Origin of the sequence: Erysipelatoclostridium sp. An173 (assembly GCF_002160495.1) — a bacterium.
In the GTDB taxonomy this organism is placed as follows: domain Bacteria; phylum Bacillota_I; class Bacilli_A; order Erysipelotrichales; family Coprobacillaceae; genus Thomasclavelia; species Thomasclavelia merdavium.
Genome location: NZ_NFKR01000002.1, coordinates 115,344 through 157,942 on the forward strand (window position 1 = coordinate 115,344; position 42,599 = coordinate 157,942).

Here is a 42,599-nt window from a genome sequence, read left to right on the forward strand (position 1 = left end):
GTGGAAACTGGTACCGATGGATTAGGAACTCTAGATTGTACTATTTATACTGATTATGATTGGTATACAGGAAGATTTACTGGACAAACTTCTGCTTCACAAGTAGAGGTTGGGGATTTGATTTATTGGACTACAAGTTCTGGTAATCGTACTTGGCATCATAGAGGGACTGTAACAGCTACTGCAGAAGGTCACCCAAATCGTTCTTAATATTAATAAGCTAAAAACCGAGCAATCGGTTTTTATTTGTATAGGAGAAAAATATGGATTTTTTAGATGGGGAAAATACAGTCGAAAAGATGTTGATAAAACATGGGGTTAAAGATAAAAGGCCGGTTAGTGGTACTTTGGAGTTAACACCGTTGTGTAATATGAACTGTGATATGTGTTATGTTCATTTAAGCAATGAAGAGATGAATAAACAGGGGGAGATATTAGACATTGATAAGTGGCTTGATTTGGTGGAACAGTTGGAAAAAGCTGGGGTTTTATTTATTATGTTAACTGGTGGTGAACCGTTATTGTTTCCAGGTTTTAAAGAATTATATTTAAAACTTAAAAGAATGGGAATGGTAATAACAGTTAATACTAATGGAACGTTGATTGATGAAAAGTGGGCAGCTTTTTTTGGTGAAAATAAACCACGGCGTATTAATATTACTTTATATGGTAATGATGAAAAAATTTATCGTGATTTGTGTCATTATCCAGGTGGTTTTGAAAAGACAGTTCGAGCAATTAAATTATTAAAAGATCATGGTGTAAAGGTAAAGATGAATGGTAGTGTTACTAAAGCTAATTTTGATCAGATCGATGATATGTATCGGATTGCTCAGGAACTAGATGTTCCTTTACATATGGATACTTATATGTTACCAGGATTAAAGGATCGTTTTAAAGCGTTTGAAGAACAATCTCGTTTAAGTCCTGAAAATGTAGCTCAAGCAAGAATTAAAGTGTTAAAAAATGAACTAGGTGATGAGGTGTTTTTAAATTACGTTGATTCAATGTTGATGAAGGTCAAGCAGCAATATAATTATGGTTGTGGTATTGAGTGTCAAGCTGGTAATTCTTCATTTATGGTTAACTGGCAGGGATTAATGAAACCTTGTGTTAGTTTGTTTACACCAGCAGTAGACGTTTTTAAAACTGGTTTTGAAAATGCCTGGAAACAGATCGTAACTGAAAGTAAAGAATTAAAAATAAATGAAAAATGTGCTCAATGTAAATTAAGACCACTTTGTAATACGTGTGTAGCGACAGCTAATTGGGAAACGGGTAGTTTTACAGAAATTCCTGAATATTGCTGCAAAGAGGCTAAGGAAATGTTACGGCTGTTGTTATTGGAAAAGAATAATAATCAATAAAAACGAAATCATTAGGTTCCATTTTTGTTTCATTAGCGAGTGTTTTTAGATATAATGGAACCGAAAGGGTGAGATGATGGAATCGATGATTGAGTTTGTTCATCGTAGAATTGAAAAAAATAATTACAACATCGCTGTTGATTTTACGATGGGTAATGGTTATGATACGCTATTTTTAAGTGGTTTAGCTAATAAAGTATATAGTTTTGATATTCAAAAGCAGGCTTTAGTTAATACTAAAGAAAGATTAAAGGATGTTAATAATGTTGAACTTATCTTAGATAGTCATGAACATGTAGATAAATATGTTGATAGTATTGATGTTGGTATTTTTAATTTTGGTTATTTACCTAATGGTGATCATAGTATTACTACTAAAGCTGATAGTAGTTTACAAGCAATAAAAAAAGGAATTGAGTTATTAAATCCAGGGTGTATATTGTATTTGGTTGTTTATGTTGGTCATGATGAGGGGAAAAGGGAAAGTGTGATTATTGATGAATATGTTTCGAAACTGGATTTTAAGTTGTTTAATGTTGGAATGTTTAAAATGATTAATAAGGGGCTAGCTCCTTATGTAATAATGATTGAAAAAAGAAAATAGATTCTAGTTTAAGAATCTATTTCTTGAGTAGATGGTGTTTCATCTACTTTTTTATTTGTTTTGATGTTATTGATGATATAACCTAAACAAAAGATAATTACAGCTGTTGCTAGATAGTCAAGAGTATTATTAACATAATACATAATACAATCATACCATTGTGTAGTAAAAGAAATTGACCCAGCAGCATGTAATGATAATTAATAAGTAGTTATATCATAGAAATTTAATACAAAAGCAATTAGCATAATTGCAGCTATAATATAGATAAATATAACTAATTTGCTAAGTGGCTGTTTATTTTTTGATGTCATTTAGGCCTCTCCTTTCATAGCTCTTAACTATAATTCATCATTGTGGGATAATTGTGGGATAAATGTTGTTTTATGAATTAAAGTTCATTTTTTTGTGCAAATATAGTGGAATATTTATGTAATAATTAGAAAATAATTGGCAATCGATTAAGTGGAATATATTTGTTTTTTTTAACATATTGATTAGATGTAGCGTTGTTTTGAAAGAGTCATTATTTGATGTTATTTTAGTAAAAAAGGATGTCATTATTAATGAAATTACTTAGTAACAATGTTATAATATAAGTAACAAAGGAGGAATGCAACATGGTAAAAAGAATTAATGTTACCGTAACTGATCCAGTTGGTCTTTATGCTACTCCAGCAACAGAATTAGTTGATAATATGAAGGTGTTTAAAAGTGATATTAAACTAGTCTACGCTTCAAAAACAGTCAACATGAAATCATTGATGGGAGTTTTATCATTAGGAATACCAACCATGGCTAAAATTGAAATAATTGCTGATGGTGAAGATGCCGAAGCAGCAATTGATCAAGCAATGAAAAAGATGAAAGAGTTAGGTATTTGCGATTAACAGTGATTGAATAAAAGGGACTTTTGTCCCTTTTATTTTGCCTATTTATCGATAATATGATATAGTAAAGACGAATTTGAAAAAAAGGGGTCAGATACATGGAAAATTTTCTTAAGTTAGTATTTGCTTTTGTGATTGGGTTTATTTTAGTAGTAATAGCCATGCCAAAAGTAATACCATTTTTACATAAGATGAAATTTGGACAGGTAGAACGTGAAGAAGGTTTAGAATCTCATAAAGTAAAAAACGGGACACCAACAATGGGTGGTATTGTTTTTGTCTTAGCAGCAATAATCGCAGCTGTAATCGTTAATATTGGTGATTTATTTAATCCAGAAATTATTTTAGCGACAATTGTTTTAGTTGGTTATAGTTTAATTGGCTTTGTAGATGATGCTTTAATTATCATTAAACATAGTAATAAAGGATTACCACCATTAGCTAAATTATTAGCACAGATTGCTCTTGCAATTATTTGTTATTTCTTTGCAATGAATTTTATCCCTGGATTTACTTCAGTAGTAACAATACCAATTGTTAAAGTGGATATTGATTTTGGTATTTTATATCCAGCATTAATTCTATTAATGTTTGCTGGTACTAGTAACGGTGTTAATTTATCAGATGGACTTGATGGTCTAGCAACAGGGCTTTCAATGGTTGCGATTGCACCATTTATCATTTTTGCAACAATGACTAAAGATTATGCTCTTGCAAGTTATGCAACAGCAATGGTTGGGGCTTTACTTGGATTTATGATGTTTAATTATCATCCAGCTAAAATCTTTATGGGCGATGTTGGTTCACTTGGTTTAGGTGGTTTTCTTGCTATTCTAGCAATTTTAACTAAACAAGAATTATTGCTTATTTTAGTTGGTGGTGTATTTATAATGGAAACTGTTTCAGTTATCATTCAAGTTGTTTCTTTTAAAACAAGAGGAAAACGAGTTTTCAAAATGGCACCAATTCATCATCATTTTGAAATGTTAGGATGGTCTGAACAACAGGTAACAATTTCATTTTGGTTTATTGGTTTTATTTGCGGAATTTTATCAATTGTAATCGGGGTGTTATAAAATGTTAACTGGTAAAAAAGTATTAGTAATTGGTTTAGCTCGTAGTGGTAAAGCGGCAATTAGATTATTACATCATTTAAATGCAACTATTACTGTAAATGAAGCTAAGGAGGCTAATGATATTCCTGAATATCAACAATATGTAGATATGGGAATTGAAATGGTTACTGGTAGTCATCCAGATGAATTGTTTGAACGTGATTTTGATTTTGTAATTAAAAATCCCGGTATCAATTACCATAAGCCTTTTATCTTACGTTTAAAACAACGTCAGATTCCAGTTTATACAGAAATTGAATTAGCTTTTCAGGTAGCTAAAAAACAACATTATATTGGAGTAACTGGTACTAATGGTAAAACAACAACAGTTACACTAATTGATAAAATATTAAAAGGTAAATATCCAAATGTTCATTTGGCTGGCAATGTTGGTTATCCTTTATGTGATATTGTTATGGATAATAATTTGCTGGAAGAAGAAAATCACTATGTGGTTATTGAAATGAGTAATTTCCAATTATTGGACATTGATACTTTTAAACCACATCTTTCAACGATCATTAATCTAACACCTGATCACTTAGATTATATGGCATCACTTGATGAATACTATGCTTCAAAAACAAATATTTATAAAAATACTGATCAAGATGATTATTTTATTGTTAATAAAGATGATAAGACAGTATTAGAATATTTAGATCGTTATCAAGTACCTTGTCAAAAAATAACTATTTCATTGATTGATGAAGCTGATTGTATGATTAAAGATAACGCTATTTATTATCAAAATGAATTTATTATTGATATTGCTGATATTAAAGTAGTTGGTAAACATAATTTACAAAATATTATGGTTGCCATTTGTATGGCTAAATTATCAAATGTAGATACTAAAATTATTAATCAGGAAATTGCGTCATTCATTGGTGTTGAACATCGAATTGAATTTGTTCGAGAAATTAATGGTGTTAAAGTCTACAATGATTCTAAGGCAACTAATACTGATGCTAGTATTATTGCATTAAAAGCTTTTGATAAACCAGTTATTTTACTAATGGGTGGTTTTGAAAAAGGACTAGATTTACAAGAAATGGCTAGCTATGGTAATAAAATTAAACGTTTAGTTACTTTTGGAGCAGCTGGAAAACGATTTAAAGAAGAAATGCATATTGAAAATAGTATTTATGTTGAAAATCTTGAGGCAGCAACACTTGAAGCATTAAATCATGCTGAAAATGGCGATATTATCCTATTGTCACCATCAACAAGCAGTTTTGATGAGTTTTCAGGTTATGAACAGCGAGGAAAAGTGTTTAAAGAAATTGTAAACAATTATAAATAATAAAGTCATCAATTGATATATACTTTGTCAAGTAGACACGGTAAAATTATATGTTAGTCATCGCGTTATCATAACGTTGATGACTTTTTTAGTTATATAATGGCTAATAATTTAATTAAAAAATCATTCGAAAATTAAAAGAAAAAACCTCTTTTGTAAATGTATATAAATAACAAAGGAGGTTTTTTATGAAAAAGATTATCAAAAAAGTTTATGATTTTAAAAGTGATGTTCTTTTTAAATATTCTTTAGCTGATGATAAAGATTATGATTGTCGTTATTTGTTAAAACTGTTTATTGAAGGTATTTTAAATATTCAATGTCAGGATATCAAAGTTTTGAATCCGGATTTAAGTAGTGATCATGTTGAAGATAAAGATATGATCTTAGATATTAGAGTAACGGTTGCATCGGGTAAGCAGATTGATATTGAAATGCAGAACTCATCTTTTTCTGTTAGTCAACGTCATCGTTTTCAACTCTACGGGGCTAAAATGCTTACATATCAAGAAAAAAAGGGTAATAAATATCAATTTATTAATCCAGTCTATCAAATTATTTTTATCAACGATATAGATAGTGATAATCTACAGCTTTATGATACATATCAAAGTAGAAATAAAGAAGGTAAATTAGAAAAGAATAATCTGATGAATCGAGTATATGTTCAAGTACCATATATCAATGTCATAAAGCAGTATAAAAAACTAGATGAATTCAGTGAATTAGAGCTGGCGATCTATATATTTGCAAACGGGATAACAGATGATATAATGAAACTGAAAGAAGCAAAGGTGATTGAGATAATGAAAGACAAGATGGAAAGATTTAATCAGGACGATGAACTAAGATTAGCAGCATATAATCGGGAGTTAAATATTTATGCTCATGAGATGGAACTTGAAGAAAGCTATCAAAAAGGGGTGGAAAAAGGCGAAAAGGATGGAATGAAAAAAGGAATCAAAGAGGGAATCGAAAAAGGTAAAAAAGAAGAAAAGGAACAATTAACTTTGCAATTATTTAAATCTAGATACCCAGATGAAGATAGTAGTTTTCTAAATAACTTAGAAAGTGAAAACTATGATATGGTCTTTAAAATGTTATTGGAAAATCAATCACTTGAAACAATCAAGAAAGCAATTAAAAAATAATAGATAGAAGCTGCTGATTTAGCAGCTTTTCATTTTTTCAAGTTATTTACTGTTGAAAATAAAGGACAGATACTTGAAAATAATAATATACAAAAGGAGGAAGCCTATGAAAGTCACGATGAAAGATATCGCTAAAAAATTAAATGTTTCAATTAATGCTGTATCAATTGCATTAAACGATAAACCAGGCGTAAGTGATGAAATGAGACTATTGATTTTAAAGACGGCTGATGAAATGGGTTATATTAATGAAAAAAGAAAATATCTATCAGTGTTTTCTAAATCAAATATTGCGATTATGATGCAAAGCTATTATGCCGATACCGGTCATTTTTATTCAATTGTTTTACGTTCGATCGTTGAAGAGGCTAAGAGTTTAGGTTATTTTTCAATTATGAATTATTTTGATGATTCTAATATGGAATTGCCTGAATGTATCGTTGATCGAAAAGTAGCCGGTATTGTCATTGTTGGTAAAATATCGGATATGAATTTAAATCAATTAAAACAAACTGGAATTCCGATTGTTTTAGTCGATTTTACGTCATTATATGATAGTTGTGATTGTGTTTTGACTCATAATAAACAAGGTGGCTATATGATTAGTGATTATGTAATTCAAAAAGGTTATCGAAAGATTGGTTTTTTTGGTGATTTGAATTATTCATTAAGTTTTCAAGATCGTTTCATTGGTTATAAAGAAGCATTGATTAATCATCAAATTATTAATGATTATTTTGATGATGAATATATTAAAAAATATTCTTTTTTAGAAAATATTGAAAAATATATTATCAATAATCAAATTGATGAGGTAGTAAAAATATTAAAATCTAAGGAATTGCCCGATGTTTTAATATGTGCTAATGATTCTAATGCCTTTGCGGTTATTAAGGCTTTGGTTCAAATGGGGTTGCGTGTTCCTATCGATATTGGAGTTACTGGTTTTGATGATACCCCGCTTTGTGAAAAGTTTATTCCCCCGCTTACAACGGTTCAGGTCCAAAAAGAAGCTATGGGTAAAGAAGCGGTCGCTAGATTAGTAGATCGAATTCAAAGAAAGGATTATCCTAAAAAAACAGAGTTATTAAGTGTTAAGATCATTGAACGAGCTTCTGTAAAATAGAAGCAGTTTTCAAGTAATTGAGCGTTGAAATTCAAGCTATATGAATAAATAATAATAATTGTAGTAAGCGTTTTCAATGTAAGGAGGGTAGAAAAATGATAAAAAAGGCATTGAAAATAACATTGTCATTGATCATGTCTTTAGGGTTAGCGTTAAGTTCTTTGCATGTAACTTATGCAAGTGAAAATGATTTTGCAGTCATTAAAACAAGACTAAAAGATTACTTTTTAACCCAAGATACGATTGATGATGGTGCTAAAGTAGAAACATGTTATGTTTCGAAAGCTGAAGATTATCTTAAATTGATCCAGGAAGATGGATCGTTTGATGATGTTGATTATGATGCAACGACAAGCGCTGCTAATGGAGTTGCCTGGTCACCATATTTAGCGTTAGATCGTCTTCAGGCTATTGCAATAGCTTACCATCAAGAAGGAAATTCTCTTTATCACGATGAAGAAGTTATTGATAAGTTGAATCAAGCGATTATATATTGGGGCCAAGAAGATCCCTCATCAACAAACTGGTGGGAAAATCAGATTGGGGTTCAATTAAGATTTTCTAGAATTGCTTTATTCATGGAAGATATCATCAGTGATGATGCTTTTGATATTTTACTGGAAAAACTTTTAGAAAAAACACCAGAAAAATATGGAACCGGTCAAAATAACTTATGGTTTGATCAAAATTACGTTTATTATGCAATTATCACTGAAAATGGAACTAAACATACTGATTCTAGCGGTTTTAAAAAGCTGGATTTAAAAGAATTGGTAGATGATTATTTAAGTTATTGTTTAGTTGTCCAGAGGGATGATAATACTGCTGAAGCTGTACAGGTTGACAATAGTTTCTATATGCATGGAAGACAGTTTTACTCTAATGGCTATGGAATGTCAATGTTTAGAGATATGAGTTTCTGGATTTATATGCTAAGAGAAACAGAATATGCTTTTAGTCAGGATGTTATTGATTTAATGGCTGATTATATGATTGATGGTACTAGCTGGACCATTAGAGGCGATATCATGGAACTTTATCTTGGTTATCGTCCATATGATTATGATGTTGGTTATGAAAATTATGCATCCGAATATATTGAACCATTAAAAAGAATGATTGCATCAGATCCTGAACATAGTAATGAATATCAAAATATTCTTGATAATATCCAAGGAAAAGATACATCAAATGGTAAAAATGGTAACTATTATATGTGGCGTTCTGGTTATGCTTCACATATGAGAGATGATTATGGTGTCAATATCAAAATGGACTCTGATCAAATTATTGGTGGTGAATGGCGTGGCAGCTGGAGTGGTTATGAAGAAGATGGCGGACAATTAATATACTGGACATCTTCGGCAGCATCTACTATTAGTGTTGATGGTGATGAATATACTAATGTTTATCCAACATATGACTGGTCACACTGCCCGGGAACAACAACTGCTGCAAGAATAGTTCAAGATTATTCTAATTCAGGACGTTTTACTAATGGAACAGAACATACTATTGGAGTTTCTAATGGTAATTATGGAGCTACTGCTTATGATATGGATAAAAAAGGAACTCAAGTGAAGAAGGGGTATTTCTTCTTTGATGATGAGTTTGTTGCTTTAGGATCTGGTATTAGTTCTACTGAAAATGTAAATATCCATACAACTTTAAACCAATGTGAAGCAAATGATGTTAATGTTGGTGGCCAAACTGTAAGTGAAGGAACTAAGGAACAAGTCTACAATACTAATTGGTTATATAATGATAAAGTTGGTTATGTATTTTTAGATAATACTGATGTAGTTGTAAGTAACAGTACCCAAATGGATAATCCATCATTATGGGATGAAGAGAAAAAAGCTGAAACACCAGCTACATTTACAGCTTATTTAGATCATGGTTTAAAACCAAATGATGAAAGCTATGCTTATATTGTTTTACCAAATACTGATGCAAGCAGTGTAAGTGATTATGCTACAGATATTCCAATTACAGTTGTTGCCAACAATGAAGATGTTCAAGCAGTTAGACATGGTGGTTTAAAACAAACTCAAATTAATTTCTATAAAGCTGGTATATTAGAATATAAACCAGGTTATACAATTTCTGTTGATTATCCTTGCAGTGTTATTATTGATGAAAGTGATGATACAAGAAAAATTTCATTAGCAGTTAATGATACTAGTGATAATCAAGTTGTACAAGTAACTTTAAATTATGATGGTCAAGAAACAAAAACAACTTTTGTTTCAGGGGCTCTACCATATGCTGGTCAAACAATCACTTTAAATGAAACAGCTGATAATCGTTATCAAGCTTCATCTAGTGAAGAAAATCATGACATCACAATGGCTTTCGACGGTGATGAAAGTACATATTTTAAAACTGAAGATTTAGAAGATGAATGGATTAGCATGTTTACTAGCAGTAATCAGCATCTAGCTTCAATGGAAATTATTTGGGGTGAAAATTATGCTAGTGCATATGATGTTTTAGTTTCTAAAGATGGTAAAGAATATGAATTGTTGACATCGATAAGTAACGGTGATGGTGGCAGTGACATCGTTGAATTAGGCGGTGTTTATCCATACGTTAAAATCGTAATGAAAGAAGGCGTTGGTGATTGTTTTGAAATTAAAGAAATAACTTTCAAAACTAGTGATTCACTTGCCCTTAATAAAGAAGTAGAAGTAAGCGGTACTTCTACAAATGATCCGGGTAATGTTAAAGAAAATGCTGTGGATGGCAATACTGCTACAAGATGGAGTTCTTTAAGAAATGAAGATGATAACTGGATCATTGTTGATTTAGGTCAATATGCAAAAATTAATGCTTTAACTATCCAATGGGAAGCAGCATGTTCTGATGATTATGAAATCCAGGTTTCTAACGATAAAAATAATTGGGTTTCTGTCGAAGAAGGTTTAGCTACAGAAGATGATTTATTAGATGAGTATAATTTTGATGAACCAGTTTATGGTCGTTATGTTAAAATCCATTCTCATAAATCAACGCAATTGAAGTATGGTATTAGTATTTATGAAATTTCTGTTTATGGAAGTTATGAAGAAGAAGATATAGCAGCCAATAAAAATGTTTTCTCTAGTACTATCAAAGATTTAAATTTACCAACAAATGCTGTTGATAATAAAGCTAATACTTCTTGGATTTCTAATGGGGCAAATGAACAGTGGATTTATGTAGAATTAAAAGGAACATATAAAATTTCTGATATGCATCTAGACTGGGGCAATGATTATGCTATTAATTATGAAGTTCAAATCTCTAATGATGCTAAAACATGGCAAACGATCAAAACAATTACTGATGGTCAAGGCGGTCAAGAAGATATTTTAGATTTAGGTGATCATGAGGCTAAATATGTTCGTTTAAAACTTAATAAATCAAGTGGATCAGCATATCAATTGGTACAGTGGTCTATTTATGGTGATTTAGTTGCAGCAGAAAACTTACAAAATATTGCTTTAAATAAAACGGCCACAGCATCTTCTGTTTATAACAACGTTTATGAAGCAAGTAGAGCAATAGATGGAAGTTTTGAAAATAATGGTGGTAATGATCAATCAAGATGGGTTTCTAACCGTAATTCTGATGATGAATATATTCAAATTGATTTACAAGCAAGCTATGACTTAACAGGTGTGAAACTTTATTGGGAAGGTAATGGTGCTAAACAATATCAGATCTTAGTATCTGATGATGGTAGTCAGTGGCAAGAAGTTCATTTAGAAGAAAATGGACAACCAGGAATTGATTATATTGAATTTGCAGATACAGTCACTGGTCGTTATGTTAAGATGCAAGGAATTGAATGTGCATCAAAATATGGTTATTCATTATGGGAATTTGAAGTATATGGCACATTACATGAAGAACCAATCGAACCAGAAGAAAATATTGCATTAAATAAAACTTCTTATGCCAGCAGTGAATTTACTGATCCTAATGATGGTAATAAAACATATGAGTCTTCATTAGCTTTTGATGGTAAAGGTACAAATGAAACAGTTGATGGAAAACAATCACGTTGGGTATCTTTAAGAACTAAAGAAGACCCTAGTGCAACATCACAATGGATTTATGTGGATTTAAATGATGTCTATAACATTTCAAAAGTTGTATTAAACTGGGAAGGAAACGGAGCTAAAGAATATAAGGTTCAAGTTTCTAATGACGGTGAAGAATGGATCGATATCAGTCATGTAAGTGATGGTGATGGTGGTATTGATGAATTTAGTTATGAAGATGTTACAGCAAGATATGTAAGAATGTTAGGAATTGAACCTGGTAGTATCTATGGTTATTCATTATGGGAATTTGAGGTTTATGGTACTGCAGTATTAGAACCAGAAGATCCAAATACCAATCTTGCTTTAAATAAAGATTCAAAAGCTAGTTCACAATATACAGATAGTAAAGATGGTAATAAAACATATGAATCTTCATTAGCTTTTGATGGTAAAGGAACAAATGAAACAGTTGATGGAAAACAATCACGCTGGGTATCAAATAGAGAGTCTAATGATGAATGGATTTATGTGGATTTAAATGATGTCTATAACATTTCAAAAGTTGTACTAAACTGGGAAGGAAATGGAGCTAAAGAATATAAAATTCAAGTTTCTAATGACGGTGAAGAATGGATCGATATTAGTCATGTAAGTGATGGCGATGGCGGTATTGATGAATTTAGTTATGAAGATGTTACAGCAAGATATGTAAGAATGCTAGGAATTGAAGTTGGTAGCAAATATGGCTACTCATTATGGGAATTTGAAGTTTATGGAACTGGTTTTAAATCAAATCTGTTAGAAGCTTATGAAAAATATAAAGATATTGATGTTTCATTATATACTCCTGGTAGTGTAGCTACATATCAAGATGCATTAAATAATGCAATTAAAGTTTATAATGATGAAACTGCAGTATATCAAGATTATATAAATGCAATTGAACAGTTAGAAAACAGTGTTGCAAATCTAGTTGAAATAGCTGATAAAACTGATTTGAAAAATGCAATTGATACGGCTAATAGCAAGTTAGATCCTGATAAATATACACCTCAATCAATTACAGTGCTTGGCGAAGCTTTACAAAAAGCAACTGAAGTATTTAATGATGCTAATGCTACTAAACAACAAGTTGACGAAGCAATTAATCAATTAAATCAAGCTATCAATCAATTAGTTGAAAAAGCAGATAAACTAAATTTAACTACTTTATATAATAAAGCTTGTCAGCTAGATAAAGATAAATATACATCAGATTCTTATGCTAAAGTTGCTGAATTAATAAAGAAAGCAGAAGCGATTATTGATGATGATAACGCAACACAAGAACAAGTAAATGAAATTTACGAACAATTGCAACAAGCAATTGATCAGCTTGTAATTATTGACAGTGAGGATGACAATAGTGATAATGAATCAAATGATCCAGGAGTAACTCCATTACCAAATGATCCGGTTAATGATAATAGTAGTAACAATACTTCAAATAATACTCAAGCAGTAAAAACTGATGATGCAGTAGCTATTTTACCAATATTAATTGGTCTACTTATTTCAGGAGCTGGATATTGGATCTTTAAAAGAAGTGCGTTATTAAAAAAATAATTTAAAACTAAATATAAGATAAGCCAAATTATTTTGATAGTTTGGCTTATTTTTTTATCGATATTAAGATACTAGAATAGAAACGATGATATTAAAATGATAACTATTTTTACATTTATAGAAAATCAGTTCATATACTTATAATGGTGGTAAGTGTGAAAAGAAAAAGAGTTGTGATTATTGTAATAACAATTGTCTTAATTGGACTAATGATGGTTTATAGTGCCTCTAATATTTGGGCTGGTTATAAATATAATGATTCTTTGTATTATATAAAAAGACAAATTATTTTTGCTGTTATTGGGATAATCTTAATGTTTGTTGTTTCCAAAATTGATTATCATATTTATCAAAAATATACTAATAAGTTTTTGATTGGAACCTTTTTGTTGATGATATTAGTATTGATTCCAGGAATTGGTTCTGTTCGTGGTGGTTCTAGATCGTGGTTTAATTTGGGAATTATTTCTTTGCAGCCTTCGGAATTGTTTAAGATTGCAATAATTATTTATGGTGCTAACTATATCAGTAATCATTATCATGAATTAAAGAAATTAAAGGCTAGTTTTAAATTATTGTTTATTTTATTTCTAGGATTTGGTTTAATTATGCTGCAGCCAGATTTTGGTAGTGGGGTAGTTATGGTTTGTTCAATTATTGTTATGTTGATTGTTAGCCCGTTTCCGTTTAAATATTTTGTGATGTTAGGAATTATTGGGGTAATTGGGATTATTATAATGATTATTTCGGCACCATATCGTTTACAAAGAATCGTGGCTTTTTTAAATCCTTTTGCTGATCCTTTAGGCAGCGGATTTCAAATAATTCAATCTTTATATGCAATTGCTCCTGGAGGTATTTTAGGAGTTGGGTATAATAATAGTATTCAAAAGCATTTTTATTTACCTGAGCCCCAAACTGATTTTATTTTTGCTATTTTTTTAGAAGAGTTTGGTTTAATAGGAGGAATTGTATTAGTTGGTTTATATGGTTATTTGTTTATAACGGTATTTAACCAGGCTATACGAGTAAAAGATTTATTTGGTAGTTTTTTAATGATTGGTATTATTTCCATGATTGGGATTCAGACATTGATTAATCTAGGTGTTGTCGTAGGATTATTTCCGGTTACAGGTGTAACGTTGCCGTTAATGTCATATGGCGGGTCGTCGCTTACGATAACATTAATTGCGATGGGAATTGTTTTAAATATTTCAAAATCAACTTTTTAATGGTATACTACTACTAGAGGTGAGAAGATGAGAGTAATCGTTGGAGCTGGAGGAACAGGAGGTCATTTATATCCTGCTTTAGCTTTAGTTGAATATATAAAAGAAGTAGAACCAGATAGTCAGTTTTTATTTGTGGGGACAAAAGATCGTTTAGAATCTGAAGTAGTCCCTCAAATGGGATATGATTATATTGGGTTAAATGTAAGGGGATTAGTTGGTAATCCAATCAAGAAAGGTATTGCAGCATTGATTTTTGTAAAATCAATTTTTTCTGCTAAAAAAATAGTTAAAAACTTTAAACCAGATATTGTAATTGGTTTTGGTGGCTATCCTAGTGCCAGCATCGTTGAAGCAGCTGCAAGACTAGGTTATAAAACGATGATTCATGAACAAAATTCAATTATCGGTTTAACGAATAAGATCTTAGTAAAAAATGTTGATCGAATTGTATGTTGTTATGATAAAGCATATGAATCTTTTCCTAAAGAAAAGACATATAAATTAGGTAATCCACGAGCTAGTGTGATTGCTAAAATTGAACCAAAAGATATTTTCAAAAAATATGATTTAGATCCTAATAAACCATTAGTAACAATTGTCATGGGTTCTTTGGGTTCAAAATCAGTTAACGAAAAGATGATAGAATCACTAAAGGCTTTTGAAAATAAAGACTATCAAGTATTATATGTTACTGGAAAACCATATTATCAGCAAATGGAAGAACAGTTAGGTAAACTTAATGACAACATTAAACTGGTTCCATATATTGATGATATGCCTTCAGTGTTGAAAAATACAACTTTAGTTGTTTCTAGAGCTGGGGCATCAACATTAGCGGAAATTACTGCTGTTGGTATTCCTTCTATCTTGATTCCTAGCCCTTATGTTGTGGCTAATCATCAAGAATATAATGCTCGTGAGTTAGCGGATAATGATGCCGCAATGATGATTTTAGAAGCTGATTTAAATAGTAAAGATTTTGTAAATAAAGTAGATGAGATTATTAATAATCAGATTTTACAGGAAAGTATGAAGAAAAATGCCGTGGCATTAGGTAAGCCTAATGCTTGTCAGGATATTTATCAATTAATTAAAGAAATGTAGGAGATAGAAATGGAATTTTCTCAAATAAAAAAGGACTTAGAAGCTATGGATGTCGGGGCTATGATTGAAGATGAACCGATGTACAAACATACTACTTATAAAGTTGGGGGACCAGCGCGGATTTATTTAAAAGTAAAAGATACTGAAAGTTTGATAAAAACAATTGAATATTGCAATGAAAATCAAGTACAATATAAGGTAATCGGCCGTGGTTCGAACTTATTATTTTCTGATAAAGAATATGAAGGAATTATTATTTCTTTAAATGAATGTTTCACAAAGATAAGTGTTAATGGCTGTATTGTTAAAGCCCAATCTGGGGTGTTGATGATTAATTTGGCTTATCAAGCTGCTAAGATTGGTTTAAGCGGTTTTGAATTCATGGGTGGAATTCCTGGTGCAATTGGTGGGGGAATCTACATGAATGCCGGAGCTTATAAATATGATATAGCTAGTGTTGTTAAAAGTGTTACATTGTTGAATGAAAAACATCAAGTAGTAACATATACTAAAGAACAAATGGAATTTTCATATCGTCATTCAATTTGTCAAGATAATCATCAATTAGTGGTTTTAGAAGCGGAGTTTGAATTAACTTCTAAAGATCCAAATGAAATTAAAGCGGTTTTAGATAAACGTAAAGAAAGAAGAATGGCAACACAGCCATGGAATATGCCTAGTGCTGGCAGTGTGTTTAGAAATCCTGAACAAAAAGCCGCATGGCAATATATCGATGAATGTGGTTTAAGAGGATATGAAATTGGAGGAGCTCAGGTTTCTCCAAAACATTCAAATTTTATTGTAAACAATGGTTATGCTAGTGCTAAAGATATTTATGATTTAATTATGCTAGTACAAGATAAAGTTTATGAAAAGTTTAATGTAAGATTAAAACGCGAAGTAGAATTAGTTAATTGGGAGTAGATTATGGCAAAACAAAAGCAGCGAATAATTTATAATAACTATGATCACGAACAAGTAAAAGCTTATTATCGAAAAAAACAAGAGAAAAAGAAGAAGAGAAAACGTCGAATTTTAGCTTTAGGCTTGATCGTTGTTTTAATCGTGGCTTTTTTTATTAGTGATTTTAGTAAGATTCAAACGATTACAGTTACTGGTAATGAAAAAGTAAGTACTGAAGAAATTATCGCTGCTTCTAAAATCAAGGTACATGAAGATTTTACTTTTTTTGCTGATTTAAGTGAGGCTAAAGAAGCAATTGAAGATACTTCATTAATTAAAAGTGCCACTGTTTCTAAAAATCTTTTTGGGGATGTAACAATAAAAGTTGTTGAAGCAGATCCAATAGGACAAGCAACGATCAATGGTGTTTTACATGTTATAAGTCAAACTGGACGAGTAATTAAAGATGAAACTGGTTCGTTGGTAAATTTTGTTCAAAGATGTCCGCAAATTAGTGGTTTCGATGAAGAACGCTTTGAAGAGTTTTCTAGTGAGTTTGCTAAACTACCAACTCAAGTAATAAATCAGATTTCTGATGTTCGTTATGCACCAGAAAATTTAGTAGATACTCGTTGTGAATTTATTATGGATGATGGTAAGATTTTATATGTTTTATATGATGATATGGCTAGTCAGTTAGCTGATGATAATTACTCTTTGATCATGGAACGTTTCCCAAATCAAAAATATTATGATTTTTGTGGAAAATATGTTTATGCTTATAATTAATTTTTTGCTATGGGGCGCTTAAAGGAGTTTAAAAATTACTTGTTTTATGCTAATATTGTATATATACAAAGAAAAGGGGATACGTGATGAAAGATATTTACGCTGTTTTAGATATCGGAAGTGCAACACTGAAGTTTTTAGTTGCCGAAATAAGTAGCATTAATGTAAATATCCTTTTTGTTAAGACCGTTGCTAGTCACGGTGTTAAAAAAGGAATCATTGAAGATGATCGTATCTTAGCCAAAGATATAAAAAAGTTAATTGAAGAAGCGGAACAATTCCTGGAAACAAAAATTACCAGTGTCGCTTTGACAATTCCAACTATAAAAGCAAAATTGTATCAAAGTGATAGTAGTATTAGCCTATCAGAAAATGGTTCAAAGATTGCTAGTGATGATATTGTTAGGGTTTTAAAACTATCTTCTAAATTTAAACGTTCTAAAGATGAAGAAGTAGTTTCAATAATCCCAGTTCGCTATCATAGTGATAAAGGAGCAACAACAGAAGCTCCATTAGGTGAAATGTCACGAAATTTAATCGTTGATTCACTAATTATTACAACTAGTAAAGAATTATTATATCCATATATTTCAGTAGTAGAAAAATGTGGTATTGAAGTACTCGATATTACAATTAATGCTTATGCTTGTGCAAATGAAGCTTTTGATGCAGTGTATTTACAAGAAGGTGCTTTATTAATAGACATGGGTTATAAGACAACAACAGTGTCTTTTTATAAAAATGGTTATTTGCAATATTTAACAGTTGTTCAAGTAGGTGGTTATGACTTTACTAGAAAAGTAGCTCAAAATATGCAAATATCTATGAATCAGGCAGAAGCTTATAAAGTTAAATATGGTTCTTTAGATGTTACTAAAGGACAAAATGATATTATTCATACTACATATTCTAAAGATGGTAATCGTGATTATACGCAACAAGATCTTGCTGACTTGTTGAATGAAACGGCGTATGAAGTAATGAATAAAATTAAAGAAAAAATTTCTGTTATTGAAGATATTAATAAATATGAAGCTTTAATTGTTGGAGGCGGTGGCGAATTAGAAATGCTGGATGATATTGCCAGTAAGGTTTTAGATTGTTCGGTTCGTTTATATCGACCAGATACAATTGGGGCTAGAGATATGTCATTAGTAGGTGCCATTGGAATGGTATATTATTTAATGGAAAGAAAGAATATTATTGGTGCATATAAGCCATCGTTAGTGTTACCAGATATTTCTAACACTATGGCAATTCGCTTTAAAGGACTAACAAAATCAGCACCAAAAAACCAAGGAAAAAAAGTATCTAAACTATTAGATTCATTTTTTAGTGAAGATTAATATAAAAAGAGAGGAAATGTTGACATGAGTGAAGAATTAGGATTTGAACAAGTAGCACGAATTAAAGTAATTGGTATTGGTGGTGGCGGAAATAACGCTGTTAACCGCATGGTAGAAGAAGGCGTTGAAGGTGTTGAATTCTATGTCGCAAATACTGATTTACAAGTGTTACGACGTTCACCAGTTGAAAATAAAATTGAATTAGGTCGTGATTTAACTAAAGGATTAGGAGCAGGTGGTGATCCTGAAAAAGGGAAAAAAGCTGCTTTAGAATCTGAAAATGAAATTCGTCAAGTATTAGAAGGTGCTGACATGGTATTTATTGCTGCCGGTATGGGTGGTGGAACTGGAACTGGAGCAGCCCCAGTATTTGCTAAAATTGCTCGTGAATTAGGAGCTTTGACAGTAGGGGTTATTACTAAACCATTTACTTTTGAAGGAATGCGTCGTAAGAAACAAGCAATTGCCGGAATTGAAGAATTACGTGCTAATGTAGACTCTATTATTACGGTATCTAATGACCGTTTATTACAATTAATTGGTGGTCGTCCAATGCAGGAAGCTTTTAGAGAAGCTGATAATGTATTACGTCAAGGGGTTCAAACAATCACTGACTTAATTGCTATACCAGCATTTATTAACCTTGACTTTGCCGATGTTTCTGCGGTTATGAAAAATCGTGGTAATGCTTTAATTGGTATCGGTATGTCTTCAGGTGATGATAAAGCTAAAGAAGCTGCTAAGCGAGCTATTTCTTCACCATTATTAGAAGTATCTGTTGCTGGGGCTAAAGATGCTATTATTAACGTAACAGGTGGACCAAATATTTCTTTATTTGATGCCAATATCGCATTAGAAACTATTTCTCAAGAAGTGGGAAATGATATTAATACATATTTAGGAATTGCTATTAATGAAAACTTAGATGATGAAATCATCGTTACAATTATCGCTACTGGTTTTGAAGATGATAATGCTGATGAATTTGATCCTCGTAGCAATGTATTAAAAAAACGTAGTGATGAAGATGTAGTGCCTTTATCTGCTCGTTTTAACGAAGATGAAGAAGATGATGATGAAGATGGAGATTTTCCACCTGCATTTATAAAAAATAGAAGAATCTAATAAGCTAACAAACGTTAGCTTATTTTTTAAATAGGAGGAAATGTGATGAAAAAAATAGGATTTATTGGAATGGGAAATATGGCTAGTGCAATAGCTGGAGGAATTATCAAAAGCGGTTTTATAAGTGGTGACTTGGTTTATGCTTTTGATATCGATAATTCTAAATTAGATGCTGTTAATAAAACTTATGGTATTAATGGTTGTACTAGTGAACAGGAATTAGTTAATCAGGTAGACATTGTCATTATGGCTGTTAAACCAAATATTGTTGAAAGTGTTATTAATAAAATCAAAGAAAATTTGCATAATAAAGCTATGATTTCAATTGTTGCTGGATATAATAATGATCGCTATAATGAATTATTATTGCCATCTTCAAGACACTTAACAGTAATGCCTAATACACCAGCATTAGTTTTAAAAGGAATGACATTATTAGAAAAAGAAAATTCATTGAGTGATGAAGAATTTACTTTTGCTAAAGAAATGTTTTCAAGTATTGGTCAAATTGCTATATTACCATCATATCAAATGCAAGCTGGTGGTAGCATTAGTGGTTGTGGTCCAGCTTTTGTCTATATGTTTATTGAAGCGATGGCTGATGGTGGTGTTAGTTTAGGACTGCCAAGAGATGTGGCTTATCAATTAGCTAGCCAAACATTAATCGGTTCTGGAACGATGCAACAGGAAACAAATTTACACCCGGGTGTTTTAAAAGATCAAGTTTGCTCACCTGGTGGTATTACGATCAAAGGGGTTGAAACTTTAGAAGAAAATGGTTTTCGAAATGCAGTGATCAAAGCTATTAAAATATCTAAATAACGGAGTATTTGCTCCGTTTTTTTTGTTTTTATATGCTTTTTATATTCACCTTTCTTGACATATTTTTGCTTGTTTGTTTGCTATGATAGTTAGGGGTGAAAATATGGAGGTATATATCGAACTGACTTATTTAGTGAATTTCATGTTAATTTTATTAGCGGTAGAAATGATGGCTATTTTACTAAATAAAGAATTATCTTATCGAATTGTTTTGAAGCATAGTTTTTATTTAAGTAGTGTTATTTTTTTATTGTATTTTGATTATTATGGCTGGTTGATTTTATTTATCTGGGCCATAATATTTGTATTTTTATACCACAAACAGGTTTTTTTGTATTATCCAGTTTTTATTTTTGTTTATTTTTCATTAGTTTATTTTTGCAGTTCAATTATCAAAGATGCCTTTATTTATAATGGTATTTTGATAACACCGATTGATGCTGGAGCGATTGGTTTATTGATCGTTGCTATGTTTACTGTTTTAATGCAAATATTGTTTATTATCTATTTAAAAAGAAAAGTACGAATTAATGAGTATTTGTATGATTTAGAAATTATGTATCAAAATCATAAGTATTTGATTAAAGGTTTTTTAGATAGTGGTAATGAAGTATATTATCAGGGATTTCCTTTGATTTTGATTAATCAAGAGATAATTGGGAAATATCAAACAATTGATGTTATTAATTTAGATGATTTAAGAAATGATGAAATTGAAGTTATTAAATTAGATTATTTGCTGGTTAATCATCAAAAGTTACAAGATATTTATGCTGGGATGATTGCTAATATTCAATATGATTGTCTTTTAAATAAAGTGCTAATGGGGGGAATATTATAATGATTAAATTTATTTTAAAATTAATCAATAAAACAAAATATCTTTATTATGTTGGCCGTCACGATATATTACCGCCGCCATTAAAAGGAAGAGAAGAAAAAGAAGCTTTAGAAAGATTAATGAAAGGTGATAGCAAAGCTCGTGATTTATTGATTGAACATAATTTACGACTAGTTGTTTATGTAGCTAAAAGATATGATACTAGTCAAAATGGTGGTATTGAGGATTTAATTAGTATTGGAACAATAGGTTTAGTTAAAGCAATCAACACATTTAAACCTGATAAAAATATAAAATTAGCGACTTATGCATCGAGGTGTATTGAAAATGAAATTTTAATGTTTTTAAGAAAGAATAATAAGTTACGTCATGAAATTTCATTAGATGAGCCTTTAAATATTGACTATGATGGTAATGAATTATTATTATCTGATATCATTGGTACTGATGAAGATTTAGTAAAAAATGAATTGGAACAAAATGATCAAAAAGCAATGTTTTATGAAGCGTTTAAGGATTTATCAAAGCGAGAAAAAGAGATTTTAATGTTTAGATATGGTTTAATGAATTATGACGAATTAACACAAAAAGATGTTGCTAAAATGATGGGCATATCACAGTCATATATTTCTAGATTAGAGAAAAAAATTATAAAAAAATTAAGAAATAAATTAAATTATAATGAAATAAAATAAGTATAATTTTGTCATATTTGCTAAAAATAAGTTTGAAAGAAGGCAAATATGAGTAATTTTCAAATTATTTTAAATGGTTATCATGAACCAGAAAGAAAACTTTCAACTAAAGAAACTTATCGTTTGATAGATAAATATCAAGCGACTAAAGATCCTAAAATTAAAGAACAACTAGTAAATGACAATATGAAATTAGTATTATCAATGACTAAACGTTTCTATGGACGGGTTGATAATGGAGAAGATTTATTTCAAGTAGGTATTGTAGGATTAATAAAAGCGATTGAAAACTTTAATACCAGTTATCAGCTGCAGTTTTCAACTTATGCTGTTCCATTGATCGTTGGTGAGATGAAACGATATTTACGCGATAACCACCAAATTAAGATTTCTCGTTCTATTAGAGATGTAGCTTATAAAGTATTGAAAATCAAAGATAAATATTTAGCTAAATTACAACGAGAACCAACTATTAATGAACTAGCCAAGGAATTATCAATTAAACCTAATGAAGTTGTTGAAGCTTTGTTATCTACTAATACTATTTCTTCTTTACAAGAAGAGGTAAAAAATGATGATGGTAATAATTTAAAAGTGATTGATTCTTTAAAAGATGAAAAAACAGATGTATCAAGAACTAAACAAAATATTGATTTATATGATGCAATAGATCATTTAAGTCCTAAAGAAAATAAGATTATTAAACAGCGCTATTTTGAGGGGTTATCGCAAAGTGAAATTGCTAAAGAATTATTTATTTCTCAAGCGCAGGTATCTCGAATCGAAAAAAAGGCGCTTAATAATCTACATAATTACCTTAAATAATGCATATATTTTAATGGTGATTTAATGAGATTTGTCAAACTACAGTCAAAGGATGTTGTAAATGTTGTAAATGGTTGTAAAATTGGGTTTATTAGTGATATTGAAATTGACTGGTGTACTAGAACAATTCAAGCAATCGTTGTTGAAAAAAGCAGCTTTTTAAAATTGCTTTGCTTTTTTAAAGAAGCTCCTTGTATTGTTATTCCCATTGAATGTGTAGTTAGTATTGGTGGCGATGTTATTTTAGTTACAATAGACCAGTAAAAAATGCTCCTTTTGTTTTTAACTTGATTTAATAATCCTTTAATGATATGAAATATTATGTTATAATGGACTAGAAATAAGTTAAGGAGGTTTATACTTCATGGGATACGGACAAAAAGTAAAGAAATGGTTTTTTGACGAAGACGGTGACGAAGTTGAAGAATATGAAGATGTAGAAATTGATACAGAACCAAAAACAAGTTTGTTTGAACAAGCTAAGTTTTCAAAAACTAGTGATGCAATTAAAGCTTTGAATGCTAATAAAGATAGTCAATTAATCTTATTTGAGCCTCGAGCTTTTGCAGAAACTCAAGATATTGCTAATTATTTAAAATTAAGAAAAGCAGCTGTAGTTAATTTACATCGCTTGCAAAAAGAGCAGTCTAAACGAGTTGTCGATTTCTTAAGTGGAGTCATCTATGCAATTGAAGGTGATATCCAAAGAATTGGACCTAGAATTTTCTTATGTACTCCTAAAAATATTGGGGTTTCTGGAACAATTGATTTAGATGATGAAGAAGCCGATGAATAATAAGTATTAGCCTAGCTAATACTTTTTCGTTGTGTTAGAACATTTTAAAGGTGAAGAAGTCTTTGTTAAAAAAGTTTTGGAATATAGAGATCAAGCTTTATATAAACAAAGACTTATCTTAACTAAATTTTTAAACCCATATCATCAATCAATTGTTTATTCAATAATTGGCAATAATGAAGATTTAATTGTCAAAGAAGCTGGCGGTATGGATAATAGTGAAATGAAAAGAATGATTATTGCCCCAGTCTTTTATGAAATTGAAGATCAAGATTTTGAAATTGCTTTAGTAAAGATAAAATATGCCCAATCATTTGGTAAATTAACTCATCGTGATATTTTAGGGGCATTGATGTCATTAGGGGTTAAAAGAGAGTTATTTGGTGACATTTATGAATATCAAGATGATTTTTATGTAGCGATGGATCAAAAAATATATGAATATGTTAAAGATAATTTGACCAAAATAAAACGTAGTAAAGTTAAAACTAGTTTAAGTGATGAAAAAATTATCATCGAACATCAATATGTAATGAAAACATTTATTGTTTCTTCATTACGTTTAGATAAAGTAGTTGCTACAATATATGGTCTACCTAGAAGTAAGGCAGTTAGCTATATTCGCTCAGGTTTTGTAAAAGTTAATCATAAAGAAGTTGAAGAAATAAATTATTTGTGTAATAATAGTGATATAATATCGTTAAGACGGCATGGAAGGGTTAAATTTGTCGATACTAAGCGACTTACAAAACAGAATAATCATGTTGTTGAGGGGTATTTTTATAAGTAGGGAGTTGATACGATGAGTGATTTTAAAAAGCAGTTAATGGGTTATAATGTTCATGAAGTTGACTATAAGATTGATGATTATCTTAAACAAATAGAAAACTTAAAAAGACAAGTTGCTAGTTTAACTGAAGAATTAGATCGTGTTAAAGAACAAAACTCATTGTTACAACATCGTGTCAATATAACTGAAAAGACTAATGAGGAAATTGCTCGTTTAGCTTTAAAAGAAGCTAGTGAATTAATTGATAAGGCTAAACGAAATGCAAATATGATTTTAAAGGAATCATTAGATTATGTTCGAAATCTATCAAGTGAAATGAGCGATTTCAAAGATCAGGCAATTAGATTTAGAGCTTCAGTGCAAAAAATGTCTCAGGATATTTTGGATTCAATAGATAATTCTGAAGTTTTTAATTTAATTAACGAAGATGAAGAAAATGATAAATACGATGAAAGAGACAGTTTATAGTAAGATGTTTCTAGAGAGCTGATGGCTGGTGGAAATCAGTAACTATTATTATAATGAATCACTCTGGAGTAGCGCCTTGAAATTAGTAGGGGTCGCCGTTGATTGCGTTAAAATCTCAAGTGCGTGTTTAAGTTTGATAACACGAATTAAGGTGGTACCGCGGTTTATTCGTCCTTTTGTATAAAAGGACTTTTTTTATTAGTTTAATTTGGAGGAAAGAAAGAGATGAATTACAAAGACACTTTATTGATGCCAAAAACTGATTTTGAAATGCGAGGGAATCTTCCTAAAAAAGAACCTAAGTATGTAGAACGTTGGCAAGAAGCAAACATGTATGAAAAAGTACTTGAACAAAACAAAGGAAATGAAGAATTTGTTTTCCATGATGGTCCACCATATGCCAATGGTAATATGCATATGGGACATATGTTGAACAAAGTTATTAAAGACGTAATTGTTCGTTATAAAAATATGAATGGAATTTATACACCATATATTCCAGGCTGGGATACTCATGGTTTACCAATTGAAAATGCTATTCAAAAATTAGGGGTAAATCGTAAAGAAATGTCAACTGCTGATTTTAGAGAAAAATGTAAAGAATATGCTTATCAGCAAGTTGATAAACAAAAAGAGCAATTAATTAGAATGGGGACATTTGCAGATTATAAACATCCATATTTAACATTAATGCCTGAATTTGAAGCAAATCAAATCGATGTTTTTGCTAAAATGGCTATGGATGGATTAATCTTTAAAGGTTTAAAACCAGTATACTGGTCACCATCTAGTGAATCAGCATTAGCTGAAGCTGAAATCGAATACCATGATATTAAAAGTCCAACTATTTATGTAAAATTCCAAGTTAAAGATGGTAAAGGAATTTTAGATAATGATACTTATTTTGTAATCTGGACAACTACACCATGGACAATTCCTGCCAACTTAGCAATCTGTTTAAATGAAAATTTCAATTATGCAGTTGTTGATACACCTAAAGGTAAATTAATTGTTTTAGATGAATTAGTTGATTCATTAATGGAAAAATTTGAAATTACTGAATATAAAGTAATCAAACACTATAAAGGTAGTGAATTAGAAATGATTACTTGTCAACATCCTTTATATGATCGTGAATCATTAATTATTTTAGGTGACCACGTTACAACTGATGCCGGTACTGGATGCGTTCATACAGCGCCAGGTTTTGGGGCTGACGACTTTTATGTAGGTCAAAAATATGGTCTACCAGCTTATTGTAATGTTGATGAACATGGCTGCATGATGGAAGAATGCGGTGAATGGTTAGCAGGACAATATGTTGATGATGCTAATAAAACAGTAACTTTAAAATTAGATGAACTAGGTGTTTTATTAAAACTTGAATTTATTAAACATAGTTATCCTCATGACTGGAGAACTAAAAAACCAATTATCTTTAGAGCAACTGATCAATGGTTCTGTTCATTAGATAAAATTAGAGATAAATTATTAAATGAAATTGATAAAGTTAACTGGTTGAATGAATGGGGTCATATTCGTATTTATAATATGATCAAAGAACGTGGTGACTGGTGTATTTCTCGTCAAAGATCTTGGGGTGTACCAATTCCAATTATCTATTGTGAAGATGGTACGCCAATCATGGAAGAAAAAGTGTTTAAACATATTTCTGATTTATTTAGAAAATATGGTTCAAATGTCTGGTTTGAACGTGATGAAAAAGATTTATTACCTGCAGGATATACAAATGAACATTCACCAAATGGTATTTTTAAAAAAGAAAAAGATATCATGGATGTTTGGTTTGATTCAGGATCAAGTCATACTGGATGTATGATTGAACGTGGTTATCGTTATCCAGTTGATTTATACTTTGAAGGAAGCGACCAATATCGTGGCTGGTTTAACTCTTCATTAATTGTTGGTACGGCTGCTCATGGTCAAGCACCATATAAAACAGTTTTATCTCATGGATTTGTTTTAGATGGTAAAGGAAACAAGATGTCTAAATCATTAGGTAATACTGTTGATCCAATTAAATTAGTTAATCAATTTGGTGCTGATATTGTTAGACTTTGGGCAACTTCTGTTGCTTATCAGCAAGATGTTAGAATTAGTAATGATATTATGAAACAAATTTCTGAAAACTATCGTAAAATTAGAAATACAATGCGTTTCGTTCTTGGAAATTTAAATGATTTTAAAGAAAATGATTTAGTAGCTATTAAAGATTTAGCACCAGTAGATCGCTATATGTTAGCAGAGTTAAATGATTTAATTGATGGTTATAATAATGCTTATGAAAACTTTGATTTTGCAGAAGCAAACCAATTGATCTTAAATTATTTCACTAACTTATTAAGTTCATTCTATATGGACTTTACTAAAGATATTCTTTATATCGAAAAAGCTGATAGTTTAAGAAGACGTCAAGTTCAAACGGTATTATATTATCACGCTAAAATCATGATGAAATTAATTTCACCAGTATTAGTATTTACTGCTGAAGAATTACATGATCATTTCCATTGTGATGAAAATAAAGCAGAATCAGTATTCTTAGAACCAGCTTATCAAAAAATTGAATTAGAAGATAGCGAAAGCTTAAAAGAATACTTTAAACGTTTCTTAGATTTACGTAAAGATGTTTTAAAAGCATTAGAACAATTACGTAATGATAAAGTAATTAAATCTAATATGGAAGCTAAAGTAACTATTTCTTTAAAAGATGATTATAAAGATATGGAAAAATTAGCTGATGATTTAAAACAATTATTTATTGTTGCTAAAGTTAATTTAGTAGAAGATACTACTTTAGAAGAATTTGATAGTGCTTATATTAAAGCAGAAAAATTCAATGGACATCAATGTCCACGTTGCTGGAATTACTTTGATGAAGATGAAATGGAAGGCGAATTATGCCATCGTTGTCATGATGTAATTAATGGTTAATTAGATAAAATACCCCAAGCTGTATATTACAACTTGGGGTTTAGTGCGTTTTAAGAATATTTTTTGCAATTTATTGGCTTGATTTAATAAAATAATATTGTTGAAAAGAGTCGAAAGTGCTAAAATAAACTAGCAAATAACCTTAATAATTAAATCGAGGGAATTATAGATTGGGAAAATAATTTTATATGGGAGGAAAATTAATGGTTAAAAAATTATTAGTTGCCATTATTATGGTAATAAGTATTTTTACTAGTAATATACCAGTAAAAGCTTTAGAAAATAGTGAACCAATCACAACTTTATCATGCCAATATGCTGTGGCAATCGATGCTAAATCAGGGCTGGTATTATACAATAAAAACATGGATGAAAGAATGTATCCGGCTAGTATGACTAAAGTCATGACTGTAATTGTGGCATTAGAGATGATGAAAGATACATCAACAACGACAGTTATTACTCAAAGTGATATTGATACAGTTTGGGAAACAGGAGCATCTTCAGCTAATTTTGAAGTTGGTGAAGTAGTTACATATGAAGATCTTTTATATGGAGCAATATTGCCAAGTGGTGCTGATGCTACTAGAGCATTAGCTAATAATTTATGTGGTTCTCAAGAAGCTTTTGTTGCTAAAATGAATGAATTAGCTGGTGAGTTAGGATTAAAAGATACTCATTTTGTAAATACTACAGGTATTCATGATGATAACCATTATACTACTGCTCATGATATGGCTTTAATTGTTAAACATGCGATTGAAAATGATAAGTTTAGAGAAATATATGGTCAACGTTATCATACTTCATCTAATGGATTACATCAGTGGGTTAATAAATCGATTTATAATGCGCGTCGAGCTGGAATAGATATTACTAATATTTTAGGATGTAAAAGTGGTTATACTAATCAAGCTAAAAACTGTTTATCAAGTCTAGATACTGTTAACGGTAATGAAATTATCACTATTGTAGCACATAGTACTAATGAAGTAAGAACAAGTGCAGCAGTTTGTGATACTTTAGATATTATGAACTATGTAGGACAGCGTTATTCTTTGCAAAATATCTTAACAAAGGGTAATGAAGTTGACACTTTAAAAGTAGATTTAGCTAAAGATAATAAATCAGTAGTAATTACTAATCAAAATGATGCAACAGCTTTTTTACCAAATAATTTTAATTTAGAAGAGCTGGATTATCGATATTCATTTGATAAATTAAAAGCACCATTAAAAAAAGGAACTAAAGTTGGAAATCTAGAAGTATATTATGGTGATTATTTATTATATGAAGAAGATTATTTGACAACTGAAGCTATTGAAAAAGATACTGTCAAAGAAGTTACTAATAATGTTATTGATTTTATTTTCCCATATGGAATTGCTATTGTTTTAGTTGTTATATATATTTTAATTTTAAGATTTAAACCAAAACGTAGAAGAGTCTAAAGACTCTTTTTTTTAAAATTTAAATGACACACTTTTAAGAACAGCTAGGTATTTTGAATGAAATTTAATATAATGTATTTTACAAAATTAATAAATATGGGAGATATTAAAAATTAATAATTTTTAGGGGAGAGGTAGTTGTTATGCAGGTTGTCATTTTAAATAATGATAAAAAATTTCTTGATCAAATCAGAAATGAAATATATCAAATAGATCCGTTGATTGAAGTAGTTGTTTATAATGATGCTACAAAGTTTTTAGAGGACTTTGAGTTATTTTTAGATTATAGTATTTTTATTGTTGATATTCTTTTTTATAATGAAAATGGAATAGAGCTTGCTAAAAAGATCAATAATCAAATAAATGGTGCGCAAATTATTTTTGTTAGTAATTATGTTAATGTTATTAGCGAAATTTATGAAACTAAACACTGTTATTTTATCTATAAACCAAGTCTAGAAAAGTACTTATTTAAAGCATTAAAAAGAGCTATTAACAATATTAGAGAAAGTAAAAATAATATCTTGATAAACTGCCGTGGTAAAAAAATAGTTATTTCGTTATCAGAAATTATTTATTTTGAAAGAGATCTAAGAAGAACTATTATTCATTTAAATAATACTCAATATTATACTTATGATAAATTTCAATCTTTTTTAGATTTAGTACCAGATAATTTTTTTGAATGTCATCGTAGTTTTATTGTTAATTTTAATGAAGTAAGGGAACATCAAAGAAATCGTTTTATTTTAAAAAATAACGTAGTAATTCCTATTAGTCGTAGTCACGAAAAACAGGCAAAAGATGCTTTTGAAAACTATTTAATGTATAGCCAATAAAAAAATGAGCAAAATGCTCATTTTTTTTGACTGTTTTTATCTACGATTCGATCTAAACCATAACCAATAACTCTGCCAATTAAAGCAGTAATCAAAAATATTAATGCCATCCAGGAACTTACAGAACCAAAGAAATACTGAAATGCAAAATAGATAATTCCAATAGCTAAACCTAATGATGTTCCTAAGTTCATGAAAATAGTACTTTTTTCTTCCATTATTTCACTCCTCAATAAAGAAATTATACCACAACTTTATAAGCATACAAGAAAAATATGTGCTATAATACGTTTGAAAAATGGAGTGATTAAATGATAAATACAATTATATTTGATTTAGATGGTACTTTGGTAGATTCTTTAGTTGATTTAGCTAACACAACTAACCAGATTCTTCAAGAATACAATTATCCAACCTATCCAGTTGATAAATATCGTCACTTTGTAGGTAATGGTATTATTAAGCTGATTGAACGTGTTTTACCACAAGATGGTCAGGATAAGATATCAGAATTTAAAAAACGTTTCGATCAATTATATGAACAAAAATGTCTTGAAAATACTAAGCCATATCCAGGAATTAAAGAATTAGTCGATGATTTGGTTAATAAAGGTTATAATTTAGCAGTAGTAACAAATAAACCACACGATCATGCGGTAAAAATTGTTAAAACTTTATTTCCTGATTGTTTTGATTATGTTTTTGGTAATAATCCATTACAGCCAAAAAAACCAGATCCTTGTCTAACTAATCTGGCAATTAGTTTACTTGATGTTAAAAAAAATCAAGTAGTATATATTGGTGATAGTGATGTTGATATGCAAACTGCTTTAAATACTAAAGTAAAATCAATAGGAGTTGCCTGGGGTTTTCGTGGACGTGAGGAATTATTAGCAAGTGGTGCTGATGCTGTTGCTAATCAAGCTAATGATATTATGGAGATAATTGATGATTGGAATAAGTAGTTGTTTGGCTGGCTGTAAATGTACTTATAAAGGTAGTGATAACTTAATTGATGAAGCCAAACAATTGGTTGATGATGGTAAAGCTGTTTTGATTTGTCCAGAAGTTTTAGGGAATTTAGGGACCCCTCGATTGCCTTGTGAAATAATAGGTGATCGGGTAATTGATATTGAAGGTAATGATAAAACAGAAGCCTATCGATTAGGTGCAAAAAAAGCATTAGAAATTTTAAAAGAAAATCATGTTGAAGTAGTCTTGATGAAAGCAAAAAGTCCTAGTTGTGGCAAAGGGTTTATTTATGATGGTACTTTTTCACATCGACTTGTAAAAGGTGATGGTATTACTTGCCAATTATTACAAAACCATGGCATAATAGTATATAGTGAAGATGAAATAGAAGATTTTTTAAAATTTATAGAAAAGAGGTTATAAAAATGGGGCATATTTTAAAAGTCAAACCAGTATTTAAAGAAATGATTTGGGGTGGACACAAATTAAAAGATGTTTACGGTTTTGATATTCCAAGTGATCATACTGGTGAATGCTGGGCAATTTCAGCTCATAAAAACGGTGATTGTACAATTTCTGGTGGTGAATTTGATGGTAAAACATTATCACAACTATGGCAAGAACATCGTGAATTATTTGGAAATATCGAAGGTGAAGAATTTCCATTATTAATCAAAATTATTGATGCTTGTAATGATTTATCAGTTCAAGTTCATCCTAATGATGAATATGCAAAAGTTCATGAAAATTCATTAGGTAAAACAGAATGCTGGTATGTTTTAGGTGTTGATGAAGGAACACAAATGGTTATGGGACATCATGCTAAAACAAAAGAAGAATTAGTTAAAGCAATTGAAAATGATGATTATGATAATTTATTAAATAAATTTCCAATTAAAGAGGGAGACTTTTTCTATATTCCTTCAGGAACTATTCATGCAATTTGCAGTGGTTCATTAATTTATGAAGCTCAACAATCTTCAGATATTACATATCGTGTATATGATTATCATCGTAAAGATGCAAATGGTAATGAAAGAGAATTGCATGTACAACAATCAATTGATGTATCAACAGTTCCTTATCAGCCATATTCACTAGCAAATCAAGAAGTTAGTGATTTACAAAACGGAATAGCTACTAAATTAGTATCTAGTGAATTCTTTACACTTACTAAATATGAAATGAATGGTGAAAATACAATCAATAACGATAAACCTTTCCAAATGGTTACTGTCATCAAAGGTAATGGGACAATTGATGGAAATGACGTAAAAATGGGTGATAACTTTGTTGTATGCAGTGACCAGGATGCTGTTGTATACGACGGTAATATGACTGTAATGATCTGTACTTTATAATATGCAGTGTAGTAATTGTGGTCATGAGTTTAAACCCAACTCATTTGCTTATAAAGCTCGTCAAAGATGTCCAGAATGTGGAACAATAATGCAGATTCAATTTCCTCCGGGTATTGGATTTATACCAGTAATTATCGCTTTTATTGTTGCTGTTTACGTAGTAACAGTAATTGGTTATGATTTAATAGTTGGTTTAAGTATTTTTGTTTTAGTATATTGGCCAATAGAAATTATTATGGACCTTATTTTAATATATTTTGATCAATATCAATTACATGAATTAGATCGTTAATTAAAGGAGAAAGTATGAAATTTAAATGTATTCATTGCAATATTAATATTACTGATATTGAACGCAGTGTAGATTTTTATCAAAAAGCTTTAGGTATGAAAGTTGTTCGTACTAAAGAAGCAAGCGATGGTAGCTTTATTTTAACTTATTTAAATGATGGAGAATCAGATTTTGAAATTGAATTAACATGGTTAAAAGATCATCCTCAAGCTTATGAATTAGGTGAAAATGAAAGTCATATTTGTTTTGAAGTAGAGGATTATCAAAAAGCATATCAGCTACACAAGGATATGGGTTGTATTTGTTTTGAAAATAAAGCAATGGGATTATATTTTATCCATGATCCTGATGATTACTGGATTGAAATATTGCCAAAAAAATAAGAAATTAATTTTAATTGATTAATTATATTTAGACAAATCTAAATATAACACTTGATTTTTTATTGTGATTATTATATGATGATTTTGTCAAATATTCCAAAAGAAAAGGATGAGCTGCTACTCATCCTTTTCGCTGTTTTACGGGTCATAGATTATGTTAGTCTAATTTATTAGACTTTATTAAATATATTATTAAAAATAGGATAATCAAATATTCCATTTAGAGGAACATCTCCTATTTTAGTGGTGACCCGCTGGTAGAAAATAAACATCTTTCTATCCTCCCTCCATTAAAACAGCTGGTGCACCATACCTATATTATACTTCAAAGGATAATAATTTTTGTCTCAACTTCATTATAAATTTGTATCAGTAATGTTTAAAAAATAATTATTTTATTTGTAGAGTAAGAGATGATTTTGATAAAAACACTTGATTATTTTATGTGATTATTATATGATGTTTTTGTCAATATTCTAGATGAAAATAATAAGTTGATTTATGGGTCAAAGATATTTTTAGTCTAGTTTATTAGACTTTATTAAATATATTATTAAAAATAGGATAATCAAATATTTCAAACAAAAAAGATGAGTTGCTCCTCATCTTTTTTGCTTTTAAAAAAATATTATTAGTTCAGTTTATTAGAGTTTTATTAAATAAAGAATTAAAATAGGATAGTAAATATTCTTTTTAGAAAGACATTCTCTATTTTATAGATGACTTGCTGGTAGAAAATAAATGTCTTTCTATCCTCTCCATTAAAATAACTGGTGTATTATAGCTAGATATTTTTAATAATAGTAATTGTGTTTTAACATTATAAATATGTATTAAAAAAGATATCAATTAAATGATATCTTTTAATACGTTTTTAAACAATTGATCAAATTCCGGTTTAGCACGTTTTAAACTAACTGGTCTTCCATCTCTAGTCATAAAGCAATGCCTTGAAGTACCAGTAGTACATAGCTTATTATTTTGATTATAAATTTCATATTTAAAAGCGAAACGAACACCAGTATAGTCAGTTACGCTTACTTTGATAGTAGCTAAATCATCAAAGTACATCATATTTAGATATTGACAATTTACTTCTAAGACAGGGGAGATGATTCCTTCATCTTCCATTTTTTTATATGTTAAACCGATTTGGTTCATATAGTCAATACGCGCTTCTTCGAACCAGCGAATATAATTGGAATGATGAATAATTCCCATTTGATCTGTTTCGTAGTATTTAGCTAAATGTTGATATGGTTTGATCATAATAAATTAAATTCTTCTCCTTCATATTTTATTTTGATAATATTATGATATTGATTTAGTGGTGGATTATCAATAGCTTCAAGCATTTTTTGAGTACTTTCAGTAAAATGCATAGGTAATACATATTTAATGGTTACATTTTTTAAAATATAATCCATTCCCCACCAGATTGTTTCTTCTAATCGAGGATCTAAAGCAGTCATTAATAAGTCAAAATGGATATTTTTGATTTTATTAATTTCTTGTTTAAAAGTGTTTTCTTGATATTTGTTATCTTCATCTGGTTCACCAATCCAGTGCCACCAGTGTAAATCACCACCATGATATAGATATTTGTCTTCAACATTAACAACAAAGGCCACTCCTAAATCAGTCGATAATAATGTTTGAATTTTTAAGTCATCAATTTGATAAGATTTATTAGGAGCTACTTTTATTCCTTTATTATTAATACCTTGATCGATAATATATGTAATATTAGGATGATCGATATGATAAATTTCAGGATTATAGTGATCGTAGTGATTATGGGAAACAAAAACATAAAGAGGTTTTGATTTATTTAATTTAGGAATATTTCCCAGGTAATAATCGAATAATAACAAATGATGTTCTAATTCAACTAGGAAACCACTATTATAAAGATAAGTTATTTTCATTTTTACCTCCAAAAAAAGGGAGATTACTCTCCCTCATCATAGTTTGCAACGTTATGATAGATATGGTCAACATCATCACAATCATTAAGATTGTTCATTAGTCTTTCGAATAATTCCATATCTTCACCTTCAAGTTCAACTGTTTCTTGAGGAACTGTTTGAATTTCATCGATATCAAATTCAACATCAGCTTTTACCCCTTCGATAGCTTCCTTGATTTTATTTAAATCTGATGGTTCTCCAATAACTTTAATTGATCCATCATCTTCACTAATTATATCTCTAGCATCGATTTCTGCCATTACTAAAGCATCTAAAACTGCTTCTTCATCCAATCCTTTAAAGCTTACTACAGACATTGTATCATATTGATAAGCAACTGAACCTTCATTTCCTAATTTAGCTTTAGATTTAGTGAATGCTGGACGTACTTGTGAAATAGTACGATTAATATTGTCAGTTAAACAATTAACAATTAAAGTCGCACCACCAGCTGCATAACCTTCAAATACTTTTTCTTCATAATTTTCAGTTACACCACTTTTTACTTTATCAACTGCTCTTTTGATAACATCAGCAGGTACTTGTTCTTTTTTAGCTTTTTCAATTATTCTTCTTAAAGCAAGGTTTCCATCGGGTTCTGGACCACCAGCTTTAGCAATTAAATAAATTTCTTTACCATAACGTGAGTATAGTTTAGCTTTTTTAGCAGCTGTTTTGGCCATTGCCACTTTACGCACTTCATGTGCTCTACCCATAAATAATTCCTCCTTAAAGTGATAAATTCTTTTAAATTATACACTTATCATCTAATATTATCAAGTAGCGTTTTTATCCTGATTTATTGTTATTTATCCCATTATAGCTCAATTATTCATAAAACTAGCTATAATATATGTAGAGGTGGTAAATATGAACTGGCTTTATATAATTAAAAAAGATAATAGTTCATGGTTAGCTAAAATAATTTGTATTATTTTATATGGTGCAATATATTTAGTAGTTATTTTATTAGCAAGTAACTTATTTTATAGTTGGCGTTACTTAATTACTGCATTAATTTTTTTATATTTTATCTTATTTATAATACCTGCATTTGTTTATCCGTTTTGGGCTGTTAGTGAAGATAAGCTTGTTTTAGTATATTTAAATAATTACCGACAAAAATGGCGTTATATACTTACTCGTAAGGCAAACTTAATTATTCCTTTTACAGTAATTGATAAAATAAAAATTAGTTACGTTAAAACATCAGCGACTTTTATTTATAATAATGGTTATAGTTTAATTTTTGAAATTCAATTGATTGATGGTAATATTATTAAAATGGATGCGTTGTTTAATGCGGATAAAACTAAGTTTGTAGCAGCAATTAGATATATGCAAAAACATGGAGTAAAGTTTGAAGATCACTTAAAGTTAATTAAAGCAATTGAATCAGGTTATAATTTATATCAATATATTCAAAAATTAGAGGTTTAAAAAGATGTTAAATATTTATATCAGCAATAATATAGAATATTGGCGTGAAAAATTAAGATTTTTAGATCAAAAAGTAAAATGTTATGAAAATTTTGATTTAAGTATCAACTATAATTTAGGTATTTGTGATTCAATAGATGACTTGATTAAATTAAAAGATATTAATAATAAGTGTATTTTAATTTTTATAATTGATAATTATGAACAGATTTTTGAATATCAGAAATTTAATATTCATTATTATTTAAGAAAGAATTTTTTTGAAAAAGATATTGAAAAAATAAAGGACTCTTTAATAGCATTATTAAAGAATAAAAATAAAGTGATTAAATATAAAAGTGGCTTAATTGAATATGAGATTAATATTGATAATATATTATATATTGAATCATATCGTAATGAAATTATTATTCATACTAAGCTTCTTGATTATTCTCGTCGCTTTTCTTTAAAGAAAATTTTAAAAGAACTTGATAATCGTTTTGTTCAATGCCATAAATCTTATCTTGTTAATATTGAAAATGTAACTAACTTGTTTTATGACCATTTAGAGATTAATAATATAATAAAAATACCAGTAGGCAGAAAATATCAACTATTAGTTAAAAATAAGTATCAAAATTATCAAAATAGAAACTTTTAATAAAATCTGGATATAGTTGTATATCTAGATTTTTTAATTATTAACCCCCTATAAATAAGATTATAAATAAAAAATATGCTTATTAATAGCAACAAAAAAAACTTGATGAAATATTAAGATTAATCATCTTGAAATAGTATTTTATTGTGCTATAATCAAGTAACTACAAGGAGATTTTTTTATGAATACAACAATCATAATCGGTGCTGGAGCAAGTGGTTTATTATGCGGTCATGAACTGGCAAAAACAGGTGAAAACGTGATTATATTAGAACAGTCTAATAAATCAGGTAGAAAAATATTAGCTAGTGGTAATGGTCGTTGTAATTTATCGAACACTGATTTACAAATGAAATATTATAATACAGATGATTGGCGAATTGCTGCTATAATTAATAATTTTGATGCTAAAAAGTATTTTGAAAAAATTGGGGTGCTGGTTAGGCAAAATGGTAAACTGCTTTATCCGCGATCTAATCAAAGTTTAACTGTTAAAAATGCTTTAATGAATAATTATAATAATGTAGCTTTGATTGAAAATTGCGAAGCTTTAAAAATTACAAAACAGGGAAAAGGCTATGTAGTAACAACAACATTAGGTGATTATTATGGCGATAATATTGTTATTGCAACTGGTTCGCCAGCTTCATTATTATCAGGAAAAAATAATTATGATTTAGTTAAACAATTAGGTTTAAAAATAACAAAATTATATCCAAGTCTGGTGCAATTAAAAACTAAACCTGCTTATCGTAGCTTAAAAGGCGTTCGAGTTAAATGTATTGCTCATTTGTATGTAGATAAGCAGCTGATTGAAAGCCAGGAAGGTGAAGTTTTGTTTAGTGAAAATGGGTTATCAGGAATTTGTATTATGCAACTTTCCAGGTTGTTACCACATTATCAAGGTATAAAAGAAATATCGTTAGATTTAATGCCAGACTACGGTCAAAAAGAATTAGCTGATTTATTGCAAAAAAGAAGGCAGGATTTTAATGATTATTATCTAGCGGGTATTTTTAATGATAAATTAGCTAAAGTATTAGAAAATGTTGCTAATTTAAAAGATTGGCGTTTTTTAATAAAAGATACTTATGGCATTGAAAAAGCCCAAGTAATCAGTGGTGGTGTTAGTTTGGAAGAAGTAAATGAAAATCTAGAAGTAAATAAATATCCAAATATCTATTTAACAGGTGAATTGTTAGATGTTGACGGTGATTGTGGCGGCTATAATCTTCATTTTGCCTTTGCTTCGGGTTATCATGTGGCCAAAACAATTATAAATGGAAAAGAGGGATTAGATGCTACAAATAAATAATGTGATGGTTCCTTTAGATACAACTGACTATCAAAAAGTTATATCACAACAACTAAATATTTCTAAAAATAAGATTCGTGATGTTAAGTTAGTTAAACAGGCGGTGGACGCTAGAAGAAAAAATAAAGTTCATTTTGTTTGCAGCTTCACTTTTAATATTGACAATGAAGATCTTGTAATAGCAAAACGACCTAAATTACAGTTGTCAAAAGTAAAACCATATAATTATCCTGTGTTGAAAGCAACTGATGATCATATCGTTGTTGTTGGTAGTGGTCCAGCAGGATTATTTTGTGCCTATAGTTTGGCTAGAGCACATCAAAAAGTTACTTTAATTGAACGTGGTAGTGCAGTTGATAAACGAAAAAATGATATCGATCATTTTTTTAAAACAGGTAAGTTGAATCCTGAAAGCAATGTTCAATTTGGTGAAGGTGGTGCTGGTACATTTAGTGATGGAAAACTAACAACTGGTGTTAAGGATTATCGAAAACGTTTTATTTTAGAAACATTTGTAGAACATGGGGCTAATGATGATATATTATATTCTAATAAACCACATGTTGGTACTGATTATTTAATAAATGTTGTTGCTAATATGCGTAAGACAATTCAAAAAAACGGTGGAACGGTTTTATTTGATACAAAGCTTGTTGATTTAGAACTTGAAAATAATCAAGTAAAAAAAATAATTATTGAAAAAAATGGTCAGGTAGAAAAAATGTCTGTTGATAAACTAGTATTAGCAATAGGTCATAGTGCTCGAGATACCTATGAGATGCTTTATCAAAAAGGTTTAGAAATTAGTCAAAAACCATTTGCAGTTGGTTTTAGAATCGAGCATTTACAATCATTTATAAATGTTCATCAATATGGAAAATTTGCTAGTCATCCTCGTTTAAAAGCGGCTGATTATAAACTAGCAGTTAAAACAAGCAGTGGTCGTGGTGTTTATACATTTTGTATGTGTCCAGGAGGTCAGGTAATTAATTCAAGTAGTGAAGAAGGTGGTCTAGTTGTAAACGGAATGAGCAATCAGGCCCGTGATGATAAAAATGCCAATAGTGCTATTTTAGTTACAGTTGGACCTGATGATTTTGATAGTGATCATCCTTTGGCTGGTGTTAGTTTTCAACGTCAGTTAGAACAAAAAGCCTTTGAATTAGGTGGTCAAAATTATCATGTGCCAGTGATGCGAGTTGAAGATTATATAAATAATACAATTGCTTTAACAAGTGAAGAAGTTAATTGTAGTGTTTTACCAGCTGTCAAATATGCTAATTTAAATGAGTTGTTTCCAGAACCAATTAACCAGGCTTTAAAAGAAGGATTACAATTAATGGAACAAAAATTTTCTGGATTTACCAATCAGGCAATGTTATCGGGAGTTGAATCTCGCTCTTCTTCGCCAGTAAGATTTTATCGGGATAATAATTATCGAAGCAACATTACTAATATTTATCCAATTGGGGAAGGAGCTGGTTATGCTGGAGGAATTATGTCTAGTGCTATTGATGGTTTAAAATGCAGTGAGATTCTTTTAAAAGAAGAAAGCTGTATTTAGGAGGGAAGTATGAAAGTTTTAACGATAGGATTAAATAAGACACATCATGTGATGCGTCCAACCCGTAAAATTGCCTTGAGCTTTTTATTGGTAATTTTCATTGGCTCTGTTTTATTAACTCTGCCAATAAGTAATAATGACGGTCTAACAAGCTATTTAAATAACTTGTTTATTGCAACTTCAGCAACTTGTGTTACTGGACTGGTTCCAGTAACCCCTAGTGAGCAATATAGTTTATTTGGACAGATAGTAATTATTATATTGATTCAAATTGGCGGTTTAGGTTTTTTAACATTTTTAAATTTATTGTTAATGAAATTAAAAAAGAAAATTTCTTTAACTAATAAAGTAGTATTACAAGAAGCTTTTAATCAGCCGACATTAAATAATATTCCTAAATTCGTGAAAAATGTAATTAAATATACATTTATCGTAGAAGGAATTGGAGCTATTTTATTATCGTTTGTATTTATCCCTGATCATGGGGTTATTAAGGGTATATACTATTCGATATTTCATGCAATTTCAGCCTTTTGTAATGCCGGATTTGATGTTTTAGGTAGTAATTCATTAATTGGTTATCAAACTAACTGGTTAATTAATTTAGTTATACCTGGTTTGATTATCATGGGTGGTTTAGGATTCATTGTCTGGTTTGATATTGCTGCTTGTATTAAAAAGGAATTTAAAAGACATACTAAATTTAATAAAAAACATCTGTTTACAAGCTTTTCTTTGCACACAAAGTTAGTTTTAATTGCAACAGCATCATTATTAATTGGTGGAGCAGTAATATTCTATTTATGTGAGTTCAATAATCCTAAAACAATTGGAAATTTAAATTTAATTGATCAGATTCAGATTTCCTGGTTTCAATCAGCAACCTTAAGAACAGCTGGATTTGCATCTGTAGATATGGCTAGTTTGCATCCAGCTACTAAATTTATGATGTGTATTGTAATGTTTATTGGTGGTTCGCCAGCAGGAACTGCAGGAGGAATTAAAACAGTTACTTTCGCGCTTGGTATTTTAGAAGTATATAATATTTATCATGGGCGTAAAGAGGTTACCGTTTTTACTCGACGAATTCCTAAACATTTAATAGTACGTTCTTTTGCGATTATTTCAATGGCAGTATCTTTAGTTATCGGTGGTATCTTTATCTTGTCATTAAGTGAAACGGCAGAATTTATTGATATTTGCTTTGAGGTAGTTTCAGCTTTTGCAACAGTTGGCTTAAGTGCTTCATTAACACCGGTATTAACGGACATTGGTAAGATTGTAATTATAATTTTAATGTATGTAGGTCGAATTGGACCAATTACGATGATAATTTCATTTGCACGTAAATCGTATTTAAGATCAAGTAAGAAGGAAGTAAGATATCCTGATGGTGATATTTTACTAGGATAATGAGGTGGAAAAGATGGATAATAAACAATATGCAGTATTAGGATTAGGAATTTTTGGATCAACAGTAGCAACTACTTTAGCTAATCATGGTTATGAAGTAATTGTCATTGATAAAGATCCTATTTGTGTTCAAAGAATTGCTGATGAAGTAACTAAAGCAATTGTTGGTGATGTAACTGACATTGAAGAACTTCAAGCAGCTGGAATTGGTGATAGTGATGTTGCAATTGTAGCAATTGGAACTCATTTAGAAGAAGCTGTTTTAGCGACAATGAATCTTAAGGAATTAGGTATTCCTTATGTAATTGCTAAAGCTAAAAATAAACAATTTATGAAAATCTTAGAAAAAGTTGGTGCTAATCGTGTTATTAGAGCTGAAAAGGAAATGGGAATAAAGGTTGCTAAAAGCCTGCTTCGTAAAAGTATTGTTGATTTAGTAGAATTAGATGATGATTATTCATTAGTTGAGATTAAAGCACCACAATCTTGGGTTGGTAAAAACTTTGTAATATTAAATGTTCGGCGAGCATATGGAATGAATGTTATTGGTTTAAAACATGGTCAAGATAGGCAGTTATCATTAGACGTTGTTCCTGAATACCAGATTCAAGATGGCGATTACTTTTTGGTCATTGGAAAAACTAAGGAATTAGAGAAATTTGATTATATGACAAAGTAGAGATTTCTGCTTTGTCTTTTGTTTAAAGAGAGGTCATTTAAAAAAATATTCTTTATATTATCTTAATAGCATTTTTATATAAAAAATAAAAATGCTATTTTTTTTATTATTTTATAAGGTTTTTAAGTAAAAATTGGATAAAAATGATATTAAAATTGTATTAAGATAAAATGAAATTATTATTAAGCTTTGAATTGTTATGATATTGTAAAGTTTGATTAGTAAAGGTTGCAACTTAGGTAGAAATATGTCAAAATTGTCAAAAATAAATATATCAAGGGGGCAATGTCATTAAGTTAAGGAATGAATGACATATGAGGGTTATATTGCAAATATGCCCTCTCTTTTTTATCATTTTTTCAAAGAAAAGTATTGACATTACAACGATAGT

Annotated in this window: 42 protein-coding genes and 1 other annotated feature (1 of these 43 only partly in view); of the genes, 37 read left to right on the forward strand and 5 right to left on the reverse strand. The window is 29.7% G+C overall.

All coding sequences use genetic code 11. The annotated features are described in order from the left end of the window. The 3 genes from B5F09_RS01500 to B5F09_RS01510 form a co-directional block, all read left to right on the forward strand. A protein-coding gene (locus B5F09_RS01500; protein ID WP_087370830.1) for a hypothetical protein crosses the window boundary here: on the forward strand, positions 1-210 show its 3' portion. The gene continues 228 nt to the left of window position 1, outside the view; the window shows 210 of its 438 coding nt (coding positions 229-438); the start codon falls outside the window, past its left edge; it ends in the stop codon at positions 208-210. Positions 211-263: 53 nt separating this feature from the next. Then, positions 264-1,367 (forward strand): radical SAM/SPASM domain-containing protein, encoded by a 1,104-nt coding sequence (locus B5F09_RS01505; RefSeq protein WP_087370832.1) that lies wholly within the window; start codon positions 264-266, stop codon positions 1,365-1,367. A gap of 76 nt (positions 1,368-1,443) precedes the next feature. After that, positions 1,444-1,971, forward strand: a complete 528-nt coding sequence (locus B5F09_RS01510) for a class I SAM-dependent methyltransferase (protein WP_087370835.1) — start codon at positions 1,444-1,446, stop codon at positions 1,969-1,971. 8 nt (positions 1,972-1,979) lie between these two features. Here the strand turns inward: B5F09_RS01510 and B5F09_RS15265 are convergent, their stop codons facing one another. Next, positions 1,980-2,114 carry a hypothetical protein gene (locus B5F09_RS15265; protein ID WP_255375478.1) on the reverse strand — a complete coding sequence of 45 codons (135 nt, stop codon included), beginning with the start codon at positions 2,112-2,114 and terminating at the stop codon, positions 1,980-1,982. A 477-nt stretch (positions 2,115-2,591) separates the two neighbouring features. Between B5F09_RS15265 and B5F09_RS01515 the strand changes: the two genes are divergently transcribed. The 23 genes from B5F09_RS01515 to B5F09_RS01625 all read left to right on the forward strand — a co-directional run bounded on the left by B5F09_RS01515 (position 2,592) and on the right by B5F09_RS01625 (position 30,176). After that, on the forward strand, positions 2,592-2,861 hold the full coding sequence (locus tag B5F09_RS01515; protein WP_087299425.1) for an HPr family phosphocarrier protein: 270 nt from the start codon (positions 2,592-2,594) through the stop codon (positions 2,859-2,861). Positions 2,862-2,959: 98 nt separating this feature from the next. Then, complete coding sequence (gene mraY, locus B5F09_RS01520) at positions 2,960-3,937, forward strand: phospho-N-acetylmuramoyl-pentapeptide-transferase (protein WP_087370838.1); 978 nt, start codon at positions 2,960-2,962, stop codon at positions 3,935-3,937. 1 nt (position 3,938) lies between these two features. Continuing rightward, positions 3,939-5,282, forward strand: coding sequence for a UDP-N-acetylmuramoyl-L-alanine--D-glutamate ligase (gene murD / locus B5F09_RS01525; RefSeq protein ID WP_087370842.1), 1,344 nt, complete (start codon positions 3,939-3,941; stop codon positions 5,280-5,282). Between the two features lie 188 nt (positions 5,283-5,470). After that, a complete protein-coding gene (locus B5F09_RS01530) occupies positions 5,471-6,433 on the forward strand; it encodes a PD-(D/E)XK nuclease family transposase (RefSeq protein WP_087370844.1) in 963 nt (320 codons plus the stop codon). A gap of 106 nt (positions 6,434-6,539) precedes the next feature. Then, on the forward strand, positions 6,540-7,559 hold the full coding sequence (locus tag B5F09_RS01535) for a LacI family DNA-binding transcriptional regulator (protein WP_087370847.1): 1,020 nt from the start codon (positions 6,540-6,542) through the stop codon (positions 7,557-7,559). 95 nt (positions 7,560-7,654) lie between these two features. Further along, the gene (locus B5F09_RS01540) at positions 7,655-13,195 is read left to right on the forward strand and encodes a discoidin domain-containing protein (protein ID WP_087370850.1); all 5,541 of its coding nucleotides are present in this window, start codon (positions 7,655-7,657) and stop codon (positions 13,193-13,195) included. Between the two features lie 155 nt (positions 13,196-13,350). Further along, positions 13,351-14,427: a putative lipid II flippase FtsW gene (ftsW, locus tag B5F09_RS01545; RefSeq protein WP_087370853.1), complete on the forward strand. Its 1,077-nt coding sequence runs from the start codon at positions 13,351-13,353 to the stop codon at positions 14,425-14,427. A gap of 27 nt (positions 14,428-14,454) precedes the next feature. Beyond that, positions 14,455-15,531: an undecaprenyldiphospho-muramoylpentapeptide beta-N-acetylglucosaminyltransferase gene (gene murG, locus B5F09_RS01550; protein ID WP_087370856.1), complete on the forward strand. Its 1,077-nt coding sequence runs from the start codon at positions 14,455-14,457 to the stop codon at positions 15,529-15,531. Positions 15,532-15,540: 9 nt separating this feature from the next. After that, positions 15,541-16,455 carry a UDP-N-acetylmuramate dehydrogenase gene (gene murB / locus B5F09_RS01555; RefSeq protein WP_087370859.1) on the forward strand — a complete coding sequence of 305 codons (915 nt, stop codon included), beginning with the start codon at positions 15,541-15,543 and terminating at the stop codon, positions 16,453-16,455. Positions 16,456-16,458: 3 nt separating this feature from the next. After that, positions 16,459-17,223: a cell division protein FtsQ/DivIB gene (locus B5F09_RS01560; protein ID WP_087370863.1), complete on the forward strand. Its 765-nt coding sequence runs from the start codon at positions 16,459-16,461 to the stop codon at positions 17,221-17,223. 86 nt (positions 17,224-17,309) lie between these two features. Continuing rightward, positions 17,310-18,569: a cell division protein FtsA gene (gene ftsA, locus B5F09_RS01565; RefSeq protein WP_087370864.1), complete on the forward strand. Its 1,260-nt coding sequence runs from the start codon at positions 17,310-17,312 to the stop codon at positions 18,567-18,569. 24 nt (positions 18,570-18,593) lie between these two features. After that, positions 18,594-19,694 carry a cell division protein FtsZ gene (gene ftsZ / locus B5F09_RS01570; protein WP_087370867.1) on the forward strand — a complete coding sequence of 367 codons (1,101 nt, stop codon included), beginning with the start codon at positions 18,594-18,596 and terminating at the stop codon, positions 19,692-19,694. 45 nt (positions 19,695-19,739) lie between these two features. Next, a complete protein-coding gene (gene proC / locus B5F09_RS01575; RefSeq protein ID WP_087370870.1) occupies positions 19,740-20,516 on the forward strand; it encodes a pyrroline-5-carboxylate reductase in 777 nt (258 codons plus the stop codon). Positions 20,517-20,619: 103 nt separating this feature from the next. Further along, positions 20,620-21,357 carry a sigma-E processing peptidase SpoIIGA gene (locus B5F09_RS01580; protein ID WP_087370873.1) on the forward strand — a complete coding sequence of 246 codons (738 nt, stop codon included), beginning with the start codon at positions 20,620-20,622 and terminating at the stop codon, positions 21,355-21,357. After that, a complete protein-coding gene (sigE, locus tag B5F09_RS01585) occupies positions 21,357-22,052 on the forward strand; it encodes an RNA polymerase sporulation sigma factor SigE (protein WP_087299452.1) in 696 nt (231 codons plus the stop codon). The genes B5F09_RS01580 and sigE overlap by 1 nt, the downstream gene beginning before the upstream one ends. Before the next feature lie 48 nt (positions 22,053-22,100). Next, positions 22,101-22,877, forward strand: coding sequence for a SigB/SigF/SigG family RNA polymerase sigma factor (locus B5F09_RS01590; RefSeq protein WP_087299454.1), 777 nt, complete (start codon positions 22,101-22,103; stop codon positions 22,875-22,877). A 24-nt stretch (positions 22,878-22,901) separates the two neighbouring features. After that, the gene (locus B5F09_RS01595; RefSeq protein ID WP_087299456.1) at positions 22,902-23,141 is read left to right on the forward strand and encodes a YlmC/YmxH family sporulation protein; all 240 of its coding nucleotides are present in this window, start codon (positions 22,902-22,904) and stop codon (positions 23,139-23,141) included. A 100-nt stretch (positions 23,142-23,241) separates the two neighbouring features. Further along, complete coding sequence (locus B5F09_RS01600; RefSeq protein ID WP_087299458.1) at positions 23,242-23,673, forward strand: cell division protein SepF; 432 nt, start codon at positions 23,242-23,244, stop codon at positions 23,671-23,673. Positions 23,674-23,704: 31 nt separating this feature from the next. After that, positions 23,705-24,463, forward strand: a complete 759-nt coding sequence (locus tag B5F09_RS01605) for an RNA-binding protein (RefSeq protein ID WP_087370876.1) — start codon at positions 23,705-23,707, stop codon at positions 24,461-24,463. A 12-nt stretch (positions 24,464-24,475) separates the two neighbouring features. Then, positions 24,476-24,931 (forward strand): DivIVA domain-containing protein, encoded by a 456-nt coding sequence (locus tag B5F09_RS01610; protein WP_087370878.1) that lies wholly within the window; start codon positions 24,476-24,478, stop codon positions 24,929-24,931. Continuing rightward, positions 24,903-25,110, forward strand: a binding site (T-box leader). Its footprint overlaps the gene before it by 29 nt. Before the next feature lie 46 nt (positions 25,111-25,156). Further along, positions 25,157-27,886: an isoleucine--tRNA ligase gene (gene ileS, locus B5F09_RS01615; RefSeq protein WP_087299464.1), complete on the forward strand. Its 2,730-nt coding sequence runs from the start codon at positions 25,157-25,159 to the stop codon at positions 27,884-27,886. 203 nt (positions 27,887-28,089) lie between these two features. Then, positions 28,090-29,337 carry a D-alanyl-D-alanine carboxypeptidase family protein gene (locus tag B5F09_RS01620; protein WP_087370881.1) on the forward strand — a complete coding sequence of 416 codons (1,248 nt, stop codon included), beginning with the start codon at positions 28,090-28,092 and terminating at the stop codon, positions 29,335-29,337. 143 nt (positions 29,338-29,480) lie between these two features. After that, positions 29,481-30,176, forward strand: coding sequence for a LytTR family DNA-binding domain-containing protein (locus tag B5F09_RS01625; RefSeq protein ID WP_087370884.1), 696 nt, complete (start codon positions 29,481-29,483; stop codon positions 30,174-30,176). Between the two features lie 17 nt (positions 30,177-30,193). Here the strand turns inward: B5F09_RS01625 and B5F09_RS01630 are convergent, their stop codons facing one another. After that, positions 30,194-30,394, reverse strand: a complete 201-nt coding sequence (locus B5F09_RS01630; protein WP_087299470.1) for a hypothetical protein — start codon at positions 30,392-30,394, stop codon at positions 30,194-30,196. Positions 30,395-30,487: 93 nt separating this feature from the next. Here B5F09_RS01630 and B5F09_RS01635 point away from each other — a divergent pair, with 93 nt between their 5' ends. The 5 genes from B5F09_RS01635 to B5F09_RS01655 all read left to right on the forward strand — a co-directional run bounded on the left by B5F09_RS01635 (position 30,488) and on the right by B5F09_RS01655 (position 33,184). Further along, on the forward strand, positions 30,488-31,141 hold the full coding sequence (locus B5F09_RS01635; RefSeq protein WP_087370888.1) for an HAD family hydrolase: 654 nt from the start codon (positions 30,488-30,490) through the stop codon (positions 31,139-31,141). Continuing rightward, positions 31,125-31,571: a DUF523 domain-containing protein gene (locus B5F09_RS01640; RefSeq protein ID WP_087299474.1), complete on the forward strand. Its 447-nt coding sequence runs from the start codon at positions 31,125-31,127 to the stop codon at positions 31,569-31,571. Before B5F09_RS01635 ends, B5F09_RS01640 begins: the two co-directional genes overlap by 17 nt. 2 nt (positions 31,572-31,573) lie before the next feature. Beyond that, positions 31,574-32,509 carry a type I phosphomannose isomerase catalytic subunit gene (locus B5F09_RS01645; protein WP_087370892.1) on the forward strand — a complete coding sequence of 312 codons (936 nt, stop codon included), beginning with the start codon at positions 31,574-31,576 and terminating at the stop codon, positions 32,507-32,509. An 88-nt stretch (positions 32,510-32,597) separates the two neighbouring features. Next, positions 32,598-32,801: a hypothetical protein gene (locus B5F09_RS01650; protein ID WP_239404207.1), complete on the forward strand. Its 204-nt coding sequence runs from the start codon at positions 32,598-32,600 to the stop codon at positions 32,799-32,801. 14 nt (positions 32,802-32,815) lie between these two features. Next, positions 32,816-33,184 carry a VOC family protein gene (locus tag B5F09_RS01655; RefSeq protein ID WP_087299480.1) on the forward strand — a complete coding sequence of 123 codons (369 nt, stop codon included), beginning with the start codon at positions 32,816-32,818 and terminating at the stop codon, positions 33,182-33,184. 849 nt (positions 33,185-34,033) lie between these two features. Here the strand turns inward: B5F09_RS01655 and B5F09_RS01660 are convergent. From B5F09_RS01660 to B5F09_RS01670, 3 genes are read right to left on the reverse strand one after another with little or no spacing between them, the layout of a single operon-like run. After that, entirely contained in the window at positions 34,034-34,453 is a 420-nt protein-coding gene (locus B5F09_RS01660) for a thioesterase family protein (protein WP_087370895.1), read from the reverse strand. Then, positions 34,450-35,112: an MBL fold metallo-hydrolase gene (locus tag B5F09_RS01665; RefSeq protein ID WP_087370898.1), complete on the reverse strand. Its 663-nt coding sequence runs from the start codon at positions 35,110-35,112 to the stop codon at positions 34,450-34,452. Before B5F09_RS01665 ends, B5F09_RS01660 begins: the two co-directional genes overlap by 4 nt. A gap of 23 nt (positions 35,113-35,135) precedes the next feature. Further along, the gene (locus tag B5F09_RS01670; RefSeq protein ID WP_087299486.1) at positions 35,136-35,870 is read right to left on the reverse strand and encodes a YebC/PmpR family DNA-binding transcriptional regulator; all 735 of its coding nucleotides are present in this window, start codon (positions 35,868-35,870) and stop codon (positions 35,136-35,138) included. Positions 35,871-36,024: 154 nt separating this feature from the next. Here B5F09_RS01670 and B5F09_RS01675 point away from each other — a divergent pair, with 154 nt between their 5' ends. The 6 genes from B5F09_RS01675 to B5F09_RS01700 all read left to right on the forward strand — a co-directional run bounded on the left by B5F09_RS01675 (position 36,025) and on the right by B5F09_RS01700 (position 42,208). Continuing rightward, positions 36,025-36,594: a hypothetical protein gene (locus B5F09_RS01675; RefSeq protein WP_087299488.1), complete on the forward strand. Its 570-nt coding sequence runs from the start codon at positions 36,025-36,027 to the stop codon at positions 36,592-36,594. A gap of 4 nt (positions 36,595-36,598) precedes the next feature. After that, the gene (locus tag B5F09_RS01680; RefSeq protein ID WP_087370902.1) at positions 36,599-37,237 is read left to right on the forward strand and encodes a LytTR family DNA-binding domain-containing protein; all 639 of its coding nucleotides are present in this window, start codon (positions 36,599-36,601) and stop codon (positions 37,235-37,237) included. Between the two features lie 181 nt (positions 37,238-37,418). Next, positions 37,419-38,552 (forward strand): aminoacetone oxidase family FAD-binding enzyme, encoded by a 1,134-nt coding sequence (locus B5F09_RS01685; protein ID WP_087370905.1) that lies wholly within the window; start codon positions 37,419-37,421, stop codon positions 38,550-38,552. Next, positions 38,536-40,116 carry an NAD(P)/FAD-dependent oxidoreductase gene (locus B5F09_RS01690; RefSeq protein ID WP_087370908.1) on the forward strand — a complete coding sequence of 527 codons (1,581 nt, stop codon included), beginning with the start codon at positions 38,536-38,538 and terminating at the stop codon, positions 40,114-40,116. The genes B5F09_RS01685 and B5F09_RS01690 overlap by 17 nt, the downstream gene beginning before the upstream one ends. Positions 40,117-40,125: 9 nt before the next feature. After that, positions 40,126-41,529, forward strand: a complete 1,404-nt coding sequence (locus B5F09_RS01695) for a TrkH family potassium uptake protein (protein ID WP_087370911.1) — start codon at positions 40,126-40,128, stop codon at positions 41,527-41,529. A gap of 13 nt (positions 41,530-41,542) precedes the next feature. Further along, on the forward strand, positions 41,543-42,208 hold the full coding sequence (locus tag B5F09_RS01700; protein ID WP_087370914.1) for a TrkA family potassium uptake protein: 666 nt from the start codon (positions 41,543-41,545) through the stop codon (positions 42,206-42,208). The last annotated feature ends 391 nt before the right edge of the window (positions 42,209-42,599 follow it).

Bases quoted from the DNA above. Each gene is read 5' to 3' on its own strand.
- B5F09_RS01505 (WP_087370832.1), top strand. From the start codon at position 264: ATGGATTTTTTAGATGGGGAAAATACAGTCGAAAAGATGTTGATAAAA.
- B5F09_RS01510 (WP_087370835.1), top strand. From the start codon at position 1,444: ATGGAATCGATGATTGAGTTTGTTCATCGTAGAATTGAAAAAAATAAT.
- B5F09_RS15265 (WP_255375478.1), bottom strand. From the start codon at position 2,114: ATGTATTATGTTAATAATACTCTTGACTATCTAGCAACAGCTGTAATT.
- B5F09_RS01515 (WP_087299425.1), top strand. From the start codon at position 2,592: ATGGTAAAAAGAATTAATGTTACCGTAACTGATCCAGTTGGTCTTTAT.
- mraY (WP_087370838.1), top strand. From the start codon at position 2,960: ATGGAAAATTTTCTTAAGTTAGTATTTGCTTTTGTGATTGGGTTTATT.
- murD (WP_087370842.1), top strand. From the start codon at position 3,939: ATGTTAACTGGTAAAAAAGTATTAGTAATTGGTTTAGCTCGTAGTGGT.
- B5F09_RS01530 (WP_087370844.1), top strand. From the start codon at position 5,471: ATGAAAAAGATTATCAAAAAAGTTTATGATTTTAAAAGTGATGTTCTT.
- B5F09_RS01535 (WP_087370847.1), top strand. From the start codon at position 6,540: ATGAAAGTCACGATGAAAGATATCGCTAAAAAATTAAATGTTTCAATT.
- B5F09_RS01540 (WP_087370850.1), top strand. From the start codon at position 7,655: ATGATAAAAAAGGCATTGAAAATAACATTGTCATTGATCATGTCTTTA.
- murG (WP_087370856.1), top strand. From the start codon at position 14,455: ATGAGAGTAATCGTTGGAGCTGGAGGAACAGGAGGTCATTTATATCCT.
- murB (WP_087370859.1), top strand. From the start codon at position 15,541: ATGGAATTTTCTCAAATAAAAAAGGACTTAGAAGCTATGGATGTCGGG.
- B5F09_RS01560 (WP_087370863.1), top strand. From the start codon at position 16,459: ATGGCAAAACAAAAGCAGCGAATAATTTATAATAACTATGATCACGAA.
- ftsA (WP_087370864.1), top strand. From the start codon at position 17,310: ATGAAAGATATTTACGCTGTTTTAGATATCGGAAGTGCAACACTGAAG.
- ftsZ (WP_087370867.1), top strand. From the start codon at position 18,594: ATGAGTGAAGAATTAGGATTTGAACAAGTAGCACGAATTAAAGTAATT.
- proC (WP_087370870.1), top strand. From the start codon at position 19,740: ATGAAAAAAATAGGATTTATTGGAATGGGAAATATGGCTAGTGCAATA.
- B5F09_RS01580 (WP_087370873.1), top strand. From the start codon at position 20,620: ATGGAGGTATATATCGAACTGACTTATTTAGTGAATTTCATGTTAATT.
- sigE (WP_087299452.1), top strand. From the start codon at position 21,357: ATGATTAAATTTATTTTAAAATTAATCAATAAAACAAAATATCTTTAT.
- B5F09_RS01590 (WP_087299454.1), top strand. From the start codon at position 22,101: ATGAGTAATTTTCAAATTATTTTAAATGGTTATCATGAACCAGAAAGA.
- B5F09_RS01595 (WP_087299456.1), top strand. From the start codon at position 22,902: ATGAGATTTGTCAAACTACAGTCAAAGGATGTTGTAAATGTTGTAAAT.
- B5F09_RS01600 (WP_087299458.1), top strand. From the start codon at position 23,242: ATGGGATACGGACAAAAAGTAAAGAAATGGTTTTTTGACGAAGACGGT.
- B5F09_RS01610 (WP_087370878.1), top strand. From the start codon at position 24,476: ATGAGTGATTTTAAAAAGCAGTTAATGGGTTATAATGTTCATGAAGTT.
- ileS (WP_087299464.1), top strand. From the start codon at position 25,157: ATGAATTACAAAGACACTTTATTGATGCCAAAAACTGATTTTGAAATG.
- B5F09_RS01620 (WP_087370881.1), top strand. From the start codon at position 28,090: ATGGTTAAAAAATTATTAGTTGCCATTATTATGGTAATAAGTATTTTT.
- B5F09_RS01625 (WP_087370884.1), top strand. From the start codon at position 29,481: ATGCAGGTTGTCATTTTAAATAATGATAAAAAATTTCTTGATCAAATC.
- B5F09_RS01630 (WP_087299470.1), bottom strand. From the start codon at position 30,394: ATGGAAGAAAAAAGTACTATTTTCATGAACTTAGGAACATCATTAGGT.
- B5F09_RS01635 (WP_087370888.1), top strand. From the start codon at position 30,488: ATGATAAATACAATTATATTTGATTTAGATGGTACTTTGGTAGATTCT.
- B5F09_RS01640 (WP_087299474.1), top strand. From the start codon at position 31,125: ATGATTGGAATAAGTAGTTGTTTGGCTGGCTGTAAATGTACTTATAAA.
- B5F09_RS01645 (WP_087370892.1), top strand. From the start codon at position 31,574: ATGGGGCATATTTTAAAAGTCAAACCAGTATTTAAAGAAATGATTTGG.
- B5F09_RS01650 (WP_239404207.1), top strand. From the start codon at position 32,598: ATGCAGATTCAATTTCCTCCGGGTATTGGATTTATACCAGTAATTATC.
- B5F09_RS01655 (WP_087299480.1), top strand. From the start codon at position 32,816: ATGAAATTTAAATGTATTCATTGCAATATTAATATTACTGATATTGAA.
- B5F09_RS01660 (WP_087370895.1), bottom strand. From the start codon at position 34,453: ATGATCAAACCATATCAACATTTAGCTAAATACTACGAAACAGATCAA.
- B5F09_RS01665 (WP_087370898.1), bottom strand. From the start codon at position 35,112: ATGAAAATAACTTATCTTTATAATAGTGGTTTCCTAGTTGAATTAGAA.
- B5F09_RS01670 (WP_087299486.1), bottom strand. From the start codon at position 35,870: ATGGGTAGAGCACATGAAGTGCGTAAAGTGGCAATGGCCAAAACAGCT.
- B5F09_RS01675 (WP_087299488.1), top strand. From the start codon at position 36,025: ATGAACTGGCTTTATATAATTAAAAAAGATAATAGTTCATGGTTAGCT.
- B5F09_RS01680 (WP_087370902.1), top strand. From the start codon at position 36,599: ATGTTAAATATTTATATCAGCAATAATATAGAATATTGGCGTGAAAAA.
- B5F09_RS01685 (WP_087370905.1), top strand. From the start codon at position 37,419: ATGAATACAACAATCATAATCGGTGCTGGAGCAAGTGGTTTATTATGC.
- B5F09_RS01690 (WP_087370908.1), top strand. From the start codon at position 38,536: ATGCTACAAATAAATAATGTGATGGTTCCTTTAGATACAACTGACTAT.
- B5F09_RS01695 (WP_087370911.1), top strand. From the start codon at position 40,126: ATGAAAGTTTTAACGATAGGATTAAATAAGACACATCATGTGATGCGT.
- B5F09_RS01700 (WP_087370914.1), top strand. From the start codon at position 41,543: ATGGATAATAAACAATATGCAGTATTAGGATTAGGAATTTTTGGATCA.